A 57,671-nucleotide genomic window follows, 5' to 3' on the forward strand; every position below is an offset into this window, starting at 1 on the left:
GCATATCAGAGCCCCTCAAATCGTTCGATACAAGGCGCGCTCCGCCGGGAATGGTTATTCCCTTGCCAAGGAGCGCAACGCGGTAGCGGGCGATTTGAGGGGCTCCCTGCGGGCGAGCCAGAACGCGGCGTTCCGCGGTGTTGCGCTCGCTTGAAATGGAACAACCATTCCTGCGCGAGCGCGCCTAGCGGCACACCGCGTTCTGACTCGCTGATATGTAACGAACTTCGGAGACAGGACACTAACTTCTGCCGCTACCGCCATGGTGCGTCACCCTTAGGCCAGCACCAGGCTGCACGCAATGTCCATGAGAACCGAATCCTCAGGAAGGTTTCATTCTCATGCTGGGTAAGGCCGTGAGTACTTCAGCCTTCGTCAATCGCAGCCAACTAACGGCGCTTAGGGCGCATTTGATACACCGCATGGCTACGAGCAACGACTGTGCCATGTTTGTCCTTGAGCTCACCACGCAGCTCAAAGGTTGACTTGCCATCACGATCCGTCTCGGTCTGCACCCGCTCTATCTCTTCCGGGCTCATGCGCAGCTCCACGCTGACGTCGGTTTTGGCCACCTTCACGAAGTCCATATCTAAGGACGTCACAATGGGGATATACCGCGACATCCCATAAGTCGCCAGTAATAAGGGCCCGCCGGGAAACTCGGCCAAGGTGAACAAGGCTCCCGCGTACATGGTGCCGATGTGGTTCACATTGCCTCTAATCGGCATGCGACACACCACACGACCACGCTCCAAAGTCTCCACCCTCACCCCACTGCGACGCACAAAAGGGATCACGAAGCGGGAGAACTCCTGAATGAACTTGGGTAGGAGCCTATCGGCATAGAACTGTTGGGCGGTCTCAACGGGCAAGCCCAACGACTCAGCTTGGCTCATAAGAGCCTGAGGATTCATTTTGAAGGCCATTTGGAGCTAAACGAAATTGGTGACGAGCGAGAATAATACCCCGCTCATTCATAGCTAGGCGGCAACTGGGCCCCATGGCCATCGATGCATCCCATTTCGGGCCAGATCAACGAGGCTGCCACTAGCGCCACACAAATTGTGTGCATCTAGATGGCAGCTGCGATTGTGGTCAATGTCGAGTGCTTCAACGTAGGCCCATATTGCATAGCCACCTAAAACGCTTCAGCAGCCGCAAAAATGGGGTAGAGTGGCGCTCGGATTAGGGATGCCGAACAGAGGAGAATGTAGATGCTGCACGCCATTGAGGTCCTATTTTTACGAATCTATATGGTCATTTTTAAAGGCGTGACGGCCATCCTGCCCTTCAAGTGGCCACACACCTTTGAAGGCCCGGAGTCGTCCCTGGCCTTATGCCGGCATATCGCGGCCGAGGGCCATAGCAGCGTGTTGATCGTTACCGATGCCATGCTGGTCAAGCTGGGCCTGCTGGATAAGATGCAAGCCGAGCTCAAACAAGCTGGCGTGAATTTTGTGGTGTATGACGGCGTGCTGCCCGACCCAACGGTAGAACAAATTGAAGCCGGCTACAGCTTGTGCCAGCAGCATAACTGCGATGCCATTCTGGCCGTGGGGGGCGGCTCTTCGATCGATGCTGCCAAAATGATCGGCGCCCGCGCCAAGAACAATAAGCCCATCGTCAAAATGACGGGGTTGTTCCGAGTGTGGCGTGGCATGTTGCCCTTGTACGCGGTTCCAACCACCGCTGGCACCGGCTCTGAGGTGACCATTGCTGCGGTCGTGTCCGACCCAGCGCAGCAGCGCAAGCTGCCAGCCATGGATCTCAAGCTCATGCCCACCGCCGCTGCTCTCGACGGTGCCTTAATGACCGGACTGCCAGCACCGATTACCGCCGCCACAGGCATGGACGCTCTCACCCATGCTGTGGAAGCATTCATCTCCCGCAATGCCATGCAGCGCACTGACGAAAACGCCATCGAAGCTACCCAGCTCATCATGGCCAACTTGGAACGTGCTTTTGATGAAGGCAGCGACTTAGAGGCCCGCCAGAATATGGCTCGGGCGTCGCACCTAGCGGGCATGGCCTTCACCCAAGCCGGGGTCGGCTATGTACACGCCATCGCGCACAACTTTGGCGCTCGTTACCACGTGCCACATGGCCTGGCAAACGCTATCGTCATGCCGCATGTGCTTGATTATTCCTTGGCCAACTGTGCCCCACGCCTCGCAAAGCTTGCTAAGGAATGCGGCATCGGCCCCCAAGGCGGTGACGACCAACAACTCGCCCAGGCTTTCATTGCTCGCATTCGCGAACTCAATTCCAAGTTCGGCATTCCCAGCACCGTGGAACAACTCCAGCCCAGCGACGTGGCCCCCATTGCTCAGGCGGCTCTGGCTGAAGCGCGTTTTACCTATGCCGTACCGCGTTACATGGATCAAAGCAAAGCCGAAACCCTGATTCGACAGATGCTCCCCGCCTAAAGCCTTCAAGACACTGGGGCTGGGCAGTCATTGTCCAGCCCCTGTGCTGACGCGCCAGCGAAAGCACGGTTCAAGGCCGCCTTAACGGCGGCCTTCACATTTTCTCGACAGCCCTGTTGGAACACTGACGGCAAACTCAGGTTTGCCCCGGGAGGGCAGTCCATGCCCACAGGTTTCGCACCACGCCAGACGCCCGTGACACAGCGGCAGCAGTCCGGCGCTGCAGCCATTTTATTTGCTGTCATCGTTATCGCCCTGGTTCTGAGCGTGGGTTTCGCGATGACCTTGGGCAACTTGTACATGCACCAAACCGAGTTGCGTAAGGTGGCTGCGATTGCGGCTTTGAACCAGGTGCGTACCATCAGTGGCTGCGCAACGGGTGCAGCTGGCAGTTTAGATGGCCCGGCCGCCGACTCTGTAGACATTGGCCAGTTACTCGCGGATAGCCTCATTGGGGCCGAGGCGGCAGCACAAGCGACCTTTGAAGTGATTCCCGGCGTGCAGCAGTCCGTGAACAGCCTACGGGTACTCGATGCTGAGTTACCGCCAGAGCTAGCAGATGCTGTTGCGGTAACCATCGACGCTCCCATGCCGCAATCCTTCTTGCCCATTTTTTCCAGCCCTGAATCGCAGCGGATGAGTGTCACTGCCGGCGCCGCCCAAGTCGTTGTGGGGCGAGTTGTCGTCGGTAGTGGCTTGCTGGATGTAGACAGCGACCAGTCCCTGATTCTGGATGCACTGCTGGGTGGCTTGCTGGGCTCTGCGGTCAACCTCACCGTCGCCAGCTACAACGGCTTGCTCGACGCTCAAATCACACTGTTAGAACTGATTGAGGCTAACGGGGCCGTTGCCAGCGTCGAAGGCCTGCTGGACCTGAACCTGCAACTTCCAGGAGCCCTGCAGCTGCTAGGCGATGCCCTCAATGCCAGCGCGGATGCAACCGATCAAGCCGCAGCAAACTCTGCCTATACCTTAGCAACAGCTGCCAGTGGCATTAGCCAAAACATCACTCTGCGGGATTATCTTCAGGTGGATCCAGACCACACCGAGCAGGTTGCCAGACTACCCATCAACGCCTTGGACCTCATCATGGGCTTATCCATGCTGGCCAATGAAGGCAACGACGTCGATATGGCCATGCCATCTTTAGTGGGCCTCGTCATTCCTGGCGTCGCAGACGTCAACGTCAACTTACGCTTACGCATCGTGCAGCCTCCGCAGGAGGGTTTGGGTCGGCCCGGTTACGCTGAAGACGGTTCTGCCCTCACTCTGGCACGGAGTAGCCAGGTTCTGGCCTTGGTCGAGGTTGGGGTGCGCTTACTGCCCATAGGCAGCTTCTCTTTGCTAAATCTCAACCTCGATTTGGGCGTTGAGGCCGGAGCGGCGGAAGCCGAACTTGCCAGTATCCGCTGTGCCACGCCCGCCGAGCCCTTTACCCAAACCCAGGTGTTTGCTCAGTCGCAGGTGGGGCAAATCGGCATTGGGAACTTCGACTGGACTAGCGTCGACCCCATTGGCAGCGCAGGGCCCAGTACGCTGCTGGAATTGTTGGGCCTCCCCCTCCTCCGTGTAGACCCCGCTATTGTGGTTGGCCTGGGTAGCAGCGGTGCCACCACCATGGGCTTCGATGGGCCTTTTGTACCGCTCATTGAGGAGCCTGCCGGCACCCACGTTGATAGTGTGAGTGCTGATGCGGATCAGGTGTTACCAGACGCCATCGGTTCCTTGCTCGGCCAGCTTTTACCCAACCTCGTCAGTAATGTTCCAGTGCTGGGCTTGCTCGCGCCATTACTGCAGCCCGTGGTTAACCTTGCAACGGGCCTACTCACGCCGCTGCTCGAAGCCCTTGGGCTTGTGCTGCTCAACCCACTCTTCGAGCTCTTGGGCGTCAGCGTAGGCAATGCCCAAGTCACCATGGAAGCGGTCTACGTAGAACCACCCGAACTCTTCGAACTACGCTAAACTGGAAATACCGTCCTGGGGTGGACGCGTAGCCGCGCATCGCCACCAACAAGAACCCTGCCGCCATCGGTGTTTCGATAAAGCTGGGCTGTCACCCAAAGGACAGCCCGGCTAGCCCGGCGTGTCTGCGTTTAGAGGTGAGAGCCACGCAGCAAATAAGCCAAGGCCATGCCTTCGCGCGTTACCTTCTGCTCGGGGGCGGCTTGCCCCTTGGCAGCGGAGGATGATGGGAAGAGCTGGAAGGCACGACCTAAAATGGTGTCATTCACCTTAGGCATGAGTGCATAACTAATCTCGGCCATCCGCCCTACGCTGGTTTTCACCCGCTTGGTGCGATGAATAGCGGTATCGATGACCGTGTCAGAGGCCGCATCCACGGACCATGCCGGCACATAGTTGTACAACTTGGTGGGCGCAATCATCGGCGTCCGCACCAGAGGCATGTAAATGGTGCTGATATCGATGTTGTATTGCTTGACCTCGGCCGCGAGGCAGCGGCAGTAGGCATCCAGCGCCGACTTGGATCCGATGTACGCTGCAAAGCGAGGCGCATTGGATAACACGCCAATTGATGAGATGTTGATGATCTGCCCGCGACGGTTGTCCGCCATAGCCGGCAACAGCCGATGAATCAGCCGGACTGCGCCCAGGTAGTTCAATTGCAGCGTGCGCTCAACATCGTGGAAACGATCCAAGGACTCCATCACGGCGCGCCGAATAGAGCGCCCTGCATTATTCACCAGAATATCGACCCGGCCGTGATCCGCCAGGGCCTTTTCGGCCATCTCATCAATGGCCTCCATGTTATTCAGGTCACAGCTGTAGGCAAACGCTGAACCGCCCTTGGAGTGAATCAAATCGACCGTAGCCTGCAATTTGTCGGCACTGCGTGCGACTAGCAACACAGTGGCGCCGTTGGCAGCAAATTTGCGGGCCGACTCAAAGCCAATTCCGCTAGAGGCCCCAGTGACCATGACCACCTTGCCGGATAGGCGCGCGGTCGCGCGACGATCAGGCTGGGGATAGTCCATCACCGTAGACCAATAATCCCATAAGGTGTCTGCATATTCGCTCAGTGGCGGGCAGCTGATGCCAGTACCGGCCAGGGCATCGCGGGTACGCCGATCACAAAAGGCTGAACGGTTGGTGATATAGCCTAAGGCCGATACGGGCACCCCGATCGCCTTGGACATTTGCTTGAAGGCCAAATCAGTGGGCAAGGCCCGGCTGGTTTCACGCAGACCGCTTTGCACCAGCGAAGGCAGCTGAGGCAGCTCAAACTGTTTTGCGAAGCCTGGGCCATGGGCCGCATTGAACAGAATCTCCATGACCTGCCCTACGGAGTCCTGTGGTTTTTGCACCAGATGGAAGGCCTGACCATCCAAGCCTTCTTTATGAGCAATAGCCACCATCGCATCGGCTACGTAATCGACCGGGGCGAGAGGAATCTTGCCGCCTTCTACGCCGAGTAGCGGTAACCACTTGGGAACAGAATTGGTGATCTTTTGGATGGTTTTGAAGAAGTAATAGGGACCATCAATTTTGTCCATCTCACCGGTCTGCGAGCAGCCCACCACAGCTCCAGGACGATACACACGCCAGGGCTGGCGGCATTCCTCGCGGACAATTTTTTCCGACTCAAATTTTGTCCGGAAATAAGGGTGAGAAACATCCTGCCCCTCATCAAACATATCTTCGCTGAAGTTCCCTACCCAGCGACCGCCAGCGACTGCTACAGAACTCACATGCTGCAAACTAACCTCACCACCGAGGTCATTGACGAAGTTCACAACATTGCGCGTGCCTTCGTTGTTCACCTTATCGCCGGTCGCGTCATCCATATTCAGGTCGTAAACGGCGGCCAGGTGATACACCTGATCGACTTTGCCCTGCAGTGACTTCAGGGTTTTGGCGTCGACCAAACCTGGCTGGGTGATATCGCCATACACCGGCTTCAAATTCTTGGCTGTTGCACCCAAACGCTTCTTCAGGTCTTCGAACTTTTGTTTGGATGACTCCCGCACAAGGACATGCACAACCGCATCATCCTTTTGCAGCAAACGCGCCACTACAAAACGACCAATGAATCCTGTTGCACCTGTGACGAAATACTGCATGTTTCTCCTCTAGCCCCGTAGCGGGGTTTCCATCCCAACATTCAAGCCGGCAAGAATAAGCCGTGGACGCCCAACAAAAAAGCCCCTGACTAAAGTTTGACGGAGCTTCATCGAATGCGCGATCCGACCCAGCAAACACAAAAAGAGTTCCCCAAGGCCCAGGACATCATAAAAACACAGCAGACAGCCTCCCCGGTTCAGCGCCTAGATTCCAACCCGCATGAGGCACGTCGATAAGGGCGCTGCAGACACAGTGCGCAGCTGAGCGCGCCAGGCTTAGTGCGCCGCGGCAAGGAATATCAACGAAAGCACGGCCACCTAGCCACAGAAGACCCTGACTAATAGCCCTCACACATTAAGTAACAAGCGCAGCGATTCACCCCGCGCCAACGCAAGGGAGCGCCGAGACAATCCGCGAGCACAGCAAGGTGGAGCGCCGCCGGAACGCAGACCGGTTTGACTGTATCAAACCGGCGCGTAGCCCCGCAGGGGTGAGCCGCATGGACGCGGCGAACAAGCCGCAGCGTATGGGCAATACGTGAGGACTTCGACCAATCGGCAGGACAGCCGATTGGGACGGCGCAGCCGCCGCTTGCGGTGCGGGACATAGACGTCCCGCATCAATACCGCAGGCGCTCCAGATTGCAAGCGCAGCGATTCGCCCCGCGCCAACGCAAGGAAGCGCCGAGACAATCCGCGAGCGTAGCAAGGTGGGGCGCCGCCGGAACGCAGAAGCCGCAGCGTATGGGCAATACGTGAGGACTTCGACCAATCGGCAGGACAGCCGATTGGGACGGCGCAGCCGCCGCTTGCGGTGCGGGACATGGACGTCCCGCATCAATACCGCCGGCGCCCCAGATTGCAAGCGCAGCGATTGGCTCGGTGCTTCCTTAAGCGACCAGTGCTCTCCCGATGATCAGCTTCATAATTTCATTCGTCCCCCCATAAATCCGCTGCACCCGTGCATCGGCGAAGGCTCGCGCTACGGGGTACTCCCACATGTAGCCATAACCGCCATGCAGCTGCACGCATTGGTCACAGACTTTGCCCTGCAACTCGGTAGCAATGAGCTTGGCTTTAGCCGCCGTCACCTGATCCAGTTTGTGATCCAGGTGCAATTCCAGGCAACGGTCAATAAAGGCCCGGGCTGCGGTGACCTCCGCATCCAACTGAGCCAGCGTGAACTGGGTGTTCTGGAAAGTCATGATCGGCTTACCAAAGGCCTTGCGCTCCTGAACGTATTTGATGGTCTCGCTAAGCACACCCTCGCAAGCTGCAACAGCGCCCAGAGCAATAGACAAACGCTCCTGGGCTAACTCCTGCATTAAATACACGAAGCCCATGCCCTCCTGGCCTAAGAGGTTCTTCGCCGGGACCCGGCAATTGCGGAAGAATAGCTCGGAGGTGTCCTGGGCTTTCATGCCCACCTTCTTCAGGTTGCGCCCACGTTCGAAGCCCTCCATCCCCTCTTCTACCAAAAGCAGGCTGGTGCCCTTGGCACCGGCACTGGGGTCGGTTTTGGCTACCACCACAATCAGGTTGGCTAACTGACCATTAGTAATGAAGGTTTTAGAGCCGTTGAGGATGTAGTCATCTCCATCACGCACAGCAGTAGTCGCCACGCTTTGCAGGTCTGACCCAGTTCCCGGTTCGGTCATGGCGATAGCGGTGATGGTTTCTCCGCTGACACATCCGGGAATAAAGCGCTCTTTAATGTCTTCCGAGCCATAGTTCAGCAGATAGGGCACGGCAATATCCGAATGCAAGCTCCAACCAATGCCGGATAAACCAATACGGCTCACCTCTTCCACCACAATGGCGTTGTAGCGAAAATCTACGCCGACTCCGCCATATTCCTCCGGCATAGTGGGCGATAAAAAACCTTGCTCACCCGCTTTGCGCCACAGTTCGCGATCCACATAACCACGTTCCTCCCAAGCCTCATGATGAGGCACGGCCTCGGCCTCTAGGAATTTACGGACAGAATCGCGAAATAAGTCATGTTCGGCCTCAAATACCGGCCGTGGCAGGGCTGCGCCCATAGTCAATCTCCTCCAATGAGTCCGCGACCCAAGGCCTGGGAGACAATACTCGCTGTAACGCGGCCTAGAGCCGTACAGCCCAGCCTTGAATCAGCGCGACTAAGGCGCCAAAGGCTGTGACTGAACGCCGAGGGTACGCGCCAAGGCCAGCGAGGTAGTGTGAGTCCCCATGGCCAAAGCCGTGGTGAAAATTACGCTTGCAGACACAAGCCGTGCAGTTAGCATAATAAAAAACGCATCTTGGGGATGCGCTCGAGGAGACAACAATGGTTATCAAGCGCGCAATCGCGACCGCTTTGCTATGCAGCACCCTACTAGCCTGCGGCCAAGGGGGGCGCGACGGATTGAGCAGCCGGGACGCCGCTACACCATCCCAACCCCACGCCGACGGTGCCAGCCGCGCAGAGGATGGCTTTCTAGCAGGTGTGGCCAGCGTCGATGCCAGCTGGCATTTGGGAGCATCCGCTGGCCAGTTCGCAGCCACGGGTGTGGGTATCGATAACGCACGGGGCTTTGACCCCTACATGCACAGTATCCGCAAGGTGGGTTCCGACATTCTGGGCTCACGGATTTTTACCCGCGCGCTGGTGATGCAGGGCAATAACGGCAAACGGGTGGCGATTGTCGCCAACGATTTGTATTTGCCCAATGACTTGCTCCGTCGGCGCACCGCACAAATTCTGGCGCAAGGCGACACCGGAATTGCCATCGACAATCTGGCCATTACGGTGAGCCACAGCCATACCTCTCCGTTTTATTCCACACCGTCCTGGGGCACCTGGATTTTCCAGGATGTGTATGACCTGCGCTTTTACGAGTACATGGCCCAGCGCATGGCCGAGGCTGTGACCCAAGCCGTTGCCCAGTTGCGCCCGGCACAGGTTGGCGGCACCGCCTTTTACGCCAATGACGTACGCGGCCACACCTACGGCCCCAAAGTCTCTCCTTTAGACAACACGCCGGCAGGCCAGCCGCGTAACTACACCACGCGCCAGGCTTATGTGATGACCTTCCAAGACCCAGCCTCTGGTGAGCCCATTGCCAACTGGATCACCTTGGGCGTGCATCCCGAATGGGTCTGGGGTGAGGAGATCATGAATGGCGATCTCACCCACGCCATCATGCGGGTGCTGGATCGCGAAACCGGCGCCATGACCATCATGAGCCAATCCGAAACCGGCACTTCTGGTCCGCATAAAGATCAGCGCGCGCATCCAGGTTCATCGCGGCGGGAATTTCAGGAGTCGAACCTGGCCGGCGCCGACCATGCTGCCCGCCTGTTTGCCGACCGTGTGCATACCGCTCTGGCCAGTATCGAATCGGGCCAGCCCTGGGACCCCACCCAGTTCATGCCCTTGCAGCAAGACATCCCGGTGGATTTCTTTCATCAGCGTTTTGCACCGCCCACCATTCGCCCTTACCCCGGCTTGTCGAACTGCAATACCGATCAGCTCTATCAACGAGGCAATGTAGGCGTACCAGTCGCTGGCTTTCCCGACTGCGAACGACCAGCTGAGCCTTTGATTGAGGCCTTTGAAGCGAACAGCCCCGTAGCGCCTGGAGACCTCACCGGGCCCCTCACCGATCAGCTATTGGCCCTCGGTGTTCCCTTACCCACCTCATACTCAGCAACAGCTCTTACCGCGGTTGAGGAACAGGCGACTGTGCCCATTCAGGCCTTCAGAGTTGGCAACACGGCCCTGGCCTTTTGCCCCTGTGAGCAGTTCACCGACCCTGCCCTGAACCTCATTTCTAGATTGAACCAAGTCGAGGGCGATTTACATACCGGCTGGGACTGGCATCAGGGTTATCCCGAAGATCTACGCAAACCCACAGAGGTGGATTACTCCGACTCGGTGGGCTGCATTCCGGAGGGCGACGGCTGGAGTTGTCCGCACCCCAGTCGTTTCAACGATAGCCGCTTGCATATGAGCGATTTGGCATTCAGACGCATGCAAGCCCAAATTCACAACGACGCCAATGGCTGGGAAGATCTGCAAAACCTGTTGCATGCTGAATCCGAGCCGGTGGAGCCTACCGAGATCTGGGGCAACTTCACGCACGAAGAACTCACCGAATTTGGTTACGAGCTGGTCATTCCGGTTGGCATGGCCAACGACTATTGGGGATATATGCCGGCCTATCGTGAGTATCGCTCCCACGATCATTACCGCAAAGCCTTGGCCGGCTTAGGTCCACATGGGGCAGATTTTTTGAATAATCGGCTGGCCCGTGGTGCGGCCTCCTTGAAGGGGCATCCGGGACCCGCAGCGGGCCCCTTAGACACCCTGTACTTGGCGGAGTCCGCTCGCGCCGAAGCCTTGGCCCTGGGCTTAGGCTTAGCGGCACAGGCGGTTGTACCCGTCTATGAGGCCACGCTGCCCAACGATGGGGGCAACCCGCAAATTGTGGAACAACCCAAAGATGTGCCACGTTTTGCCGCAGCCAGTTTGCGTTTTGTGGGCGGTTCTAATTACACCGATATGCCCACTGTCGAGGTTCAAAGACTGATCAACGGTGTGTGGACCACGGTTGGCGATCAAACTGGTGAAGTCCAACTGCATTTGGATTTCTTAGGGGCCACCGAAGTTTTTGCTCCAGACGATTCGGTGTCCGTACCCAACCCCGATGACCTCGCCGCTTGGCGTTTAGGCCAGTTTATCTGGGAGTGGACAGCCACCTATGAGGCCTTTGCCAGCGACATTCCACTGGTGGAAGCGCATCAGGTAGGGCAAGGCCGTCCGCAACAGAGCTATGTCACGCCAGCTGGGCGTTATCGTTTTGTAGTGCAGGGAGAACACAAGGGCACCGGTAATTACAACCTCGTCAGCGATAGTTTTGCTGTGCTGAACGCAGCCCATATGCCCATCGATGAGTTGCAACTCAACGGGCAGCAGCTGAGCGCTCGCTTGGGCGTGAGTCTGATGAGCGAATTCAAACGTGGCGCAGGCACAGATGACACCATTGAAACCTCGCTTCGCAGTTTTGGGCCCATCGACTACAACGATGTGGCCGAATCCCCCATCCCCTGGGCCCGACCGGGCAAAAACATCCATACCTATGCAGAAGGCGATGATGACGATGAATTCTATTGTCACCGCTGTAGTTTCCGCCCCTGGCGCGATACTGGCGACTGGGAGCGCATTTGTGCCAGCCTCGTCCGGGCTAACGGTGAGCGCGAGCAAGCCTGCTTGGACAACATCGCTCTGGACCAGGGCCAAGCCAGCTTCCGCTTCCGCCAAGTACCCCAAAGCGGCGACAAAGTGGGCTTTGCCCAGGGAGATTTACGCGACACCTTAGGCCAAATCAACCACAACGAAGCCTGGCTAGATATCCCCTAGACAGGCACTTGGGCAGCAAAAAGCTGGCGATATCTCTGACAGCACAAAAGACCTTGTACCGGGGAATCTGCGAGGCTTTGACCTGCTTGTAACTGGCGAATGGTGAACGCGAGGGTCATGCCGAACTCTTACCGCAAAATGCAGCAGGTCTGCCGCTTAATTCCCGCTGGCTGTGTTGCCAGCTACGGCCAGGTGGCGGCCTTAGCCGGAGTGCCACGCGGTGCCCGCATGGTGGGCCGGGCGCTGGGCGCCGACCCCGACCGCGACACCCTGCCCTGGCATCGTGTTTTACTCAGCGATGGACGTTTAGCCTTTGCCGACGACTCCCAAGCTTTTGCCACCCAGCGTGACCGCTTGGTGGCGGAGGGAGTCCTGGTGCGCAATGGACGCGTCAACATGACCACCCATCGCTGGCAGCCCAGCGTGATGGACCTAGCCTTTGGCTTTGAGGATAACCATGACGAAGACGCCCCTGACTAACAGGCTCACTAATGAGATGCAAAGCGCAACCCAAGCCCACCGGGTTCTCGACTTTTGGTTTCACGAATTGGAGGAAGGTGACTGGTGGCGGGTGAACCCAGAGCTTGATCAGCGTATCCGTGAGGAATTTGGCGACCTGCATACGCAAGTGGCTGCCGGTATGGCCTGGCCCTGGCGGCGGAGCAGCCGCGGTCGCTTAGCGGAGATTGTGGTGCTGGACCAGTTCAGTCGGCAGATTTACCGGGACAAACCCCAGGCCTTTGCCTTTGACGGTATGGCTGTGGCCTTAGCCCAGGAAATGGTCAGCCTGCACCAAGATCAACAACTGCCCCTGCGCGAGCGCGCCTTTTGCTATCTGCCCTTCATGCACAGCGAGTCATTGGCCATCCACGATTCTGCTGCGCATCTCTTCGGCACAGCGGGTTTGGAAAACACTGCCGACTTTGAACGCCGCCACCGCGATATCATTGCGCGCTTCGGGCGCTACCCGCACCGCAATGCGGTGCTCGGTAGAGCCTCGACGCCAGAAGAATTGGAATTTCTCAAGCAGCCTGGCTCGAGTTTCTGAATCTGTATCTAAGCCCATGATTCGCAATAGTTATTGCCATCAACAAGAGTCGTTCTTAATGTTGCATTCCTCGTCTGCATCCACCAGCCTCATCGCCCACACCGTTGCAGCGGCGGTGCTGTGCAGCGTGACTGCGATCGCGTCTGCGGGAGGATTTGATCAACAAATGCCGGTCACACTCGGTGCGGGCCTCGATCATCCCCTGGCACTGTCGTCTACGCGTGCCGAGCTTGTTGCCAGCAGTGGTGACAGCGACCTCCTCCTAGCCAACATCCAAGCCGAACGACCTTGGCGCCAATGGGCCAATGACGAACAAAGCTTCAGCCTGAGCCCCATGGGCAGCCTTAGCGCCGGTGAAGCCAGTCGCGGTAATGACGATGCTAGTCTCCTCGCCGCACGCGCCGGTCTGAAGCTCAGTGCACCGGTCGCTAACGTCCCTGGTTTGTGGCTGGGGGGCAACATCAGCGCTCAAGTACAGCGCTTTGATGGAGACAATGAGGTGGACTTACAGGCCGCTGTGAGCGCCCGATACCAGGCGCGTGGTACCACCATCGGCGCTCCGGTGGACTTCTACACCAGCCTGCCCCTGGCCGCCGAAGGCATCAGCGACACCGGATTGCTTGTGGGCTTTGCGACCCCCTGGGCCAATCGCAGTATTGGCGCCGAGTTTGCCTCCGAAGGTGACCGCTTGAATGGCTTTGTGAATGTACCCTGGCGGCCCAATCAACGGTTGGGCCTCGTCCTGGGTGTTGCCGATAACACCGATCTCAACGTGCAGCTGCAGTGGACTCAAACCCTCTGAGACCACGCTGCCTACCCTCCACAAGTTCTCAAGTTCTGCGAAGGAACACATTATGGCGATCACCGCCCTTTACGCTGGCCTGCTGGGCCTTGTTTACCTGGTCCTCACCATGCGCGTCATTCGCCGGCGCCAAACCCGCGGCATCAATCTTGGCGATGCTGGTGATGCAGCCATGGAAAGGCGCATCCGCGGCCATGCCAATTTCAATGAGTACGTCCCCTTCATACTCATTGTGATGGCTTTGCTGGAAAGCGGCCAAGCCTCCAGCAAATTGCTGCATAGTTTAGGCGCACTGACCTTGGTCGCAAGGGTGCTGCATGGCTACTCCTTTGCCTTTACCGAGCAGTGGTTCCTGGGTCGCTTCTATGGCGCATTACTGACCCTCATTGCACTGGCTCTCGCGGCGCTGGCTGCCCTGCATATGGGCCTGAGCGGCCTATAGGCAATGCGTCATCGTTGCCTGGGCAGTGTCCATCGGCGGAAAGCTGCCTTCGGACATGCGCTAAGGCTGCGCCTGCGCCAAGCCCTCACAGGCCGCAAACAACTCGGCCGAGTTGGACGCGCCCACAGCGTCCAGCTCGGCTGCATGGCATTGCGCTAAACGGGGAGCGTAGTCCTGCATAGTGGACTCAACATCGTCGTCGCCATTAACCGCTTGAATGCTCTGCGCAAACCTGGGCTCGGGCAACATATGCCGGTACACCGGAAAGCCGCGATCTTCCGCGCCCCAGGGCAAAGAATTGATGGCCAGTGCTGAAGCCCTAACATTTGGCATCGCGTCAGCACGGCTGATCCATATCGTGGCGTAGCCATTGGCGTCCAGCGCCGCATCCACGTCATGAACACAACCGGCGACCGGCGCCGTGAGCAAGCCTTGCTGACAAACCGACCAAAAACGCAGCTGAGCCGGTTGCAACAAGGGGCTGAGCAAAGTCTGCTCGGCTGGCACACGTGGGGCCAGCAAACGCATCAGTAACACCTCCCCCGCCCGATATTCTGGCAGCGCATAGAGGTAACTCACATGGCGATTCACAAAAGCGCCCTCGCCCTGACCAATGGCTCCTTGAAATTTGCGCATACGCGGTGGGTCATCGGCCGGAACTCGTGGCGGGCCTACCGCAGCCTGATCCAAGCCCAAATACGCCCGCCGATACTCTTCCCGAATACCAGCGCAAGCCGCTACATCTTCCACTTCAGCCAGAGGCTGTTGACCGGATGGTGTCTCCACGACCAGTTCCGGCAATACCGGCGCATCCTGCGCCAAATACTCCCGATACATCAGTATGCTCCGCCGTTGCCGCGCATCGGCGGCCAAAAGTCGCCCCCTGTATAGAGTGTTGGCCCGCCGTGATTCCCGCAATGGCGCAGGCCCAAACTCAACGGCTACAGAATATGACCCACCCGGCGTCAAGGCATCAGGAATGAGCTCAGGGAAGCGATAAGGATTGAAGCCCTGACCGGGGTCAACATCCACATCCGCCAGCGCGTCTCGCGACTGCGCGTTGCCGTCATACAGATGCAAGGAAAAATAACGGGCGTTGGGATAAACCCCCTCGGCCACCAAACGCGTACCTGGCTCGGGCTGCGTAGGCCCTAAAGCCACCCAATAGCGCGCGGAGCTGTCCGCCAAGCTGAAGTAGTCCTCCCCCTCGCGAAAAACCTCGAACCAGTGGCAACCGGCCGCAAGCTCCACCGCATCGAGTGCTTCGCTCACCGCGAGCGCATCACTGGAAGACTCCACGCCTCGCCCACCGCCACCGCAAGCGGCCAAGCCAATACCAACCGCCAGATAGAGCAACCCCACCGCCCGCATCACCAACTCCCGAATGTGCCTGCAACCAGCATGACCAATCCGGCCCCGGAAGCCTGTCGGAATGTGACGACAATGCCTGTGGTGAAGTGCAGCGCTTGGGGCGGTCGTAGCTCAGTTGTATAACCTCAGCGCCCTTTTGCCAGCAGCTGTCATTTTCAGGTAACCCTGAGCTGCCAAGCTGAACAGCCCTTGGATAAACGGAGACCGCCGTGCCCTCCACACGTCGCGACTTTCTTGCGCGCTCAGCAGCGCTAACGGCGGGCGTACTGCTCACTGGTTGCGAAGGAAATAGCCCGCAAACACTGCGCTCCGTCAAACAGAGCATCTTTCAGCATGGTGTTGCCTCAGGCGACCCCCTGCAGGATCGGGTGATTTTGTGGACACGCGCTAGTAGGGTCGGCGACGGCACAGTCATTGACTGGGTGGTGGCTCGCGACCCGCAGTTGCAGCAAGTGGTGCGGCGCAGTGGTGATGGGGTGGACCAACAACCGCAAGTGGTGGAGGCTGCACGCGACTTCACGGTGAAGCTGGATGTATCCGGCCTGCAGCCGGGTACCACTTACTACTACCAGTTCACCATTGACGGCGAAGCGTCTCCGATTGGACGGACCAAAACTTTGCCATCGGCAGGTGTAGACCGGGTCCGATTAGGCCTCGTGGCCTGCTCCAATTTCAGCAATGGCTGGTTCAATGCTTACAAGGTCTTGGCCCGACGGGATGTGGACGCCGTTCTCCACGTTGGAGATTACTTCTACGAGTACTCGGGTAGTAACAGCCCCATCGGGCGCCCACATGAGCCGGAAAAAGAGACAGTAAGCCTCAGCGATTACCGCATGCGACATGCGCAGTATCGGACCGATCCCGACTTGGCCGAGATGACCCGCCAACATCCGCTCATCGCCGTTTGGGATGACCACGAATCCGCTAATAATTCCTGGATTGATGGGGCCGAGGAGCATGACCCTGCTACCGAAGGCGATTGGGACACGCGCAAAAGCGCTGCAGCTCTTGCCTATGCCGAATGGATGCCCATCCGTCTGCCCAAGCCTCAGGACCCGCTCACCATTTGGCGCCGCTTCGAGTTCGGTGACCTCGTCGACTTATTCATGCTGGATACGCGCCTACAACGGAATGCCCCGGAGATCGAGACCATCAACGACCCGGCGGCCGACGACCCCAGTCGGAGCATGCTGGGCGCCGAGCAAAAGGCCTGGCTGAAGGAAGGCCTGCAGCAGTCCGCCAGCCGCAATGCCGCCTGGCGCATTCTAGGTCAGCAAACCATGATCTCGCCGCACCGCGGCTTTCTACAGGGGGAAGTCCCTCTGCCCTATCTGCCCGAAGAGGTAGCGCAGGAAATGGGCATTCGCCAAGGTGGCGGCAACGAAGGCACCGATAATTGGGCTGCCTATGTGGCCGAGCGCAACGAGTTGATGGCTTTTTTGCGCGACGGCGGCATCGCCAACAATGTGGTGCTCACCGGCGATATCCACACCGCCTGGGCCGCCGACATCACCGAAGACCCGTATACGCTGTTTAACCCCATCACCCCCAATATCACGGGCGTACCCGGGTACAACCCCATCACCGGCCAAGGCTCGGTCGGCGTGGAATTTGTGGCTATGAGCGTCACTTCCAACAACGCCATCGACTTCGTTCCCGACGCCCAAACGGCAGCCGAAGTGGCTGCCGAGGGCTATAACCTAGGCGTAGAGCTAGGCAACCCCAATGTGATGCACCACAACGCCGCTATTCACGGCTTTGTGCTGATTGATGCCACCCCAGACCGTATTCAGGGCGAGTTTTGGCAAACGGGGCCGGCCTCGATCCCCTTCGCTGACACTGCGGACGCCACCCTGGACGAGGCTTGGCAATCCCGCCGGGGCGCCCCTGGCGCTATTGGGACTGATCATCTAGTGCCGGCGCTTGGTGCCAGTGACCCCCGTGCGAACGCGCCGACACTGGCACCCTAACTGGAGTCCGGTCACCCAGCCTCACTGAGATGACATATTTCTTTGCCTCGCTATCTATTGGGCCTGATCTCAAATGCAGCTTAATCCCAGCTAGAAGAAGAGCGAAAATGCCGTCTCGATACCTTTCGCCGAGGTTACACCGCGGTAGGTGCCACCGGCGCACCACTGAGACCAAAGACTAGAATCATTGGTGGTTGCTGGCGTTTGCATCTGCCAGATGAGCAGCGTGTTTTCAGCTAAGCTCTGAGGCCAAAGGCTGATCCTGCTCCAACACCACCCGGTAGCGCGCCTTACCGGCGCGGGCGTGGTCAATAGCGGCGTTCACCTCCGACATGGGGAAGGTCTGCACTTGGGGCTGGATGTTATGACGGGCACAAAACTCCAGCATTTGCCGGGTTGTTGTGGGCGTGCCCATGGGGGAACCCGATAGGCTGCGCTGGCCTCCAATGAGGGAAAAAGCGGGCACGGGCACCGGCTCTAGCACAGCGCCCACAAAGTGCAGGCGGCCTTTGGGTGCCAGGGCCTGGAGGTAGCGCTGCCAATCCAGCGGCACGTTCACGGTGACCAGCACCACATCATGCCGGCCGGCCTCGCCTTTGAGCGCCTCTTTGTCGCGGCTATTCACCACGCGGTGCGCGCCTAATTCTTGAGCTTCATCGGCTTTGTCAGGCGATGAGGACAAGGCCGTCACCTCACAGCCCCAGGCCTTGGCGAACTGCAACGCCAGATGGCCCAACCCACCCACGCCTACCACCGCCACGCGGTCGGTCGGCTTAATGTCGAAGGCCACAAAGGGATGAAATACGGTAATCCCCCCGCAGAACAAGGGCCCCGCACTAATAGGGTCTAAGGCATCAGGAATGGGAATGGTCCACATCCAGTGAGCGCGCACCACTTGGGCAAAGCCGCCATGCCGGCCAACAATGGTTTCGGCGCTTTGGCCGCAGAGGTTCTGCGCGCCGTCCAAGCAGCTCGCGCAGCCGCCACAAGCGTGGCTGAACCAGCCTAGCCCCACCCGTTCGCCAAGCTCAGGACCTTGTGCTGCAGCCCCTTTGGCGATAACCCGGCCCACCACTTCATGACCGGGTACCAAGGGGTAGTCACTCCGCCCCCACTCGTTATCCAACATGGACAGGTCGGAATGACACAAACCGCAGCTCTCGACCGCAATTTCCACCTCATTCTCGCCCAGTGGACCCGCCTCGATGGTGGTTTGGCTGAGTTTGCCTCCGACTTCAGTCGCGGCCCAGGCCTGATAGCGTGTGGTCATGTAAGGTGTCTCCGGCAGGGTGGAGCGTCACGGTAACCGACCCAGATGCCCGCCGCCACTCCGGAGGAAGAGTGTACGCACGCATAAGTGGAACTGGGAGCTACCTGCCCCAGCGCCAGGTTCATAACACAGAGCTGGAACAGCGCATCGACACCAGCGATGCCTGGATCTTCCAGCGCACCGGCATTCGCTCCCGTCATGTGGCTGCGGACGATGAGTGCAGCTCTGATCTGGGCGTAGCCGCGGCCCGCCAAGCTTTGGACGCGGCCCAGCTCAGTCCTGCCGATATCGACCTAGTCATTGTGGCCACCACCACACCCGATTTGGTCTTTCCCTCCACCGCCTGCATCGTGCAGCGCCAATTGGGTATCCCCGAGGGGGCCGCAGCCTTCGATATTCAAGCGGTCTGCAGCGGCTTTGTCTATGCCTTGGCCGTAGCCGACAAATTCATTGCCAGCGGGCAGCATCGACATGCTTTGGTGATTGGTAGCGAGGTATTCTCGCGCCTACTGGACTGGTCCGATCGGCGCACCTGCGTACTTTTTGGAGATGGCGCAGGCGCCGTGGTGCTCAGCCAAAGCCCCACGCCAGGCATTCGCTCCTCGCATCTGCATGCAGCCGGAGATTACGGTGACATTTTGCAGGTCCGCGGCTCTCCGACCAACCCGGCTCTGGCAGATGGCGTATTTCTGGAAATGGACGGCCAGGCCGTGTTCCGGTTTGCGGTCAAAGCCCTGGATGGGGTTTGTCGTGAGGCCTTAGAGGCCAATCAGCTCACAGGCCCGCAGATCGATTGGCTGGTGCCCCATCAAGCCAACATCCGCATCATCCTGGCCACGGCGGCCAAGCTGGGTTTGCCCGCAGAGCGGGTGATTACCACGGTGGAGAAACAGGGCAACACCTCCGCCGCATCGGTGCCCTTGGCGTTGGACCAGGCGGTGCGCGATGGCCGTATCCAGCCCGGCCATACGGTCTTGTTGGAAGCCGTCGGCGGGGGCATGACCTGGGGCGCTGTACTGCTCGACTTCTAGCCCGCAGCACAGCTGGCCAACGCTATAGGGTCAGGCCCTGCAGGAAAGGGCTTGCTCTGCGCTGCGGTAGCTCCTAGGGCCTGGTGACTCCCCTTCGCAGACTTGGGAGGGCCGGTGGCATAGCGTATGCTTTGCTCTGAGGGTGGTGTCGCGCAAGGAATACTGCCCCTGAGGAGACAACCATGGGACAACCAGCCGCGTATACGGCGCATGTTCCGAATGCCAAAGGCTATGTGGACTATTCCACCACCGAGCATTCGACCTGGGCCACCTTAATCCAACGCCAGCTTGCGGCGGTGGAATCGGTGGCCTGTGCGGAATTTTTGCAGGGCTTAGATGCGCTGCAGCTGCCCCAAGACCGCATCCCTCAGCTACCCGACATCAACCGCCGACTCAAGGCCGCAACCGGCTGGGAAGTCGCAGCTGTCCCGGCATTGATCCCATTTTCCGAGTTCTTTGCCTTACTGGCCGCGCGCCGCTTTCCGGCAGCCACCTTCATTCGGCGCCCGGATGAGCTGGATTACCTGCAAGAGCCCGACATCTTCCATGAAATTTTCGGCCATGTGCCCATGCTCATGCACCCGGACTTTGCCGAATTTACTGCCCATTACGGCCAGCTTGGCCTCAAGGCACAACCCGCCGAGCGCAGCTATTTGGCCAGGCTGTATTGGTTTACGGTGGAGTTTGGGCTGATTCAACGCCCGGCGGGTTTGCAGATTTACGGCGGCGGCATCTTGTCCTCCATTGGCGAAACCCAATACGCCCTGCGCAGGGACCAAGCGCGACATAGCCCCTTTGACCTGGACACCGTGCTGCGCACTCCTTATCGCATCGACATCATGCAGCCGCAGTACTACCTGTTGGACGACTTCCGCACCCTGCTCGATCTCACCCGTATCGACCTGATGGCCCATGTGCGCGAGGCCATGTCCAAGCCTTTGCTTCCGGCGCTGTTCTCTGCCGGCTCTCCAACTGGCTCGACCCGTAGCCATATGGCCAACGATCACTACTGAGGCCACCGGCCCTCTCATCCATGCGAGTTCGCCCATGACCACCAACAACAGCAACCCCCTCGGCACCGATGGATTCGACTTTGTCGAATTTACGGCCCCTACCGCCGCCGGTATTGACCAGCTGCATACGCTCTTCGAGCTGCTGGGCTTTAGCGCCATCGCCAAACATCGCAGCAAAGACGTCACCCTGTACAAACAGGGCGATATTCATTTCTTGATCAACGCCACGCCTTATTCGCACTTCCAGCAGTTTGCGCATGCGCACGGGCCTTCGGCGTGCGCCATGGGCTGGCGGGTGAACAATGCGCCTGCCGCTTTGGAATATGCCATCTCCAGAGGGGCGCATCGTTTCGATGCCCCCTGCGATTTCATGGAACTCAAAATGCCGGCCGTTTACGGCATTGGCTCCAGCGTGCTGTATTTCACCGACCGCTACGGCGAACAGTCCATCTTCGACGTGGACTTCGTTCCTCTAGAGGACGCCGATGAAGACACCAGCGGCGTCGGCCTGCACACCATCGACCACCTCACGCATAACGTAGAGCGCGGCAACATGGATAACTGGGCGGGTTTCTACGAAAACATCGGCAATTTCAAAGAAATTCGCTATTTCGACATTGAAGGCAAACTGACCGGCCTGCTCTCCCGCGCGATGACCAGCCCCTGCGGCAAGATCCGCATACCGATCAATGAGTCTGCCGATGAACATTCCCAAATTGAGGAGTTCTTGCGCGAATATCGGGGGGAAGGTATCCAGCATATTGCCCTGGCCACCGATGATATTTATGCCACTGTGGCCGCTTTACGAGAGCGCGGCGTGGTGTTTATGGACACGCCAGACACCTACTACGACAAGCTCGATACGCGCCTCCCCGGGCATGGCGAGTCCGTGGACGACCTGCGCAAACTACGCATATTGGTGGATGGTGCTCCCGCCGATGGCGGCGGCATCCTCCTGCAGATTTTCACCAGCACGGTAATTGGCCCCATCTTTTTCGAGATTATCCAGCGCAAGGGCGATGAAGGCTTTGGCGAGGGCAACTTCAAAGCCTTGTTTGAATCCATCGAAGAAGACCAAATCCGCCGGGGCGTGATTCAAGACAAGGCCTCCTAAACATGGGACGCCAATGGATTCGGATTCCGCAGCGCGCCGGTGTGCATTCGCGCCAAGCGCACTGCGACCTGCCCCAAGAGGCGCCTTTTGAGCGGGAAATGGGCAAGGCGGGCTTTTTTGGCCCCACCGCGCATTTTCATCACCGGCACCCTCCAACCGCGTGGACTCAATGGGAAGGGCCATTGCAGCCGCGGGCATTGGATCTCACCCTGTGCAACGACCGCAGCACCAACCCCTGGGAGGCCCCGGTCATCTTGCACAATGCACATTGCCAAATGCGCTGGTGGCAGTTGCCAGAGTCCATGCCGGCCTTGGCCAGAAACGCCGATGGGGATCAACTGCTGTTCCTGCACCACGGTGAGGCCGAGCTGTACTGCGATTGGGGGCACCTCAGCCTCCACAGCGGCGACTATCTCATCCTGCCGCGTGGCAGTTTATGGCGCCTGGAAGTCAATGCCCCCATCGCGGTATTGATGGTTGAAGCGCGTAATGAAGCCTTTGGCCTACCCGACCGCGGCCTCTTGGGTCCACAGGCCCTATTTGATCCGGCGGCATTGGACTGTCCGCAGATGGATGCCGCTTTCGTGGCGCAGCAAACCGAAACCTCCACCCAGGTTTGGATCAAGCGCCAAGATCAGCTCAGCACCGTAGGTTTTGACTTTAATCCCCTGGACGCCTTGGGCTGGCATGGCGACCTGTGTGCCGTGCGCCTGAACTGGCGCGATATTCGGCCGGTAATGAGCCCGCGCTATCACCTGCCACCGTCTGCGCACACCACCTTCGTCAGCGCACGCTTCGTGGTGTGCACTTTCGTGCCCCGCCCCATGGAAAGCGACCCCGGCGCCCTCAAAGTGCCCTTCTTCCATAACAACGACGACTTTGACGAAGTGCTGTTCTACCACGCCGGAAACTTCTTCTCGCGCGACAACATCCACCCCGGCATGCTCACTTGGCACCCCGCAGGCTTCACCCATGGTCCGCATCCCAAAGCATTGGCCAATGCCGCTGATCTAGGAGCCGATGCCAAAACAGACGAAGTGGCCGTCATGATTGATACCCGTGACCCTCTGCAAGCCGGCAAGGCCACGGCTCACCTGGAGCAAGCAGACTACCTATACTCCTGGGGAATGCCGCGCCCACAAGTCTGAAAACACAGGGCCGGCGCGATGACACGCTTGTTGGGGCAAGCCTACACACCACACCGTGATCGATTATGGAAGGACGCATGCAGCTACTAGGATCATTAACCTCGCCCTACGTGCGGCTAGTACGGGTACTACTCGCAGAAAAGGGACTGGCTGATGAAGTCGAGCTAGTACTCACCAACCCCATGGCCGACAGCCCAGAGCTGCGCGCTGCCAACCCTCTGGGTAAGGTCCCGGCGTTGGTGAACACTCCCGTGGGCACCTTGTTTGACAGCCGCCTCATTTGCGAGTTTTTGGATGCCTGGCATCCACACCCCTCACTGATCCCCAGCCATGGCAGCGAGCGCTGGGATTGCTTGCAGCGTGTGGTGCTGGCGCAAGGCTTGATGGACGCCGCTGTCGCCACGGTATTTGAGCGCGGCCGCCCAGAGGCCAATCAATCACCCCTGTGGCTACAACGTTGGGATACCGCCATGGACGCCGCTTTGCAGCAAATCAGTCAACAAGATCTAGACCCCGCTGCAACCGACCTAGGGCGGGCCACTACAGCCGTGGCCCTGGGTTACCTGGACTTTCGTCATCCGCATAAACTTTGGCGTGACCATTATCCGGCCCTAGCCGCCTGGGCCGATACCTGGATGGCTCGGCCATCTATGCAGACCACCCAGCCCCCTAAAGACGCTTAAACAGAACACCTTGGGCCTGGGTACCCTTCCAAGATGCAGGGTATGAACTTGCGCCTACTTGTCTGGCGCGCATACTGGATACACTTCGCTTTAGGCCCGTCACTCGCAGGAGCTTATGTATGAAACTGGCCTCGCTCAAAGCCCCATCCCGCGATGGTCAATTAGTCGTCGTCAGCCAAGATGGCCGAGTCTGTGCGCCGGTAGGCAATATTGCTCCCCATCTGCGTGGCGCCTTAGAGAACTGGGACGAGGTGTACCCGGCTTTGCAAGACCGTGCCGCCTTGCTCGACCGCGAGCCGGCCCTGGGGGAACCCTTCGAGCCTCACCAATGTAGCTCGCCACTACCGCGCAGCTGGGCCTGGGCGGATGGCAGCGCCTACGTCAATCATGTGCAACTAGTGCGTCAGGCGCGTGGTGCCCAGATGCCAGAGTCCTTTTGGACAGATCCCTTGATGTACCAAGGAGGGAGCGACACCTTCCTCGGCCCCTGCGATGACATCCCTTTGGCGGATAACAGCTGGGGCCTGGATCTGGAAGCCGAAATCGCCGTAGTAACTGGCGATGTTCCCCAAGGGGCCGATTACGCCACGGCTCTCAACGCTATACGGTTAGTCATGCTGGTGAATGATGTATCGCTACGTAACCTCATTCCAGCAGAACTCGCCAAGGGATTTGGCTTTTTCCAATCCAAGCCCAGTAGTGCCTTCTCACCCTTAGCGCTCACCCCTGACGCCCTAGAGAGCCAATGGCGTGAGGGCAAGCTTCATGGCGCCCTTCACAGCTTTGTCAACAATCAGCCGCTGGGCCATCCCGATGCTGGCGTTGACATGACCTTCGACTTTCCCACGCTCATCATGCACGCCGCGCGCACTCGTAGCCTGAGTGCCGGCACCATCATTGGTTCGGGGACAGTGTCCAACCGGGATGCCGATGGCGGTCCGGGTCGCCCAGTCAGTGAGGGAGGCTTGGGGTACTCCTGCTTGGCCGAACAGCGCATGGTCGAAACGATTCTGCAGGGGCAGGCCCGCACTCCATTTCTGCAGGTCGGCGACCGGGTGCGAATTGAAATGCACGATGCCCAGGGCAGCAACCTTTTCGGCACCATCGAGCAAACTGTCGTGGAACACGCCGGTGCATAGCCCATTACGCCTGTACGGCTATTGGCGCAGCTCCTCCACATGGCGCGTTCGTATTGCGCTGGCCCTGAAAGGCTTGGAGGCGCAGCATTGCCCCATCAACCTCATTCAGGATGGAGGGCAGCAACATTTGCCGGAGCATTTGGCACGCAACCCTCAAGCCCAGGTCCCGGTACTGGAGCACAATGGCCGCTGGCTCAGTCAGTCGCTGGCCATCTGCGAATACTTAGATACCCTCAGCACTCAAGGTCGCCTGCTTCCAACCGACCCTTGGCAGGCTGCCCAGATTCGCTCACTGGCCCAGGTCATCGCCTGTGATATCCAGCCTTTGCAAAACCTACGCGTACTACAAACCGTCGAAGATTGGGGCATCGCAGATCACCGGGCGCAATGGGCCTCGCATTGGATTAGCCAAGGCCTGACTGCCCTGAACAATCGGGTGGAGCACGCTGCAGACCTATTGAATACAGCAAATTGCCCAGGCTTGTTTGAGCTCTGCCTCATTCCGCAGCTTTTTAATGCCAGGCGATTCGATATCGATGTTGCTGCCTACCCCGCATTGGAAGCCATCGAGCAAAGCTGCATGCAGCAAGATGCCTTTGTTAGCACCCGTCCCGAAAACCAACCTGAGGCCACCTCAGCATGAGCCGCGCAGAGCTACTTTGGCAGCCGGATCAAGAGCGCCGCTCGACATCGCTACTGAGCCAATTTGCGCAACGTTTTCGGCCGCAGGCGACGAGCTTTGCCGAACTGCATAGCTGGAGCGTAGATAAACCGGAAGAGTTCTGGCCCGGTCTATGGCAATTTGCTCAGGTGAAGGGGCAACTGAGCGGCCCGGTGAGCACCGGCGAGGGGATGCCCGGCACGCAATTCTTCCCCGAGGCCCAACTCAATTTTGCGCGTAACCTGTTGGAACGCGGCCACCCCGACGACGTTGCCATCCTGGCCCGCAGCGAAGACGGGCGCAAGCAGGTGTGGACTCGGGAGCAACTCAAGTTCGCCACCGCGGGCATTGCTCGGCAGCTACGCCAAATTGGTGTAGAGCCTGGGGACTGTGTGGCCGGCATTCTGCCGAACCGCCCAGAAACTGTAGCGGCCATGCTCGCCACCACCGCCCTTGGCGCTGTTTGGTGCTCATGTTCGCCAGACTTCGGTCGCGGAGCCTTACTCGACAGGCTGGGCCAAGTGCAGCCCGAGGTGTTGTTTGGAGTCACCGACTATCGTTATGGCGGCAAGCCTTTTGACTGCCGTGAGCGACTAACCCAGGTGCTTGATGCTCTGCCCAGTGTGAAACAGGCCTACTATCTTTGGGATGAGCTAGACCCGCCAGAGCATGACCGCCTCCACTCCTGGCCAGACCCAGACCCCTTAGCCGGTGTGCCCTATCGCGAGTTGCCCTTCAACCATCCGCTGTATGTCTTGTTCTCCAGCGGAACCACCGGCGCACCGAAGGGTATCGTGCATGGTGCAGGCGGCACCCTGCTGCAACATCTCAAAGAACACCAGCTGCATTGCGATATTCGCCCCGCAGATCGCGTGTTCTACTACACCAGCTGCGGCTGGATGATGTGGAACTGGCTTGTCTCAGCACTGGCCTCAGAGGCCACCTTAATGCTGTACGAGGGCTCGCCTTTTTGTCCCGACGCGAATGCCCTATTCGATTTTGCCCAAAGTGCACGCTGCCAGTTCTTTGGTGTGTCGGCCCGTTTCATTGATGCCTGCAAGCAACAAAACCTCCGACCGCGGCTGGATCATGACCTGTCCAGCATTCGTACCATTGCCTCCACCGGCAGCCCGCTATCGGCAGAGAGCTTTCGTTATCTGTATGCCGAGGTTCATCCCAACGCAGCTGTGCATTCCATTTCTGGCGGCACCGACATCGTATCCTGCTTCGTGCTGGGCAATCCCTGGCAGTCTGTGCACGCCGGCGAAATCGTTGGCCCCGGACTCGGCATGGCGGTGGAAGTCTGGGATGAAGACGGCCTCCCCTCCGCAGCAGGCCATAAAGGGGACTTAGTGTGCACCAAGCCCTTCCCCTGCATGCCCGTCCGCTTTTGGAATGACGAGGACGGCAGCCGCTACCATGCCGCCTACTTCGATACCTATCCCGGCGTTTGGCATCATGGCGATTTTGCGGAGTGGCGTGACACGGGCGGCTACGTCATTCATGGCCGATCTGACGCCACCTTGAACCCGGGCGGGGTCCGCATCGGCACCGCAGAGATTTACCGCCAGGTGAACCAAGTCGCCGCGGTGCAGGAGTCATTGGCGATTGGCCAGAACTGGGATAACGATATCCGCATTGTGCTGTTCGTGGTACTGGAGCCAGGACTGACCTTGAGCGTGGAACTCATCCATGCCATTCAATCCCAAATTCGACAAGGCAGTAGTGCGAGACACGTGCCGGCCAAAATCATCCAGGTGCTGGATTTACCACGCACCCGCTCGGGGAAATTGGCCGAACTGGCTGTGCGAGCTGTGGTGCACGGAGAAGCCGTGCGAAACCGCCATGCCCTCGCTAACCCAGAGTGCTTGGAGCAGTTTGCCCACTTGAGTGAACTCAGCGTCGCTTGAGGGTAATCGCGCCGAGACTCTAGATTCGCTAATGTCACTCACACTCGCACGCGAACATTAGCGATGCCGGCGAGCACCCCGAAGATGCCCGCCGGCACTGAACTAAGGCGCCGGTGGTCTAAGCGTCGCGAACTCACTACTGGGTAGCCATTGCGGAGGCCGCGTGGTATTCGCCACCGCTTGCCCAACCAAATACAACAGTTGCATATCCTGAGCGGCGCCAGTCATCGGCCAAGTGGGGTCATACTCATCATCGACCTTGTGGTAGCGATCGCGCACGTAATCGGCGTTGTAGTCGTGCAAGAGTTCTGGGTTACCCAAACGCGGAGTCTTGCCTGAGTCTGCGTACAACGCAGGTACACCCCGTTTGGCAAACTCAAAATGGTCAGAGCGGAAGTAATAGCCCTTCTCCGGCGTGCTTTCCGACACCAGCACACGACCTTGGGTAGCTGCTGCGGTTTCTAAAACCTGCTCCAGAGTGCTTTGGCCGCGACCAATTACAACGATGTCTTTGGTGGGAGCCAATACATTGAGTCTATCCATGTTGATATTGGCCACGGTTTGGGCCAGCGGCACCAGAGGGTTCTCCGCATACCAACGCGCTCCTAGTAGGCCTTGCTCCTCGGCGGTCACGGCCAGGAACATGGTGCTGCGACGGGCGGGCTGCTGAGCAAAGGCCGCGGCAATTTCTAACAACCCGGCAATGCCCGTGGCGTTGTCTTCGGCCCCGTTGTAAATCTGGTCGCCAGGCAAATCCGGATTCACCCCCAGGTGATCCCAGTGCGCGGTATAGGTCACCCATTCATTGCGGAGTGCGGGGTCGGTTCCAGGCACCGTCGCGACCACATTATGCGAGCGCACCCGGCGAATTTTATTGCGCACCATCAGGCTGGCGCTGGCGGGCAGCTCGAAACCGGTAAACCCAGGGCGCGCAGCCTGCCGCTTGAGCAGTTCATAGTCATAACCAGAACGCGCAAAAAGCTCGCGTGCGAAGTCCTCATGGAGCCAGCCCTCAGCCGCAACCCGCTGCGCATTACCATCATCGCGGTCCAAGGTGAAGTTCTCGGTACCCCAGCTACCAGCGACGACCTCCCAGGGGTAGCCAGCCATGGCCGTGTTGTGAATCACGAGGGCTCCGGCAGCGCCCATTCTGGAGGCTTGCTCGAATTTATAGGTCCAGCGGCCGTAGTAGGTCATGCTGCGACCCTTAAAATATCCTGGGTCCAAGCGGCCATCACTGGCTTCCACCTGCGGGTCATTCACCAGCATCACGGCGATTTTCCCGCGCAGATCGACACCTGCGTAATCATCCCAACCATGTTCAGGGGCCTGCACGCCATAGCCCACGAATACCAATGGCAAGCGGCGTAATACGGTGCGCGGCGCAACCCGCTGCGAGACCACCACTGCATCGCGATTCATCCGCAGCGGTAGGGGCTTGCCTTGGACCTGGAGCCCCATGTCGGCATCGGATTGCAAACCCACCAAGGGGACGCTTTGCAGGTAGGAGCCTTGCGGACCTGGCTCCAGCCCCGCTTGCTCAAAAGCTTCAACTAAGTATTGCGTGGTGAGCTCCTCGCCAACAGTGCCCGGTGCGCGTCCAGCAAAGGCGTCCGAGGCCAATATCTGCACATGTTGATGAAGGTCGGCTGGACGAATCTCAGCGCTCAGGGCGGGTGGCTCGGCCTCACTACCAAACAGGCCGTCTAAGCCGACCAAGCCCAGGGTGTTGTCGATGGTCGCGCATGCGCTCAACAACAGCAGTGCCGGGCAGGCCATGACCAACCTACCAATCAATGTCGTGTTCAACAGTGTTCTCCCAGTGGTTCTAGCGGTCCGTAGTCGCTTCGTCTTGGGCCGCACGCAGTATTTCACCGCAGCGCCGGCATAAATACCGTTCTCCGCGCAGCACCCGGTGATGGCGTGTGGTTGAAAGCTCGTGGACCGTCGTACAGGCACAAGCGTACCGGAAACGCCGCTGTCGTCGCGAGGGGCTGGCTGCAAGGTCGTGGCAGCGCTTGGGCTCCTCCCCCATTGCGCGCATCAAATTCTGCCATTGCGGCCCGTGAGGCCGGGCGCGCCGCCCGTGGCGGCGCCATACTGCCAAGTGGCATAGCTCATGAATAAGCGTATGGCGGGTCATCTGCTCGCCCGCGCTTTGCAGCAGCTCGGCATTTAAACGCACCGTGTGTGTTTGCAAGATGGCCTGGCCAGCGGCTTGGCCGCGTAAGTCCCAGCGAATTGTGGGCTCGCACTCGAGGCCGTAGCCCAATTGAGCAAAACGCAGCAAGGCAGCGCGCACGATCGCCTGCAGGCTGATATCGGAAGGTAGGTCCACGGCGCGGATTCTGGCACGATACGGGCCGACAACACAGCTTTTGAGGAATTGAGTCCATGGCGACGAGCCCGCAGCCCATACAACAAGAATGGATGATCTACGGAGCCAATGGCTACAGCGGACGATTAATCGTGCGCGAAGCCGTTCGGCGCGGGCATAAGCCAGTACTGGCCGGACGCAACGCCGCTGCTTTGGAGGATTTGGCCGTAGAGTTGGGCTTAAGCTGGCGCGTTTTCGGCCTGGAACAAGCAGACTCGGTAGCCCATGCCCTCGCGGATATGGCTCTGGTAGTGAATTGCGCCGGCCCATTTTCGGCCACAGCCGAAACCATGATGGATGCCTGTCTGCATAGCCAGACGCATTACCTCGATATCACCGGAGAGATTCAGGTGTTTGAGGCGGCTAAAGGTCGCGACTCCCAAGCGCGCAAAGCCGGAGTTGTTCTGCTTCCTGGAACCGGCTTTGATGTCATACCGACCGACTGTCTGGCGCGCCTCCTGGCCGACAAAATGCCCGATGCCCAGCACCTCAGCCTGGGCTTTGCCGGCGGCAACAGCCTATCTCCTGGTACCGCCAAAACAACGGTAGAAGGGATGCGCGAGGGCGTGAAAGTTCGCCGCCATGGCAGTCTTGAAACCCGGGCTAATGGCTTTTGCGTCCGCCACATTGACTTTGGTCAGGGCCCACGCCAAGCCACGCCTATTCCCTGGGGAGATATCTCAACCGCTTTCACCAGTACGGGGATTCCCAACATCACCGTCTTTGTACCGGCGTCCAAACGCACGCTCAAAGCCATGCGTATGGGCAATTGGTTACGCCCCTTGCTGCGCCTAGGCTTGGTGCAAAACTTCCTCAAGGGGCGGATCGCGAAAAAAGTCCACGGCCCCAATGCCAGCAAGCGTGAACAACAGCGCATGCAGGTTTGGGGAGAAGTTGTGGATGCTGACGGCAATACGCTCAGCGCCCGAGTGGACACCCCGAACGGATACCAAATGACCAGCTATGGCCCCGTATTTCTGGCCGAGCACATTCTTAGCCATGCGGATTTGGCGGGCTATTACACCCCATCCATGATGATGGGTGGCGCTTGGCTGGAAACCCTCCCCGGCGTACAGGCCGTGCGCTGGTCGCAGGGTGAGCAATCACCTCTGGACTCGGCGGCCTAAGCGATGCGCTAAATGTCTGGCCCCCGGCGCAACGGCGCCGCGCAACGACTCACAATATGGCTTGGTCTGGCGCTGCTTATCCCTGCGCTGGTCTGGGCCATCAGAATACTTCTGCAGCCGCCCGCATTAGTGGAGGCCAGCGGAATGACTCTGGCCAGCGTGCCCGGTGTGCACTATTGGGCCCATAACGACAGTGGGCACGCTGCGGTCCTTTTTGGCTTAGACCGGGAGTTACAGCTTAGAAGGCGGGTTCGCTTAGCCGCATCCCTGCGTGACCCCGAGGATATGACCCGCTTCCAGCATGCCGGACAAGCCTACTTACTCATCGCTGACGTCGGAGATAACCGCGCCCGGCGTGCAGAAGTTCAAGTGATATGGTTCCCAGAACCCCAGGGCGATGCGGTTACCGAGCTAAACAGGCTGAGCTTTAGCTACCCTGATGGGCCCCGTGATGTAGAGGCCGTGAGCGTTGACCCCCAGTCGGGGCAGCTGTTGCTACTCAGTAAACGCGAGCCTAGTCCTCATCTCTACGCCTTGGACTTTCTCAACGCTCAGACGCAAGCGCGGCTCTTGGGCAAGGTCCACACCCTGCCCCCGCCCCGTGCGGAGGACTTGGCCGCCGATCCCCGTCATGGGGCCTATTCCAGCCAACCCACGGGAATGAGCATTGACCCTAGCGGCAAGCGCATGGTCATTAGCACGTATGCCAGGCCCTACCTATACCGGCGCGGGGATCAGCAAACCTGGCACCAAGCGCTGGAGCAACCGGCACTCGCCGTACCCATGCAGCGCCTAGAACAAGCCGAGGCTGTGAGCTGGGACCATGACAACAACATTATTGTCTTGTCCGAGGGCCACCCTACTCCTTGGGCGCGGGCACGGGTGGAGCCCAAAACGTCGACTGCGCCAACTCCGCTGTCAGCGCAGTAAACGCGTCCTCTACATTATCTGCGCGTAACACCCCGTCCAGATCAGAGGGTGCGATGAGTTCCTGGCGCAGCAAGGCCGGCAAGGCGAGCAATTCATCCCAAAATTCACGACCAAAAAGCAGCACCGGTCGTGGCTGAGCTTTTCGGGTCTGAATCAAGGTCAATACTTCGAATAATTCATCCAGGGTGCCAAAGCCCCCCGGGAACACCACCAGCGCAGCAGATAGGTTTAAAAACCAGTACTTGCGGGTGAAAAAATAGTGGAACTCGAAGAGCTGGTCCTGGGGCACAAAAGGGTTGGGCTTTTGTTCGAATGGCAGACTGATGTTGAGGCCTACATTGAGCCGCTTATCCACCTGCGCAGCTCCGGCATGCGCAGCTTCCATAATGCCGCCACCGGCCCCCGTTAAAACATGGAAGCGCTCTCCTGCAGGGTGGTTGTGGTGCGTCCAGTGAGCCAGCTTCTGAGCTAGATCTGAGGCCAATTGGTAGTAGTCCCGCCCATCAGCCACCTGCTTTGCGCCGGGCTGGATCCGCGCCGAACCCCAAAATGTGATGGCGCGGTGAATGTGATTCTCCCGCAGCCGCTTCTCCGGCTCCATGTACTCCGCCAGAATACGCAGCGGCCTAGCATCCGGGGAATCGATAAACTCTGGGGATTTATAAGCTTTGGTCATAGCGCCAGCGTAGCGCGAATTTATGACGAGGCATTGGCATTTTTTGCGACTCCCCTGGGACACCTAGCGCCCTACACTATGCAGGAAACATTCCTTGGGAGGCATGTCGCCAAATGAGTCACTTTGCACAGAAAATGGCCTTTTACTCGGCCTATCATCAAGAGCCCACCAACATCTGGATTCATGTTGCGGGCGTTCCCACCATCACATTCTCGGCCTTCGTAGCCTTGTCCACATTGCCACTGGCTAACCTTAATGGTGTAGTCATCACCGCCGCCAGCGTGATGTACCTGTTGAGCACCATGTATTACCTCTGGCTAGACCGCGCTATTGGTGGCGTGGCCGCCGTGCTTTACGGCGTGCTTTTATTGGCTGCAGCTGAAGTCGCAAGCATGGGCCCAGTCTGGACCTGGAGCGTGTTCGCTGCCGGGCAGATCATCGGTTGGGGAACGCAGATCTATGGCCATCTCCACTTCGAAAAGAACCGCCCAGCGTTCTACGAAAACATCAGTCAAAGCCTCATTTCAGCGCCCATATTTGTGGTAGCTGACGTGTTCTTTCATCTGGGTTTCAAGCAAGAACTCCAGCGTGAAGTCACCCAAATTCTGGCTGACACTGGACGTTTGCGGGAGTTCTCCTCGGCTCAAGCGCACGGCGCCTAATCTCGCCCAGACCACAAAAGCCCCGGCGGTCGCATGACCGCCGGGGCTTTTGCATACGCGTTAACCAGCGAGCAGGCCGTGAGTGCATCTAGGGCACTCATTGTCGCTAAGACCCTGTGACTAGGCCTTGGCTTGGTTGGCCACCGCCGCTGCTTTAGCCGCCGCTGCTTGGGCGTCGCCCAAGTAGCCGTAGTCGGTCACTTCCAGTTCCTGGTTGAGCTCAAACTTCAGCGGAACGCCGGTGGGGATATTCACGCCGACAATGTCGGTTTCGGCGACATCCAGTAAGTACTTGTATAACGCTCTTAAGCTGTTGCCATGTGCGGTGACCAACACGGTGTGGCCAGCGCGAAGCTGCGGCGCAATCACGTCATGCCAATACGGTAGTACACGATCCAAAGTTGTGGCTAGGGATTCGGTCGCAGGAAGCACGCGAGGGTCCAAATGGGCATAGCGCGCCTCGTTTCGCGGATGTCCGGGATCATCGCTGGACATGGGCGGTGGCGGTGTTGCGTAGGAGCGTCGCCAAACCGTGACTTGCTCTTCGCCGTGTTTTTCGGTGGTCTCCGCTTTGTTCAGACCCTGCAATGCCCCGTAGTGTCGTTCATTCAAACGCCAGCTACGCGCCACAGGCACCCACACCTGATCCAATACTTCCATTGCCGTAGACAGTGTGCGAATCGCACGCTTGAGAACGGAAGTATGCGCCGCATCAAAATGCAACCCGGCATCTCGCATCAGCGCACCCGCTTCGCGAGCTTCCGCCATGCCTTGGTCGGTGAGGTCTACATCCACCCACCCCGTAAATCGGTTTTCTAAATTCCACTGACTCTGGCCGTGGCGCAGCAATACTAATGTGGGCATGCCAATCCCTTGAACAAATAAAAACGGCGCCCAGTGTACCCGCTTGGCGCTAGAGTTTAGGGCTGCCTCGCCGCTTCAGCTTGAGCGACGAGCTCAAGCACCCCCACGCCGCCAACGGTGATACCGCTCGACCCATTGCAACAGAGCCTCAGGCTTGTGCGCCTGCTTCCATTGACCAGCCGCATATTTGTTGGCCTCGGCCATGGTGGGATAAGGATGAATGGTGCCCAGGATCTTATTCAGCCCGAGTCCATGTTTCATCGCCAATACAAATTCGGCGAGCAACTCACCGGCCTGAGCTCCCACAATGGTCACCCCTAAAATGCGGTCTTTTCCGGGCACAGTGAGAACTTTGACAAAGCCTCGAGCATGGCTGTCGGCAATGGCACGGTCTAGATCATCCAGTCCATAACGGGTGACTTCGTAGGCGACCTTCTCTGCCTGAGCTTGCGTTTCGTTGAGCCCCACCTGTGCCACCTCCGGGTCGGTAAAGGTCACGCGGGGCATCACGCGGTAGTCCACCCGAAATTTCTTCAAGTTTCCAAACAAGGCATTCACGGCGGCATACCAGGCCTGATGCGCCGCTGCATGGGTGAATTGGTATGGCCCGGCCACATCGCCTACGGCAAAGATGCTGGGGATATTCGTGCGCAGAAAGTCGTCGGTATCGATGGTGCCAGAAGCCCGCACACCCAGATCTTCGAGCCCATAACCCTGCAATCTAGGCTGTCGGCCTACCGCCACCAAAATCGCATCAAACCCAATGCGGTGGCGCTGGGTGTCCTGCTCCACCTCAAGCACCCAGCCCTCATCATTTTTCAGAACCTGAATCGCCTGAGCGCCCAGGTGCAGATGAATGCCTTCCTCGCGAAAGACACTCTCCACCAGCTCGGAGACTTCGGCGTCCTCTTTGCCCAATAAGCGCGAATTGCGGTCCACTTGGTGAACCTGCGAGCCCAACCTGTGGAAAGCCTGGCTGAGCTCACAGCCGATGGGACCGCCGCCCAGCACCAGTAATCGGGAAGGCTGCTCACGCAGAGTCCAGACCGTGTCGGAGGTGTATACGGGGGCATCGCTCAAGCCTAGTATATCCGGCATACGCGGCTGCGCCCCGGTTGCTAGAACAATGTGACGAGCGGAGAGCCGCTGCCCATTGACCTCAACCTCCCAGGGTGAGACCAAGCGTGCTTCACCCTGAATACACTCCACACCCAGCTGGGTATAGCGCTCGACCGAGTCATGCGGCTCGATGGTCTTGATGACCTCTTGAACCCGCTGCATTACCGCCGCGAAGTCAAAATCGACCTGGATGCTGTTCAAGCCTAATGTCGATGCCTTGCTCGCCTGATGCACGGCCTTGGCTGAACGAATGAGGGCCTTGGATGGAACACATCCTGTGTTCAGACAATCTCCACCCATTTGGTGTTTTTCGATCAGGGTGACTTTGGCTCGTACCGCAGCCGCAATATAAGCCGACACCAACCCGCCGGAGCCAGCGCCAATCACGATAAGGTTGCGGTCGAATTGCTTGGGCCGGGTCCAGTCCTGCATTGCTCGACGGTGTTTGAGCCAATCCAAGCCTTTGCGCGCCAGCAAGGGGAACAGCCCCAGCAGCACAAAAGAGCCCAGCAAGCCTGGGGATAACAGCCCACTCAGAGAGTCGAGCTGCCCAAGTTGCGTACCCGCGTTCACGTAGACCACAGTCCCCGGCAACATGCCCACCTGGCTCACCCAGTAAAAGGTCAGCGTGCGCATGGCTGTGAGCCCCATCAATAAATTGATCACGAAGAACGGGAACGCAGGCACCAAGCGCAGGGCGAACAGATAAAACGCCCCGTCCTTATCGACGCCCCGGTCAATAGCAGCTAAACGCTGACCAAAACGCTGCTGAAGACTACTACGCAGCAGATAGCGCGCTACCAAAAACGCCAGGGTTGCCCCTAAGCTGGAAGCGAAGCTGACCAACAACAAGCCCCATCCCAAGCCGAATAATGCGCCCCCGGCCAGAGTCATGATGGCCGCTCCCGGCAAGCTCAGCGCCGTTACCGCGACATAGATCGCGAAAAAGGCCCCAGCGGTCGCAAGGGGATGCTCGGCGAGCAGACGGTCAAAATCTGCGCGGGACTCCTGCAAATACCCCAAGCTGAAGTACTGCCCAAGGTCAAAGGAGAAAAAGGCCAAGACGGCCAGCAGGACCGAGGCTGCCAAGAGCAGTTTTTTCACGCTGTGCTTCCCCATCCGCATGCCGCAAGCGCGACATGCATGGATCATTGTTTACCAGCGCATAGCTTAGGCAATACCCCCGGTCCGCGTATGTTCGCTAGGCCGCCTGGGCTGCTCCCGAATACGGCATCGCGCATTGAGCGCTGCAGCGCAGGCGCACGGCGTTATCCGGACTCCAGGTCGGCAAACTTACGCCGCAACCTCGCCTCGGCCGAGTGCAAGTATGATTCGATGCGGTCCAAGCGGCCGCCGATGTCTTGATAGCGCTCATGAATACTGGCGTTGCGACGTTGAGCGCGTTCGGCTTGAGGATCCGGCCTTGGGTCGCGCACTTCGTCCACCGTCGGCAACAAAATCACGGCGGCGAGATAGGCCACCGCTAAGGCTCCAAAGAGGCCGAAGAATAAGGCCAAGATGATGATAATCATCCGGGTCAGGCGTAAGCGCCACCCCATGACCTCACAGATTCCGGCAACGACGCCAAAGGCCCAGCCATCTTCCGGCTTTCTATAGAGCTGGGATAGTTTCTTAAATACGCTACTCATGAGGGATTTCTCCAGCGCGGGTCTTCGGTATCGAGCAACTGCTCAATAACCTCCAGCCGCCGCTCCAAACGGTCCGCCAAGGACTCCAATTCATCTTGGGTGCCAGTAATTTGCCGGCGCTCACGCTTCTCCCGCCGCCAGATCGTTGCGTAATGCATGATGATCCAGATCGGCAGAACCACTGCCACAAATACAATCAGCGGGACGAATATCAGTTCCACGGCGTCCAATCTCGACGTCTCCCTTAACTTTGCGAGGTGGAATCATCTTTGCTCCGCAGGCGCTCTTTCAAACGTGCCAGCTCTGCTTCCACCCGATCCTGTTTCTCGAGGTTGGCAAATTCTTTGTCCAGTACCTCGCCTTGGCCCAGGTCTTGAACCTCGGACTGTGCTTCTAGATCGTCCACTTTACGCTCAAAGCTCTCAAATCTGGCAACAGCCTCGGCAATCTTTTGATCATTAATCTGATTCTTCGCCCGCAGCTGAACACTCGCCGTTTGCTGACGCAGTAAGAGTTGCTTTTGCCGCGCCTTGGCATCCTTGAGTTTGTCATTCAATCGACCGATATCGGTATCCAGTTTGTCCAGGCTTTCATTGAGGGCCTGGAGCTCGGTATCGAGCTCGTCTTTTTTGTTGGCAAAGTCTTCTACCAGCAGCAAGGCTTGGCGGGCTAAATCTTCGCGATCCTTGGCCAGGGCCAGCTCAGCCTTGGCTTCCCATTCCTGAGCTTTATCCTGCAAACGTTGCTGCTCGCGCTCAAGATGCTTGCGGCGAGCGATGCTGGAGACTGCATTCGAGCGCAGTTCTACCAGCGTATCTTCCATCTCGCCAATGGCGAGGCGGATCATTTTTTCAGGGTCTTCGGCGCGGTCCAACATGGCATGCAGGTTGGAGTTCACGATATCCGACAGACGACTATAAATACCCATGTCAGGCTCCGTATCAGTGAATCGGGGGTGTTAGCAGTCTGCGCAGTGGTTCAGCCATTCACTTGCTGATGGGGCTGGACCCCTTCGGGCTGCGCATTTAAAAATGGAATAGGCGCCAACTCCGGCTGGATTTGGCGCAGCGATTGGCGCAGCTCATCCTCAATATGCGCCACGGCTGCATTCCCTTGCGCCGAAATATCCTGGTGTAATGACTGGGCAAGCTCGGCACGCGTGATGCTTTGTGCCTGGGCAACTGTGCTCATCATCATGCTGATGGCGGCGACGGCGAGTAGAGGGTTGAATGAGCGCATGGTCAAATCCTTTTGAACATTGAGTGAAGGTGCACACTCAGTGTTCCAAGTCGCGTGCCAACTTTCGCATGGCTCATAAGCTTATGTTTTCACTATCTTTTTATTTTCATGGACGGCCACACTAAAAACAGATAAGGTATTTTTCACCACCTATAGGTGAATTTTCCGCCATGCCGCACCCCGAACTTCCATCCCTGATTGGTGAAGACGACCACTTTCTACAAGCCGTAGAGCGCGCCTCCGCAGCTGCCCCGCTGGATAGGCCAGTGTTGATCATTGGCGAACGAGGAACCGGTAAAGAGCTGATCGCGGCACGTATTCATTATCTGTCTCAGCGCTGGTCCGACCCGTATGTTGCAATCAACTGCGCCGCACTTTCCGATGATCTCCTCGAGACGGAACTTTTTGGCCATGTCCCAGGCGCGTTCACTGGGGCCACCAAAGCCCGCAAAGGGCGTTTTGAACAAGCACAGGGCGGCACCCTATTCCTGGACGAGCTCGCATCGATGCGCATGCGCCTCCAAGAGAAGTTACTAAGGGTGATTGAATATGGTCAGTTTGAACGCGTAGGCTCCAGCACAACAATGGAGGTGGACGTACGCCTGATTGCCGCTGCCAACGTGGATCTACCAGCAGCCGCCGCGCGCGGCGAGTTTCGAGCCGACCTCCTGGACCGCCTGTCGTTTGAAGTCATCACTCTACCGCCGTTACGAGCCCGCCCCATTGATATTGGCCTGCTCGCCCAACACTTTGCCGAAAGCATGAGCGCCGAGTTAGATCGACCCCATTTTGCTGGCTTCAGCATGAAGGCCTTGGAAACCCTGCGTGCCTACCGCTGGCCGGGCAATGTACGGGAGCTGCGAAACGTCATCGAACGCGCGGTTTATCGCCTCGCCGAGTCAGACGACCCCATCGACGAGATCATCATTGACCCTTTCGACTCGCCCTGGCGCCCTCCTGCCCACTTAGCAGAACAGCCCACGCTAACAGGACAGCACGCGCCAGCAGGACAACCTGGAGCGACGACGGAGGCCGCCACGATTACAGAGGAGACGGAGTTGCCCGCGGACTTTTTCGCATGGACCGCGAAGCAGGAGTCGAGCGTGCTGCGCCAGGCACTGACAGAGCATGGCTACAACCAACGCCGCACAGCCGAGAGGCTGGGCTTGAGCTACGACCAATTGCGTCACTTACTCAAGAAATACGCGATTCGTCGACCCGACACAGCGGTGTGATAGCCTCCGGCGCTGATATCTTCTGAATATTGTCTCAAAGACCACAATGAGCATGAGCTGCTTCAAGGCCTACGACATTCGCGGCCGCCTCCCAGACGAACTCAACGTCGACATCGCCTATCGAATTGGGCGCGCATACGCCCAGGTGGTTCAACCCCGGCGCGTGGTCACAGGGCGCGACGTCCGCCTTAGCAGTGAAGAGCTACAACGCGCTCTAGCCTGCGGCCTACGTGACGAAGGCGTGGAGGTGCTTGATCTGGGCCTCTGTGGCACGGAGGAGGTCTATTTTGCGACCTTCTACTACGAACTTGATGGGGGGATCATGGTGACCGCCAGTCATAACCCCATGGATTACAACGGCATGAAGTTGGTGCGTGAAGGCTCGCGCCCGATTGGCGCAGATTCTGGTTTAGCCGATATTGAAGCCAAGGTCGCCAGTGATACCCGGGTGTACCCCGAGCATGCCCAGGTGGACATGACCGCGCTGGATCACCGCGCCGACTACATCCAGCATTTGCTGGGCTACATCGACGTTCAAAGTCTGAAACCGCTCAAGATCTTGGTAAACGCCGGCAATGGCCCTGCCGGCCTCATTGTTGATGCGCTGGAACCCCACCTGCCCTTGCAGTTCGAACGCCTGTTTCATGAGCCCAACGGCAACTTCCCCAACGGCATTCCTAACCCCATCCTCGAGCAAAACCGCCCTCCAACCTCGGAGGCTGTGCGCGCGGCTGGAGCTGACTTCGGCGTGGCCTGGGATGGCGATTTCGACCGCTGCTTTTTATTTGACGAAAACGGCGACTTCATCGAGGGCTACTACATCGTCGGGTTACTGGCTGAGGCCTTATTAACCGAATCGCCCGGCGCCACCATCGTCCACGATGTGCGTATGACCTGGAATACCATCGACATGGTCGAGGCCGCCGGCGGCAAAACCGTGCAAAGCCGCACCGGACACGCTTTCATCAAAGCCATCATGCGCGAGCATGACGCAGCCTATGGTGGGGAGATGAGCGCGCATCATTACTTCCGCAACTTCGCTTACTGCGACAACGGCAATATTCCCTGGCTACTGGTTGCGGCCCTCATTAGCAAAACTGGCAAACCCTTGTCGGCGCTGGTCGCCGAGCGTATTGCCCGCTACCCATCCAGTGGGGAGATTAACCGCACTGTAGACGACCCCGATGCCGCAATGGCCAGGGTGCATGCTGCCTTCGCTGCCGACGCGCTCAGCGAAGATCGGACCGACGGCCTATCCATGGAATTTGCCCAGTGGAGGTTCAATCTGCGCAAGAGCAACACCGAGCCAGTCACCCGGCTGAACGTGGAGTCGCGCGGCGACAAAGAGCTGATGCGCGAGAAGACCGAGCAGCTGCTACACATTATCGAGCAGGCCTGATTACGCCAGCGCAGGCAATGAACCGCCGAGGCGGAGAAGCCTCGGCTGCAGCACACTGTCTTTTATAGCTCAGCGCAGAGGGCGATTGCTCGGCCGACACTGAAAACGCCCGCCCTCATCGGGGCGGGGATACTTTTAAGGCGATCGGGCGAGTTATGCGGCGTCTTTACGAATCCAGAACCCGTGGCCCTGCTCCAAGCACCAATCAAGCCACTTATTCAACATGGCATTGCGCTGGATTTGCAGGTAGAGATTCTCGCCAAAGTCACCCTTTTCCACGTCCAGGGCTTGGGCCGCCTTGGCATCAAAGAACACCCGCACCTTCAACCGGGGCACTTCTCCCTTATCCGGAAACCGGTGAGTCAGGATAAAAGTGGCCGTATAGCGTTCATGGTGAACGCTGTGCAGATGCAAGGGACAATTGGCATCGCCGCGTGATACCGAACCACTCGGCACTTTACGCAAGTCAGGAATCAAACGCTCCAACAGGGCGTAATTGGATTCCCACAATGCAACCAATGCAGAAAAGCTGTTGGGGTCGGTAACCCGCTCCCAGGGTTTGAGCGTGGTGGTCTTAGCCATCCTCGGATTCTAGCAACGCTGATAAAAGCTGGCGAGTGTGCTAGGGCTGCACATTCGCATGATGGCGCTGTAGACCTCGATCTGACGGGCTGAGTTCCCTGCACTGCAACATTTTTCACCGAGGCGAGTTGCTCACTTTAGCGCGCCGTTTGCGCAAAATTGCGCTGAAAGCAGCATCTTAGCTAGACCCTGCGCAGCCGGCGATTGATGCCGACTGCGCAGGGGTACAGCCCCGCGAGCCCCTCTTGAGGGCTCGCTGGCTAGCTTAAGCCGCTTCAGCTGGGGCTTGTTGGCCCTGTGGCGATGACCCATCCCAGATCACGCGCTGGCGGGCGGCATACCAGCCGTCGACACGATCCGCGTAATGCGCCTCGATCACATTACGCTTAATTTTCATAGTTGGCGTCAAGAAGCCGTTCTCGATGCCCCAAGTGTCGCTCACAACCACCACGAACTTCACATTCTCGTGGGGGTCCAGACCTTCATTGACCTTGTCAACCAGCTCGCAGAACTGCTGCTCCAACTCGGCGCGGTCAATTTCGCCTTTGCTGAGGTGATCACGCGCTTCATCGGCGAGCATAAATAGCGCGAAAGGCGCAGTTTGGTCAGCCCCGGCGACGCAGACCACTTCCAAAGCCTCGTGATTCGCCAATTTATTCTCTATGGGCACCGGAACCACATATTTGCCCTTACTAGTTTTGAACAACTCTTTGATACGGCCGGTAATCCGCAGGCGGCCTTCGGCATCGATTTCGCCCATATCACCAGTTTTCAGGTAGCCATCTTCGGTGATGTCTTCCGCCGTTTTCTCCGGTTGTTTGAAATAGCCCATCATCATTCCTGGGCTCTTCACCAACACCTCTCCGTTATCGCCAATCTTGGTATCTACACCGGGGTTGGACTGGCCAACGTAGCCCACCCGCGCGAGCCCTGGACGCGTGCCATGGCTATAACCGAAGTTCTCGCTCATCCCGTAGCCTTCCAGCAGCTCCAGCCCTAAGGAGCGATACCAAGACAGGGTTTCAGCCGACAGCGGCGCGGAGCCGGTCGCCGCATAACGCACATGCTCCAAGCCAAGTTGAGTAAGGATCTTCTTCTTGATCACCCCAGAAAGCAGCGGGATTTTGAAGAGAACTTTTTGCTTGCGCTCTGGCAGCTTGTCGCATACGCCGGCCTTGAACTTGGTCCAAAGCCGGGGGACCGAGGCAAAAATGGTGGGCTTGGCCCGGCGCAGGTCTTCCACGAAAGTGTCCAAACTTTCCGCAAAGAACACCTCGAAGCCATAGCGCAGAGAGTTTGTCTCCACGACCCAACGCTCCAGCACATGCGCCAATGGCAAATAGCTCAGCATGCGCTCGTTGTTATCCAAGCTCATGATGTCGGAGAAGCCAATGGAAGCGGCCGCCATGCCCCCAAAGCTGGTCATCACCCCTTTGGGTCTGCCCGTCGAGCCAGAGGTGTACACAATCGTGGCCATTTCCTCGGGAACGCGCTGCACCTGCTCGCTCATGGGCTCCGTGGTCGCAATGACATCATCCCATTGCAGGGCGTCCTCGGCGGGTGCCAGAGGCAAGGCGATGGTGGGCATATCCTCTGGAATACCCTCGCGCACCATATCCCAGTCGTCGAGCTTACCGATGAATAGCAGCTTGGCCTCACTGTGCTCCAGGATGTAGGCCACCGTATCGCCATTTAACGTGGGATACAGAGGCACGCTGACGTGTCCTGCCATCCAGATGGCCAAGTCCGCGATGATCCAATGCGCAGAGTTCTTACCGACGAGCGCAATCTGACTCTTGGGTGGCAGTTGCAGGGACTGCAAGTGCGCCGCCATCCGCCGAGCTTGGTCACCAACTTCTGCCCAGGTATATTCCTTAACTTGGCCACCGCCGATGGGCTGGGTGAAGTAGCGCTTGTTTGGTTGTGCTTTTTCCCAATAGTAGAAGCAGTCCAAAGGCGTTGCTTTGGGGTCCATTGCGTGCATCCCGTGTCCCCTCGAGAATAGTGGAAAGCAATTTGTAGGTAAGGCCGCAACCAAGGCGGCCCGAACAGGCTTAGCACTATACCCCGACCAGCTTCGCCAGGTCGAAATTCTCGGCGAAGACCGAAGCAGAGGCCGCTTAACCCAAGCGGAACGAGCGCAGCCGCCAGCCAGCGATCAACATCAGCAGGAGAGCCGGCGCGAACGCCGCCACAACAGGCGACCACCGATACACGGCCCCCAAACTCACAGCCGTCTCGTTGACGACGTAGAAGCCGATGCCAATTAATACACCAATAAATAGGCGCTGGCCGGCGCCGGTGTCACGCAGTGGCCCAAGCACAAAGGGCACGGCCAACAGCATCATCGCGACCACGCTGAGAGGAGCTGCGAGCTTGCGCCAAAACTCCAATCGCGGGCGATGGGAGTCGAGTTTGTTCCGCTCCAGGTAATCGATATAACGACGTAGACCCGGCAGGGAGAGGGCATCGGCCTGGAGCAAGAAGAGTCGCAAAACCTCGGGCTCGAACTGCAAACTAAGATCACGCAGCGACTGTTGGCGTCGATCCAGGCTGCCCTGGCCCACATGGTCCTTTTGCCATGCCTGCCCCTGCCATTGACCATCAACAAAGTCAGCCCGGCTGATGGTTTCTACCCCTAACAGGCGGTCACCTCTAGCGCTCATTTCAAAGATGCGTAGCTGCTCCAATTGGGTGGGACTGTGGACCTCAGCCACGTGAACAAACCGTGTTCCCTCGCGCAGCCAAAGCTCCGGTACGGATTGGTTACGTTCTGTCGCCCCATGCTTCACCGCTGCCGCCGCCGTTTTCGCCCAGGGAACGGCGCGATCCCCTAAGAGTAATGCGGCACTTCCCAGCAGCAGCCCCACCACGGCCACCGATAGCGCCATACGCCATACCGGCATGCCTGCTGCCTGCATGACAACCAACTCTCCAGCAGCAGCCAAACCGCCGAGGCCCAAAATTGCACCGAGCAGCACCATGATGGGAAACATCTCGAAGGCCAGCTCCGGCAACTTATACAACGTGAGAAGCATGGCAGCATCAGCTCCGCGGTCGTGTCGCCGCGCCCAATCTAGCTCTTCCACAAAGCTCACAAAACCGACCAGTGCCAACAGCACCATGGCTGTGGCCAATGTCGCTGTCAGGACCGCAACGGCCAGATGCCTGTCGAGTAGCGACAATCTCATAGCAAGCCCCGCCGCAGGCGCTGGCGATAGCGGCCTGCGCGCAGCCACATAGCGCAGCCGACAGCCGCGACGATGGCATGGACCCACCACAGTCCAAAGCTCGACGGCAGCTGTCCCGCCTCCAGCCACGCTTGACCCACACCAAGAGTATTGAAGTAAATGATGAAGCCCAGTATTCCCCAGCCCAGCCGCCCATAACGCCCCCCACGACTGGAGGTGCGCGCCAGCGGCACGGCAAGGAGCACCAAAAGCCAGGTCGACAGTGGCGTCGCCAAGCGCCAGTGCAGCTCCGCACGATCTTCTGGCTGAGCGCTGTGCCATAACTCCAGTGATGGCTTCAGTGAGGTCTTGGATAAGCTGTAAACAAACGCGGGCGGCATGATCGATACGCCATGCCGTGCGAAATCCATCATACGAATGTCCCCGCGTATGGCGTCGCGCTCGAATCGACTACCCTGCTGCAATAAAAGCTGGTAGCGGCCTTGCTCATCGGTACTCAGCGCCCCCTCGCGGGCCAACACGATGCTGTCTCCGGCGCTATCCCGCACCTGGGCAAATACTTGCTTGAGGCGTCCGTCATCGTCGGCATAATCCTCAATATAGAGGGTGCCTCGCCCGTCCGGCAGGGTGCGAAAACGGCCGGGCTCTAGCAGGCCAAAGGTCATTCGACTGGCTGCCTCTTTCACCAAAAAGTCGGCCGTTCTCCCAGCCAAAGGACTCCACCACAGGCTTAGCAGGGCACCGAGAAGGGCGAGCATCAAGCCGAGGCGCAAGAATGGACGGTACAGTCCGCCCAAACCCAAACCTCCGGCCTGCATCGCTGCCACCTCGTTGTCTTGGTAGAGCTTGCCTAAAGTGAGCATCACGCTGATCAGCAAGGACACCGGAATCAAAATGGTGAGGTAACGCAGGCTGGATAACCCGACCAACACCAAGAGCAGCGAGGGATCAATATTGCCCTTCGCCGCTTCGCTCAGGAATCGCGCCAAACGCGTCGCCAACATGATGGCAAGCAGCACGATGGTCACCGCCACCCAAGTGCGCGCAGCTTCGCGAAACAAATACCGCTGCAGCAATGCGTTCATACACCGCTCCTACAGCGAGGCCGAGCATTGGTCGACCGCGGCAAACCTTGTATCCTGACGGGCTGATTCAATGTGCTGGATAAACCCGTGCAAAGCGGGTTGGAGAAGAGAACCACTATGAAGTATGCCTTGCTCAGTCAACTCGATGCCCTGGCCGCCAACGACACCCTGGTTTTGGGAGTGGTCGGCAAGCAGCCTGCGCTGGCTGATCACCTACCGCCCGCCATCGTCGACGCCGCAAAATCAGCCATTGCCGCGGGCGACGCCAAGTCCAAGCCAGGACAGCTGTGCACCATGATGCTGCCACCCGACGTCGGCCCAGGCCGTCTCATCTTGGTGGGGCTTGGCGACAAGGCGGACGACATCGACGCCAGGGATAAAGCCATTCGCGCCACCACCAAAGCGGCGCTGAGCTTGGGCAACAAGCGTCTTGTCATTAGCTTGAGTGCCCTGCCACTCGACGTCGACGCCGCCACCAGTCTGCGCCGCGCTATCAGCAGCGCTGGCCAAAGTTGTTACCGCTTCACCGAATGCAAAAGCGAGAAGGCCGACAAGCGCGCCCTCACCAGCCTCGCCTTTCTGAGCCCTGCTGATTTACCAGCCGCCCAAGCGCGCACGGCGCTGCAACAAGGTCAAGCTGTGGTCAATGGACTGGCGCTGGCCTGCGACCTCGGCAACCGTCCGGGCAACTGGTGCACCCCCACGGATCTCGCCAACACGGCCAAAGAGATGGCCAGCGAATACAAGGGGCTGAAATTCAAAGCCCTGGGTGAAGCTGAGATGGCTGAGCTGGGTATGGGCGCCCTGTTATCAGTGTCTCGCGGCAGCCGCGAGGAGGCCAAACTCATTGTTTTGGAGTGGAATGGCGGAAAGAAAGGGGAAAAGCCGGTGGCCCTGGTGGGCAAAGGCCTCACCTTCGATGCTGGCGGCATTAGCCTGAAACCCGCTGCCAAAATGGAAGAAATGAAGTTCGACATGATGGGCGGCGGCACCGTGCTGGGCACGATGCGCGCGGTGGCTGAAATGAAGCTGCCGCTGAATATCGTCGCCGTTGTGCCCTCCTCGGAAAACTTACCCGACGGCGCGGCCAACAAACCCGGCGATATCGTCACGAGCATGTCCGGGCAAACTATTGAGGTCATCAATACCGATGCCGAAGGCCGTTTGATCCTCTGCGATGCCCTGACTTGGGTGCAGCAAGAGTACAAACCCAGCACCATCGTCGACTTGGCCACCTTGACGGGCGCCTGCGTCGTCGCCCTAGGCGATAAGGCCGCTGGTGTGTTTGCTAACGACCAAGCCCTTGCTGATGCCTTGCTGGCCGCCGGCGAAACCGCGGGAGATCGCGGCTGGCAACTTCCCTTGTGGGAGGACTACCAAGAGCAGCTCAAGAGCCCGGTAGCAGATATGCAAAATGTTGGCGGCCCTGGCGGCGGCGCCATCACCGCTGCGAGCTTCCTGCACCGCTTTACGCGCAAGTCCACCTGGGCGCACATCGATATTGCCGGGGTTGCCTGGAACTCCGACAAGTTGGCCAGCGGGCGTCCTGTGTCGCTGCTGGTGCAATGGCTGTTGAATCAAACCGCCTAAGCCAACAACGACTGAAGTCAGCAGTGACACGCATCACATTTTATGTGCACGAACAGGCGGCAGACACCGAGCTTTGGATCTGCCGCCTGCTCGATAAAATTCAGCGGCAAGGGCAACAATGCACAGTCTGGGCACCGGACACAGCCGCGTTAGATAGCCTGGATCGACGCCTATGGACCTACTCTCAGGGTAGTTTTGTGGCGCACGAACAAGAGCGACAATCGGTCGGCGATGCCCCCATCATTCTGTGCTCGGCAGAACCGCTCAATCCTCAGCGGCAAACCGTGTTGATCTGGGCCGCAGCGGAGTACTCCGAGCCACCCGCCTTCTTTGCTAGCTTTCAGCGGTGTTTGGAGATCGTGGCCGGTGAAGAGCAGCTCAAGCAAGCGGCCCGAGAACGTTATAAGTTCTATCGCGACCGCGGCTATGAGCTGGAGACGCATAACATCACGCCAGCTCAGATCAGCGATTAGAGTTTCATTGCAGTACTGGCTTCGCGGCGGTCATCTGCCGCAGGGTCCTCAGCCCGCCAGGCAAGGTCCCGGCGCAAGCCAACGACGTCGCCAATCACGAGAATCGCAGGCCCCTCAATACTTTGTGCCGCGACCATACTCGGCAAGTTGCCCAAAGTAGCCACACGAGTGTATTGACCTGCCTGAGATGCTTTTTCGATCAAAGCCACAGGGCGGTCGGCTGGCGCTCCGGCCTCGATGATCGCGGAGCAAATATCGTCTAGCCGGGTCAAGGTCATATACACAACCACCGTCTGCCCGGCACGCGCCAGCGTGGACCAGGGCAGGTCGAGCTGCCCATTTTGACGGGGGTGGCCTGTGACAAAGATGCAGGACTGTGCATGGTCGCGATGGGTTAAAGGGATGCCGCAATAAGCGCTGGCCCCGCTAGCTGCCGTAATGCCGGGCACCACTTCGAATGGCACGCCTGCCGCCATCAACTCGGTCATTTCCTCCCCCCCCCGGCCAAAGACAAAGGGGTCGCCCCCTTTCAAGCGCACCACCCGCTTGCCTTCCTTGGCCAACCGAACGAGCAGTGCGTTGATCGTCTCCTGCGGGAGGGTATGACGGCTCCGCCGCTTGCCAGCATCAATACGGTCAGCGTCCCGCCGCACCAAATCGAGAATCCCCTCGCCCAAGAGGCGGTCATGCACCACCACATCGGCTTGCTGCATACATCGCAAGGCCTTCAGCGTGAGCAGATCTGGGTCGCCAGGGCCTGCACCGACCAGCCACACTCGCCCTTGGGCTGGCCTTTGCAACTGCTCCAGTAGACGCTGCATCTCCTCATCCGCCGCTTGGGTTTGCCCACCCTCGACGGCTTGGACGACGGCACTGCTAAAGACCTGCTCCCACAAGCGCAAACGCTGCTTGCCATCCTCAAGGGCCGCTCGCACCCGAGGGCGCCAAGCCTCTGCCCAACGGAGGACGCCCCCTAAGCCCGGACTGAGCTCTTTTTCCCAGCGCTCACGCAACTGTCGAATCAGCACTGGACCCGCGCCACCACTCGATAGCGCTACCACCAGCGGCGATCGATCGATCATGGCTGGAGTAATCGCTGTACACCTTTCCGGGTCATCCACCACATTGACCCAAATTCCTAAGGCATCCGCCTCCCGCGCAATTTTCGCATTCAGGCTGTCGGAGTCGGTGGCAGCAATGATCAAGCGCCAGCGCTGAGCGTGCAGGTCTGCAGGGGCGTACACGCCGCGGCGATGCATGATTTGGCCCTGCTCCAGAGCCGCTTCAAGTTCAGGAGCCAATTGCGGACTGACCACATGTATCTGCGCCCCAGCTTTGAGCAACAGACGCGCTTTACGGACGGCTACCTCGCCACCACCGACCAACAGCACTGGCCGTCCATGCAAGCGCAAAAACAGGGGGAAGAACTCCATCGATATACCTCCAAGCCACTAAAAACCCGCGCCTTTCATTCCGGACTATTATGAAGCCTGATGAGCTCAACCAAGAGATTTGGCTGCTTATGAAATTGCGCCAACTAGAGCTACTGCGTGCGGTGGTTCAGCATGACTTCAACATTTCCAAAGCTGCGGACGCCCTGTACACGGCCCAGCCGGGGATCTCCAAACAGATTCGCAATTTGGAAGATGAACTCGGCATCCCCGTTTTTCACCGCAACGGCAAGCACCTGACCGGGCTCACCGCAGCCGGCCAAGACATTCTGCGTATCGCTGAGCGTGTGGTCAGCGATATGCGCAATATCAGCCGCGTGGCCGAAGACTACCGTAGCGCTGACCGCGGTCAGCTGAGCATCGCCACCACCCACACGCAGGCTCGTTACGCCCTGCCCACCGTCGTGGAGGGCTTTCGCAAGCGCTGGCCCCAGGTCAGTTTGCATCTGCATCAGGGCTCGCCACCGCAGATCGCGCGCATGGCCGCCAGCGGTGAAGCCGATTTCGCAATTGCCACCGAAGCCATTCGCCACTTTGATGAGCTGGTGATGCTGCCGTGTTATCGCTGGAATCGCTGCGTGCTCGTCCCCCAAGGCCATCCCCTGGCCAGCAAACACCCGGTGGAATTGCGGGCCCTGGCAGCCGAGCCTATCGTGACCTACACCTTTGGCTTTACCGGCCGCTCCATGCTGGACCAGGCCTTTGCGGCGCGCGGCCTCGCTCCGGAAGTGGTGCTCACTGCAGTCGACGCCGATGTGATCAAAACCTATGTACGTCTGGGGCTGGGAGTAGGCATCGTCGCAGCGATGGCCTACGACCCCGACCAGGATCAGGATTTGGTGGCCTTAGACGCCTCGCACCTCTTTGCGCCCAGCACGACGCATATTGGTTTTCGCCATGGCGCCCTGTTGCGCGGCTTTCACTATGATTTCATCCAGCGTTTCGCCCCCCACCTGGAGGCCGACACGGTGCAGCGCATTGCCGACATGAAGAGCCCAGAGCAGCGCCATAGCGCCGCCAGCGCCCTATTAGACAGCATCCCCACCTTAGCCGAGCCTGCCTCCCAGGAATAAGCATCTGCCAGCCTAAGCCACCGCCTCGCTGGGCAAATCAAGTGCAGCAGATGACGCGAAGGCAGCGCACAAACGAGTGCCTCACTTGAAGCCAGCCCCCGCAGCACCTATGCTTCGCGGCCTTCATTCACATGCGGTCATTGGTAGCGATCGCCACTGTCTGGACACCATGATCACCATTACCCTCCCTGACGGCTCCGAACGACAATTCCAAGCCCCGGTCACTATTGCCGATATTGCGGCCGACATTGGCCCAGGCTTGGCCAAGGCCGCCCTCGCCGGCCGTATCGACGGCCGCTTAGTCGACCTCAGTACCCCCATCCACAAAGATAGCGCTGTGGCTATCGTGACCGGACGCGACCCCGAGGGGTTGGAGGTCATTCGCCACTCCACAGCGCACCTGCTTGCGCATGCCGTGAAGCAGCTTTATCCGCAGACCCAGGTCACGATCGGTCCGGTGATCGACGATGGCTTTTATTACGACTTCGCCGCCGAGAAGCCCTTCACGCCCGAAGACCTGAGCGCCATCGAAACGCGGATGCAGGAATTGGCCAGCGCCGACCATGGCGTACAACGTGAAGTGATGCCACGCGCGGAGGCTGTGGATTACTTCCGCAACATGGGCGAAGAGTTCAAAGCCCAAATCATTGCGGATATTCCGACCGACGAGGACATCAGCCTTTACCGGCAGGCCGATTTTGTGGACCTTTGCCGAGGCCCCCATGTTCCCAGCACCGGGAAGCTGGGTGCGTTTAAGCTCACCAAAGTTGCCGGTGCTTACTGGCGTGGCAACACCGACAATCAGCAGCTACAGCGGATTTATGGCACCGCCTGGCCGGATAAGAAACAACTCAAGGCCTACCTCAAACGCCTTGAAGAGGCCTCCAAACGCGATCATCGGGTTTTAGGCAAACGTCTGGACTTCTTCCACTTTCAAGAAGAAGCACCCGGAATGGTGTTCTGGCATGACCATGGCTGGCGTATTTACCGGGTGATCGAAGACTTTATTCGAGACCGACTGGATAAAGCCGGCTATCAAGAAGTGCGTACGCCACAGATCATCGATAAGGTCTTGTGGGAACGCTCTGGGCATATGGATAAATATGCCGAGCACATGTTCTTAACCCAGTCAGAGGACCGCACTTACGCGGTCAAACCGATGAACTGCCCGGCGCATGTGCAAATTTTCAATCAGGGGCTCAAAAGCTATCGTGACCTGCCCTTGCGCATGGCCGAGTTTGGTTGCTGTCACCGCAATGAGTTCTCCGGAGCCCTGCATGGGTTGATGCGGGTCCGCGGATTTACTCAGGACGACGCCCATATTTTTTGCACCCGCGAGCAAATCGCGGAAGAAGTCACGGCTCTACTCAAACTGACCTTCGAGGTGTACGAGCAGTTTGGTTTCGAAGACGTCACCCTGGCCTTATCCACGCGCCCTGAAATGCGTGTTGGCGAAGAAAGCCTCTGGGATGAGGCCGAAGCGGCCCTGGAGCATTGCCTCAAAGACAGCGGTCACGACTACGTACTGCAACCTGGTGAAGGAGCTTTCTACGGCCCGAAGATTGAATTCACTCTGCATGACTGCTTGGGCCGTGCTTGGCAGTGTGGAACTGTGCAACTGGACTTCTCCATGCCACAGCGCTTGGCTGCGCAATATGTGGACGCGAATGGCGAGCGCAAAGTGCCGGTGATGATTCACCGCGCCATCCTGGGGTCCTTGGAGCGCTTCATCGGCATTTTGATTGAACAACATGCCGGAGCCCTGCCCACATGGTTGGCACCGGTCCAAATCGTGGTTGCTAGCATTACCAACCGAGTCGATGAACAGGCTCAAAAGGTCGTGGAACAATTGCGCGAAGCTGGCTTGCGGGCAGAGGCAGACTTGAGGAACGAGAAGATAAACCTTAAAATCCGCGAGCTTTCGATGGCCAAGGTCCCCTTGGTGGCGGTTATTGGCGATCGAGAAGCTGAAAACAACACCGTGGCTGTGCGTGCACGCGATGGATCCAACCTTGGAGTGATGACGGTTCCCGACCTCATCGCCCACGTTCGCTCCTGAGCATGGCGTGATGGCCGTCTTTTTGTTGGGCTGAAGGAAGTACCAGGATTAGCAAGGACAAGGAAACTCGCCGTAATGACGAGATTACCGCACGTGAAGTGCGGGTGATCGACAGCGAAGGAGAACAGCTCGGCGTCATGCCGACCTTCAAAGCTATCGAAGCCGCTCGCGACGCGGGCATGGATCTCGTGGAAGTCTCGCCGCAAGCGCGACCGCCGGTGTGCAAAATGATGGATTACGGCAAGTTCGTATTCCAAAAGAACAAGGCACAGCAGGCCGCCAAGCGCAAACAAAAGCAGACTCAGCTCAAGGAAATTAAATTCCGGCCGAATACCGAGCAAGGTGACTATGACACCAAGATGCGGCGGCTAGTGGAGTTTCTTGAGGAAGGCGACAAAATCAAAGTCACCCTACGTTTTCGTGGGCGGGAAATGGCGCATCAGCAACGCGGAATGGAGTTGCTCATGCGTGTTCGCGATGATTTGTCCGAGCTTGCTCAGGTCGAGCAGATGCCCAAACTGGAAGGCCGCCAAATGATCATGGTGATGGCCCCTAAGAAGAAGTAAAACCGGCCTTAACGGTTTTATCTCATTAAATTCGCCGTAAACGAGTTCACAATGCCTAAGATCAAAACTAACCGAGGCGCCGCAAAGCGCTTCAAGCGGACCGCTAGTGGCGGTTTCAAACGTTCGCAGTCACATAAGCGTCACATCTTGACCAAGAAGCCACGCAAACGCGTGCGCGACCTGAACAAGAATGCAATGGTCGCTAAGTGTGATGTCGAATCGGTCGCCCGGATGCTGCCCTACAGCTAAAGGCTGACCTCGGACACGCGTCGGCGCGCTGCCATTGCCCGACCGTTCCCTTCCCCCCCAATTTTTTAGGAGTAAAAAATGGCACGAGTAAAACGTGGCGTTACCGCCAAAGCAAGACATAAGAAGGTTTTAAAAGCGGCTAAGGGTTATTACGGCGCCCGTAGTCGCAGCTATAAAACCGCCCGTCAGGCCGTATTCAAAGCCGGCCAATATGCTTACCGCGACCGCCGCACCAAAAAGCGTGACTTCCGCAGCCTGTGGATCGTACGTATCAACGCGGCGTCCAAAGCGCAAGGACTGTCCTACAGTCGCTTCATCGACGGTCTCAAGAAGGCCGGTGTAGAACTGGATCGTAAAGTGTTGGCTGACATCGCCGTACACGACGAAGCCGCTTTTACCAGCCTGGTGGAGCAAGCCAAGAGCGCCCTGGCTGCTTAAGCTCTCGCGCATTCATTATGCGCACCCGGTGCAGTGCACCGGGTCTTCAATTGGGCGCAGTCTAGAATCTAGACTGCGCTTTTTTTTGCCCCGAACCTCGGCCCGCAAACGCTCATGAGCACATTGAACCCTGACCTCGCCGTCAGCAAAATCCAGCAGGCAGACACCCTGGATCAATTGGAAGACCTGCGTCTGGAGTACCTCGGACGCAAGGGCCTGATCACCCAACAAATGATGGGCCTGAAGGATTTAGCGCCCGACCAGCGCAAACAGCGTGGCCAAGAGCTCAATCAGGTGAAACAGGCATTACAAAAAGCCTTGGAGCAGCGCAAAGAGCAGCTGGAAACAGCAGCCCTGGAGGCCAGTCTGCGTAGAGACGCCGTGGATGTCACGCTGCCTGGACGACGCCAGTTCCAAGGCAGCCTGCACCCCTTGCGTCTTGTGGCGCAGCGCATCGAAGACCTGTTCCGGCAAGCGGGTTTCAGCGTTGCCGAAGGCCCGGAAATTGAAGACGACTTTCACAATTTTGAGGCGCTGAACTTCCCTGCCGAACATCCGGCACGGGCCATGCATGACACCTTTTGGATGCAAGACCAGCAAGGACTGCTGCGTACGCACACCTCACCGGTGCAAATCCGCGTGCTCAAGCAAGCGCAGCCGCCGGTGCGCATCATCGCTCCTGGACGCGTGTACCGCTGCGACTCTGATCGCACCCACAGCCCGATGTTTCACCAAATCGAAGGCTTGTTCATTGACCGGGAGGTCAGCTTTGCGGACCTGCGACATGACTTACAGACCTTCTTGTCTGCGTTCTTTGAGCGCGAGGTGAATCTCCGACTAAGACCATCCTATTTCCCCTTCACCGAACCCTCAGCCGAAGTCGACATTGAATTTGCCGGCACCGGAGAATGGATGGAAGTGGCTGGCTGCGGCATGGTTCATCCCAATGTGCTCGCTGCGGCCGGCGTAGACGCGCAGCAATGGCGGGGCTATGCCTTCGGCTTCGGCATTGATCGTTTGGCCATGTTGTATTACGGAATTCAGGATCTGCGCTTGTTCTTCGATAACGACCAACGCTTCCTGCGCCAGTTCCCCACCCGCTAACACGGTTGCTTTTTTTCCTAATTTCGACGAGTCCGCGATGAAACTGTCTGATTCTTGGCTGCGCGAGCTGTGCCCTCATAGCGCGTCGGTGGAACACACCGCTGCCGTCTTGACCAGTGCTGGCCTGGAGATCGAAGAACTGATCCCCGCCGCACCAACCTTGGACGGCGTTGTTGTCGCCCGCATTATCGAGGCCGCCCCCCACCCCAATGCCGACCGACTGCAGGTCTGTCAGGTTGATGCAGGGGCGGAAGAGCCGCTACAGATTGTCTGCGGCGCCCCCAATGCGCGCCCAGGCTTAGTCACTGCACTGGCGACCATTGGCACACGCCTACCGGGCGACTTCAAAATCAAGAAAAGCAAAATCCGGGGGGAAGTGTCCTTCGGCATGCTCTGCTCGGTCACAGAGCTTGGCTTAGAAGGTGATGGGGATGGCATTTTTGAGCTTCCCATCGACGCCTCACCCGGCACACCCCTGCACGATGCTCTGGGCTTAGCCGACACCATTTACGATATTGCCCTGACTCCCAACCGGGGGGACTGCTTATCGGCGCTGGGCGTCGCTCGCGAGCTTGCCGCCATGCAGCTCGGTGAGCTGACTCTTCCTGCACAGGTCGACACCCGCATCGACATCGATGCCGAGCGCAGCGTGCGCATTGCCGATGCGCAGCTCTGTGACAGTTACTGGGGACGAGTTATCGATGGCTTAGACATGGATCGGCCCACACCCTGGTGGATGCAAGAGCGATTACGCCGTTCCGGACTGCGGCCCAAAGACCTGGTTGTTGACGTCACCAACTATGTGCAGCTGGAGCTAGGCCAACCGCTGCACGCCTTTGATGACGAACAGCTCAGTGGTGCCATTCAAGTACGGCGCGCACAAGCTGGTGAACAGCTGACAATTTTGGACGGCAGTGAGCTGAGTCTCAATGTCCAAGATATGGTGATCAGTGATGACAATGGCCCCATCGCTCTGGCTGGCGCCATGGGCGGCCTGCACAGCGCTGTGACCAAGACAACGCGCCGCGTGTTTTTGGAAAGCGCATGCTTCCAGCCCAAAGCGGTTGCCGGCCTGGGGCGGCGCCATAAACTCCATAGTGAGGCCCTGCACCGATTCGAGCGTGGCACCGACCCGGCATTGCCGAAGCGCGCCCTGGAGCGCGCCACTGAGTTGATATTGGCACTTGCTGGTGGCCAAGCCGGTCCCATCACCCACGTGCAGACGGACTCGCAAAGGCCTGAGTCCATCCTGCTCGACCTTGATCGCACCAACGCCATCTTGGGGAGCCAGGTCGATATGGATGAGGCCAGCCAACTGTTACAACGCCTTGGTTGCCGCGTAGATCCAGCCGGTGATACGCAGCTGCAAGTCCATGCGCCGACATGGCGCCGGGACCTGCAAATTGCAGAAGACCTCATGGAGGAGATTGCCAGGCTCATTGGCTATGATGCCCTCGGCGGACAGCCCTGCCGGATTCAATCCGAGTTCCGTCCCCTGCCTTACCCGCGGGAACAATTGCTGCGGGCCCGGCAGTTCCTGTCCGCTCGTGGCCTCAATGAAACTGTCAGTTTTAGTTTCGCCGCAGCGCAAACCTGCCAAGACTTAGGTATGCCAGTAGAGGCCGACGCCCTCAGACTTGCCAATCCCATTAGCGACCAACTCAGCGTGATGCGCCCTAGCCTGTGGGCAAGCATGGTGCCGATCTACAGCCAAAACCTGCGACACGCCAACCGCGACCTGGGCCTGTTTGAATGTGGCCGCATCTTCCTCAAAGATGGCACTGGCGGCGTGTGCGAACGCGAATCACTGGCCATCATGCTGGGCGGCCAGCGAAACCCTGAAAATTGGGCGCAACCACAACAACCCTACGATTTCTTTGATCTCAAAGGGCTTTGTGAAGAACTCGTCCAAGTTTTTGCGCCAGGGCTACAACCCAGCTATGAGCGCACAGAGCACCCAGCACTGCATCCGGGCCAATGCGCACAGCTCCGTCTGAATGATCAAAGCTTAGGTTGGATTGGACGGCTGCATCCCTCGGTATGGAGTCGCCGCGGCGAGTCAGGCCCGGCTCCCTTTGTGTTGGAGTTGTACTGGAACGACCTGCAACCGAAGGCGCACAGAATTGGACCTCCGGCACAATTTCCAGCATCTCGGCGCGATCTTAGCCTGATCGTGCCAAACGAGCTGCCGGCCGCCTCGGTGCGTGATTATTTGCGCTTGCACAGCCCTCTGCCCTTGAATGATGTGTTGATATTCGATGTATTTAGCGGTGAAAGCTCTGGTGACAGTTTCAGGAGCATCGCTTTTGGCTTGATTTTTCAGGACTTTTCCCGCACTCTGGAAGACGGAGAAGTTGACGCAGCCATTGCGGCGTTGACGTCGGGGTTGGATCAGGAATACGGCATCCGCTTGAGGGACTAATTCATCGTGGCAGTGACTAAGCTCGACCTGGCGGAAAGGCTTTTTGAGACATTGGGCTTGAACAAGCGCGAGGCCAAGGAATTCGTTGATCGTTTCTTCGAAGAAATTCGCGTGGCCTTGGAGTCTGGCCAATCGGTCAAACTCTCTGGTTTTGGCAATTTCGAGTTGCGAGACAAGGGCGAAAGGCCCGGGCGCAACCCAAAAACTGGTGAAGAAATTCCCATTTCGGCCCGTCGCGTTGTAACCTTCCGACCCGGACAAAAGTTGCGAGCAAGGGTGGATGCGGATGCAGCAGACGAATAACCATCAGTCTTCCGAGCTTCCAGTAATACCGGAGAAGCGCTATTTCGCTATCGGCGAAGTCAGCGACCTCTGCCATGTAAAGCCGCATGTCCTGCGTTACTGGGAACAAGAGTTTCCGCAGCTCCGCCCGGTTAAACGGCGTGGTAACCGGCGGTACTACAAATATCACGACGTCGAAATCGTGCGTCAGATCCGTAACCTCCTTTATGAAGAAGGGTTCACGATAGGTGGGGCACGTAAGCAGCTGCGCGAACAGGCGAAGCCCGCGGATAGCCGAGAGCCTGAGCACGGCGTGGCCGAACAATTACGCGCCGTTCG

The 57,671-nt window shown here is 58.5% G+C and carries 51 protein-coding genes (1 of these 51 running past the window's edge); 32 read left to right on the forward strand and 19 right to left on the reverse strand.

The features are described 5' to 3' along the window. Positions 1–389: 389 nt before the first annotated feature. Entirely contained in the window at positions 390–914 is a 525-nt protein-coding gene (locus tag KI787_12865) for a YiiD C-terminal domain-containing protein (protein MBV6630845.1), read from the reverse strand. Between the two features lie 300 nt (positions 915–1,214). On the opposite strand from KI787_12865, the gene KI787_12870 reads away from it, so the two are divergent. Both KI787_12870 and KI787_12875 read left to right on the forward strand, forming a co-directional pair. Further along, a complete protein-coding gene (locus KI787_12870) occupies positions 1,215–2,426 on the forward strand; it encodes an iron-containing alcohol dehydrogenase (GenBank protein MBV6630846.1) in 1,212 nt (403 codons plus the stop codon). Between the two features lie 162 nt (positions 2,427–2,588). Next, positions 2,589–4,388 carry a hypothetical protein gene (locus KI787_12875; GenBank protein ID MBV6630847.1) on the forward strand — a complete coding sequence of 600 codons (1,800 nt, stop codon included), beginning with the start codon at positions 2,589–2,591 and terminating at the stop codon, positions 4,386–4,388. Between the two features lie 131 nt (positions 4,389–4,519). Here the strand turns inward: KI787_12875 and KI787_12880 are convergent, their stop codons facing one another. Continuing rightward, positions 4,520–6,505 carry an SDR family oxidoreductase gene (locus KI787_12880; protein ID MBV6630848.1) on the reverse strand — a complete coding sequence of 662 codons (1,986 nt, stop codon included), beginning with the start codon at positions 6,503–6,505 and terminating at the stop codon, positions 4,520–4,522. Positions 6,506–7,395: 890 nt separating this feature from the next. Next, on the reverse strand, positions 7,396–8,547 hold the full coding sequence (locus KI787_12885; GenBank protein ID MBV6630849.1) for an acyl-CoA dehydrogenase family protein: 1,152 nt from the start codon (positions 8,545–8,547) through the stop codon (positions 7,396–7,398). A 266-nt stretch (positions 8,548–8,813) separates the two neighbouring features. Here KI787_12885 and KI787_12890 point away from each other — a divergent pair, with 266 nt between their 5' ends. The 5 genes from KI787_12890 to KI787_12910 all read left to right on the forward strand — a co-directional run bounded on the left by KI787_12890 (position 8,814) and on the right by KI787_12910 (position 14,180). After that, entirely contained in the window at positions 8,814–11,888 is a 3,075-nt protein-coding gene (locus KI787_12890; GenBank protein MBV6630850.1) for a hypothetical protein, read from the forward strand. A gap of 117 nt (positions 11,889–12,005) precedes the next feature. Then, complete coding sequence (locus KI787_12895; GenBank protein MBV6630851.1) at positions 12,006–12,368, forward strand: MGMT family protein; 363 nt, start codon at positions 12,006–12,008, stop codon at positions 12,366–12,368. Beyond that, positions 12,346–12,936: a DUF924 domain-containing protein gene (locus KI787_12900; protein MBV6630852.1), complete on the forward strand. Its 591-nt coding sequence runs from the start codon at positions 12,346–12,348 to the stop codon at positions 12,934–12,936. Before KI787_12895 ends, KI787_12900 begins: the two co-directional genes overlap by 23 nt. Positions 12,937–12,994: 58 nt before the next feature. Beyond that, a complete protein-coding gene (locus KI787_12905) occupies positions 12,995–13,738 on the forward strand; it encodes a hypothetical protein (protein ID MBV6630853.1) in 744 nt (247 codons plus the stop codon). 52 nt (positions 13,739–13,790) lie between these two features. Next, on the forward strand, positions 13,791–14,180 hold the full coding sequence (locus tag KI787_12910) for an MAPEG family protein (protein MBV6630854.1): 390 nt from the start codon (positions 13,791–13,793) through the stop codon (positions 14,178–14,180). A gap of 60 nt (positions 14,181–14,240) precedes the next feature. Here KI787_12910 and KI787_12915 read toward each other — a convergent pair whose 3' ends face one another. Further along, positions 14,241–15,551, reverse strand: coding sequence for a hypothetical protein (locus tag KI787_12915; protein ID MBV6630855.1), 1,311 nt, complete (start codon positions 15,549–15,551; stop codon positions 14,241–14,243). 209 nt (positions 15,552–15,760) lie between these two features. Between KI787_12915 and KI787_12920 the strand changes: the two genes are divergently transcribed. Beyond that, positions 15,761–17,521 carry an alkaline phosphatase D family protein gene (locus KI787_12920; protein MBV6630856.1) on the forward strand — a complete coding sequence of 587 codons (1,761 nt, stop codon included), beginning with the start codon at positions 15,761–15,763 and terminating at the stop codon, positions 17,519–17,521. A gap of 232 nt (positions 17,522–17,753) precedes the next feature. On the opposite strand, the gene KI787_12925 is transcribed toward KI787_12920, so the two are convergent. After that, positions 17,754–18,791, reverse strand: coding sequence for an NAD(P)-dependent alcohol dehydrogenase (locus KI787_12925; protein MBV6630857.1), 1,038 nt, complete (start codon positions 18,789–18,791; stop codon positions 17,754–17,756). A gap of 71 nt (positions 18,792–18,862) precedes the next feature. On the opposite strand from KI787_12925, the gene KI787_12930 reads away from it, so the two are divergent. The 8 genes from KI787_12930 to KI787_12965 all read left to right on the forward strand — a co-directional run bounded on the left by KI787_12930 (position 18,863) and on the right by KI787_12965 (position 27,490). Further along, the gene (locus KI787_12930) at positions 18,863–19,822 is read left to right on the forward strand and encodes a ketoacyl-ACP synthase III (protein MBV6630858.1); all 960 of its coding nucleotides are present in this window, start codon (positions 18,863–18,865) and stop codon (positions 19,820–19,822) included. A gap of 182 nt (positions 19,823–20,004) precedes the next feature. Next, positions 20,005–20,835 carry a phenylalanine 4-monooxygenase gene (locus tag KI787_12935; protein ID MBV6630859.1) on the forward strand — a complete coding sequence of 277 codons (831 nt, stop codon included), beginning with the start codon at positions 20,005–20,007 and terminating at the stop codon, positions 20,833–20,835. A gap of 34 nt (positions 20,836–20,869) precedes the next feature. Beyond that, positions 20,870–21,949: a 4-hydroxyphenylpyruvate dioxygenase gene (gene hppD / locus KI787_12940; protein ID MBV6630860.1), complete on the forward strand. Its 1,080-nt coding sequence runs from the start codon at positions 20,870–20,872 to the stop codon at positions 21,947–21,949. Positions 21,950–21,951: 2 nt separating this feature from the next. After that, a complete protein-coding gene (locus KI787_12945) occupies positions 21,952–23,097 on the forward strand; it encodes a homogentisate 1,2-dioxygenase (GenBank protein MBV6630861.1) in 1,146 nt (381 codons plus the stop codon). A gap of 77 nt (positions 23,098–23,174) precedes the next feature. Next, positions 23,175–23,780, forward strand: coding sequence for a glutathione S-transferase N-terminal domain-containing protein (locus tag KI787_12950; GenBank protein ID MBV6630862.1), 606 nt, complete (start codon positions 23,175–23,177; stop codon positions 23,778–23,780). A gap of 119 nt (positions 23,781–23,899) precedes the next feature. After that, the gene (locus KI787_12955) at positions 23,900–24,919 is read left to right on the forward strand and encodes a fumarylacetoacetate hydrolase family protein (protein MBV6630863.1); all 1,020 of its coding nucleotides are present in this window, start codon (positions 23,900–23,902) and stop codon (positions 24,917–24,919) included. After that, positions 24,912–25,562 (forward strand): maleylacetoacetate isomerase, encoded by a 651-nt coding sequence (gene maiA, locus KI787_12960; GenBank protein ID MBV6630864.1) that lies wholly within the window; start codon positions 24,912–24,914, stop codon positions 25,560–25,562. Before KI787_12955 ends, maiA begins: the two co-directional genes overlap by 8 nt. Further along, complete coding sequence (locus KI787_12965; protein MBV6630865.1) at positions 25,559–27,490, forward strand: acetoacetate--CoA ligase; 1,932 nt, start codon at positions 25,559–25,561, stop codon at positions 27,488–27,490. Before maiA ends, KI787_12965 begins: the two co-directional genes overlap by 4 nt. 102 nt (positions 27,491–27,592) lie before the next feature. On the opposite strand, the gene KI787_12970 is transcribed toward KI787_12965, so the two are convergent. Next, positions 27,593–29,299 carry a M28 family peptidase gene (locus tag KI787_12970; GenBank protein MBV6630866.1) on the reverse strand — a complete coding sequence of 569 codons (1,707 nt, stop codon included), beginning with the start codon at positions 29,297–29,299 and terminating at the stop codon, positions 27,593–27,595. Positions 29,300–29,318: 19 nt separating this feature from the next. Beyond that, positions 29,319–29,828, reverse strand: coding sequence for a SprT-like domain-containing protein (locus KI787_12975; GenBank protein MBV6630867.1), 510 nt, complete (start codon positions 29,826–29,828; stop codon positions 29,319–29,321). Positions 29,829–29,884: 56 nt separating this feature from the next. Here KI787_12975 and KI787_12980 point away from each other — a divergent pair, with 56 nt between their 5' ends. Together KI787_12980 and KI787_12985 are read left to right on the forward strand one after the other, a co-directional pair. Further along, positions 29,885–30,994 carry an NAD(P)H-binding protein gene (locus KI787_12980; GenBank protein ID MBV6630868.1) on the forward strand — a complete coding sequence of 370 codons (1,110 nt, stop codon included), beginning with the start codon at positions 29,885–29,887 and terminating at the stop codon, positions 30,992–30,994. 144 nt (positions 30,995–31,138) lie between these two features. Then, positions 31,139–31,924 carry a hypothetical protein gene (locus KI787_12985; GenBank protein MBV6630869.1) on the forward strand — a complete coding sequence of 262 codons (786 nt, stop codon included), beginning with the start codon at positions 31,139–31,141 and terminating at the stop codon, positions 31,922–31,924. Here KI787_12985 and KI787_12990 read toward each other — a convergent pair. Next, positions 31,854–32,600 carry an LOG family protein gene (locus KI787_12990; protein MBV6630870.1) on the reverse strand — a complete coding sequence of 249 codons (747 nt, stop codon included), beginning with the start codon at positions 32,598–32,600 and terminating at the stop codon, positions 31,854–31,856. The two genes, KI787_12985 and KI787_12990, sit on opposite strands and share 71 nt — an antisense overlap. 113 nt (positions 32,601–32,713) lie before the next feature. On the opposite strand from KI787_12990, the gene KI787_12995 reads away from it, so the two are divergent. Next, on the forward strand, positions 32,714–33,262 hold the full coding sequence (locus KI787_12995; GenBank protein ID MBV6630871.1) for a DUF962 domain-containing protein: 549 nt from the start codon (positions 32,714–32,716) through the stop codon (positions 33,260–33,262). Between the two features lie 120 nt (positions 33,263–33,382). Here KI787_12995 and gpmA read toward each other — a convergent pair whose 3' ends face one another. The 6 genes from gpmA to KI787_13025 all read right to left on the reverse strand — a co-directional run bounded on the left by gpmA (position 33,383) and on the right by KI787_13025 (position 38,133). Further along, a complete protein-coding gene (gpmA, locus tag KI787_13000) occupies positions 33,383–34,126 on the reverse strand; it encodes a 2,3-diphosphoglycerate-dependent phosphoglycerate mutase (protein MBV6630872.1) in 744 nt (247 codons plus the stop codon). Positions 34,127–34,219: 93 nt separating this feature from the next. Continuing rightward, positions 34,220–36,370, reverse strand: coding sequence for an FAD-dependent oxidoreductase (locus tag KI787_13005; protein MBV6630873.1), 2,151 nt, complete (start codon positions 36,368–36,370; stop codon positions 34,220–34,222). 143 nt (positions 36,371–36,513) lie between these two features. Then, on the reverse strand, positions 36,514–36,894 hold the full coding sequence (locus tag KI787_13010) for a PspC domain-containing protein (protein ID MBV6630874.1): 381 nt from the start codon (positions 36,892–36,894) through the stop codon (positions 36,514–36,516). Continuing rightward, complete coding sequence (gene pspB, locus KI787_13015) at positions 36,891–37,124, reverse strand: envelope stress response membrane protein PspB (protein ID MBV6630875.1); 234 nt, start codon at positions 37,122–37,124, stop codon at positions 36,891–36,893. The genes KI787_13010 and pspB overlap by 4 nt, the downstream gene beginning before the upstream one ends. Before the next feature lie 14 nt (positions 37,125–37,138). Next, positions 37,139–37,822 carry a phage shock protein PspA gene (gene pspA / locus KI787_13020; GenBank protein MBV6630876.1) on the reverse strand — a complete coding sequence of 228 codons (684 nt, stop codon included), beginning with the start codon at positions 37,820–37,822 and terminating at the stop codon, positions 37,139–37,141. 50 nt (positions 37,823–37,872) lie between these two features. Beyond that, a complete protein-coding gene (locus KI787_13025; protein MBV6630877.1) occupies positions 37,873–38,133 on the reverse strand; it encodes a hypothetical protein in 261 nt (86 codons plus the stop codon). Positions 38,134–38,303: 170 nt separating this feature from the next. Here KI787_13025 and pspF point away from each other — a divergent pair, with 170 nt between their 5' ends. Both pspF and KI787_13035 read left to right on the forward strand, forming a co-directional pair. After that, on the forward strand, positions 38,304–39,368 hold the full coding sequence (gene pspF, locus KI787_13030; protein ID MBV6630878.1) for a phage shock protein operon transcriptional activator: 1,065 nt from the start codon (positions 38,304–38,306) through the stop codon (positions 39,366–39,368). A gap of 46 nt (positions 39,369–39,414) precedes the next feature. After that, complete coding sequence (locus KI787_13035; GenBank protein ID MBV6630879.1) at positions 39,415–40,767, forward strand: phosphomannomutase; 1,353 nt, start codon at positions 39,415–39,417, stop codon at positions 40,765–40,767. Between the two features lie 153 nt (positions 40,768–40,920). Here KI787_13035 and KI787_13040 read toward each other — a convergent pair whose 3' ends face one another. The 4 genes from KI787_13040 to lptF form a co-directional block, all read right to left on the reverse strand. Continuing rightward, positions 40,921–41,349: a DUF1249 domain-containing protein gene (locus tag KI787_13040; protein ID MBV6630880.1), complete on the reverse strand. Its 429-nt coding sequence runs from the start codon at positions 41,347–41,349 to the stop codon at positions 40,921–40,923. Positions 41,350–41,614: 265 nt separating this feature from the next. Further along, entirely contained in the window at positions 41,615–43,333 is a 1,719-nt protein-coding gene (locus KI787_13045) for an AMP-binding protein (protein ID MBV6630881.1), read from the reverse strand. Between the two features lie 136 nt (positions 43,334–43,469). Next, complete coding sequence (gene lptG, locus KI787_13050) at positions 43,470–44,540, reverse strand: LPS export ABC transporter permease LptG (protein MBV6630882.1); 1,071 nt, start codon at positions 44,538–44,540, stop codon at positions 43,470–43,472. Next, positions 44,537–45,625, reverse strand: a complete 1,089-nt coding sequence (gene lptF / locus KI787_13055; protein ID MBV6630883.1) for an LPS export ABC transporter permease LptF — start codon at positions 45,623–45,625, stop codon at positions 44,537–44,539. The genes lptG and lptF overlap by 4 nt, the downstream gene beginning before the upstream one ends. A 117-nt stretch (positions 45,626–45,742) precedes the next feature. On the opposite strand from lptF, the gene KI787_13060 reads away from it, so the two are divergent. Next, entirely contained in the window at positions 45,743–47,215 is a 1,473-nt protein-coding gene (locus tag KI787_13060) for a leucyl aminopeptidase (GenBank protein ID MBV6630884.1), read from the forward strand. Positions 47,216–47,238: 23 nt separating this feature from the next. Further along, positions 47,239–47,688, forward strand: a complete 450-nt coding sequence (locus KI787_13065) for a DNA polymerase III subunit chi (protein ID MBV6630885.1) — start codon at positions 47,239–47,241, stop codon at positions 47,686–47,688. Here KI787_13065 and cysG read toward each other — a convergent pair. Continuing rightward, positions 47,685–49,121, reverse strand: a complete 1,437-nt coding sequence (cysG, locus tag KI787_13070) for a siroheme synthase CysG (protein ID MBV6630886.1) — start codon at positions 49,119–49,121, stop codon at positions 47,685–47,687. The two genes, KI787_13065 and cysG, sit on opposite strands and share 4 nt — an antisense overlap. An 89-nt stretch (positions 49,122–49,210) precedes the next feature. On the opposite strand from cysG, the gene cysB reads away from it, so the two are divergent. The 9 genes from cysB to KI787_13115 form a co-directional block, all read left to right on the forward strand. Then, the gene (gene cysB, locus KI787_13075; GenBank protein ID MBV6630887.1) at positions 49,211–50,212 is read left to right on the forward strand and encodes an HTH-type transcriptional regulator CysB; all 1,002 of its coding nucleotides are present in this window, start codon (positions 49,211–49,213) and stop codon (positions 50,210–50,212) included. Between the two features lie 169 nt (positions 50,213–50,381). Beyond that, positions 50,382–52,271: a threonine--tRNA ligase gene (gene thrS / locus KI787_13080; GenBank protein MBV6630888.1), complete on the forward strand. Its 1,890-nt coding sequence runs from the start codon at positions 50,382–50,384 to the stop codon at positions 52,269–52,271. Positions 52,272–52,318: 47 nt separating this feature from the next. After that, the gene (infC, locus tag KI787_13085) at positions 52,319–52,837 is read left to right on the forward strand and encodes a translation initiation factor IF-3 (protein ID MBV6630889.1); all 519 of its coding nucleotides are present in this window, start codon (positions 52,319–52,321) and stop codon (positions 52,835–52,837) included. 51 nt (positions 52,838–52,888) lie between these two features. Continuing rightward, the gene (gene rpmI / locus KI787_13090) at positions 52,889–53,086 is read left to right on the forward strand and encodes a 50S ribosomal protein L35 (protein MBV6630890.1); all 198 of its coding nucleotides are present in this window, start codon (positions 52,889–52,891) and stop codon (positions 53,084–53,086) included. A gap of 78 nt (positions 53,087–53,164) precedes the next feature. Continuing rightward, positions 53,165–53,524, forward strand: coding sequence for a 50S ribosomal protein L20 (gene rplT, locus KI787_13095; protein MBV6630891.1), 360 nt, complete (start codon positions 53,165–53,167; stop codon positions 53,522–53,524). Positions 53,525–53,638: 114 nt separating this feature from the next. Continuing rightward, the gene (pheS, locus tag KI787_13100; GenBank protein ID MBV6630892.1) at positions 53,639–54,628 is read left to right on the forward strand and encodes a phenylalanine--tRNA ligase subunit alpha; all 990 of its coding nucleotides are present in this window, start codon (positions 53,639–53,641) and stop codon (positions 54,626–54,628) included. Positions 54,629–54,665: 37 nt separating this feature from the next. Further along, positions 54,666–57,050, forward strand: coding sequence for a phenylalanine--tRNA ligase subunit beta (gene pheT / locus KI787_13105; protein ID MBV6630893.1), 2,385 nt, complete (start codon positions 54,666–54,668; stop codon positions 57,048–57,050). 6 nt (positions 57,051–57,056) lie between these two features. Next, positions 57,057–57,353 (forward strand): integration host factor subunit alpha, encoded by a 297-nt coding sequence (locus KI787_13110; GenBank protein ID MBV6630894.1) that lies wholly within the window; start codon positions 57,057–57,059, stop codon positions 57,351–57,353. Continuing rightward, positions 57,337–57,671 carry the 5' portion of a MerR family transcriptional regulator gene (locus KI787_13115; protein ID MBV6630895.1) on the forward strand. It continues 40 nt past the right edge of the window, so the window shows 335 of its 375 coding nt (coding positions 1–335); its start codon is at positions 57,337–57,339; its stop codon lies off the right edge, out of view. The genes KI787_13110 and KI787_13115 overlap by 17 nt, the downstream gene beginning before the upstream one ends.

The organism is Oceanococcus sp. HetDA_MAG_MS8 (genome assembly GCA_019192445.1).
In the GTDB taxonomy this organism is placed as follows: Bacteria; Pseudomonadota; Gammaproteobacteria; order Nevskiales; family Oceanococcaceae; genus MS8.

Bases quoted from the DNA above. Each gene is read 5' to 3' on its own strand.
- KI787_13025 (MBV6630877.1), bottom strand. From the start codon at position 38,133: ATGCGCTCATTCAACCCTCTACTCGCCGTCGCCGCCATCAGCATGATG.
- KI787_12965 (MBV6630865.1), top strand. From the start codon at position 25,559: ATGAGCCGCGCAGAGCTACTTTGGCAGCCGGATCAAGAGCGCCGCTCG.
- KI787_12990 (MBV6630870.1), bottom strand. From the start codon at position 32,600: ATGACCAAAGCTTATAAATCCCCAGAGTTTATCGATTCCCCGGATGCT.
- KI787_13060 (MBV6630884.1), top strand. From the start codon at position 45,743: ATGAAGTATGCCTTGCTCAGTCAACTCGATGCCCTGGCCGCCAACGAC.
- KI787_12980 (MBV6630868.1), top strand. From the start codon at position 29,885: ATGGCGACGAGCCCGCAGCCCATACAACAAGAATGGATGATCTACGGA.
- KI787_13005 (MBV6630873.1), bottom strand. From the start codon at position 36,370: ATGCGGATGGGGAAGCACAGCGTGAAAAAACTGCTCTTGGCAGCCTCG.
- KI787_12950 (MBV6630862.1), top strand. From the start codon at position 23,175: ATGCAGCTACTAGGATCATTAACCTCGCCCTACGTGCGGCTAGTACGG.
- KI787_13040 (MBV6630880.1), bottom strand. From the start codon at position 41,349: ATGGCTAAGACCACCACGCTCAAACCCTGGGAGCGGGTTACCGACCCC.
- KI787_12900 (MBV6630852.1), top strand. From the start codon at position 12,346: ATGACGAAGACGCCCCTGACTAACAGGCTCACTAATGAGATGCAAAGC.
- KI787_12880 (MBV6630848.1), bottom strand. From the start codon at position 6,505: ATGCAGTATTTCGTCACAGGTGCAACAGGATTCATTGGTCGTTTTGTA.
- cysB (MBV6630887.1), top strand. From the start codon at position 49,211: ATGAAATTGCGCCAACTAGAGCTACTGCGTGCGGTGGTTCAGCATGAC.
- KI787_12945 (MBV6630861.1), top strand. From the start codon at position 21,952: ATGGGACGCCAATGGATTCGGATTCCGCAGCGCGCCGGTGTGCATTCG.
- KI787_13010 (MBV6630874.1), bottom strand. From the start codon at position 36,894: ATGAGTAGCGTATTTAAGAAACTATCCCAGCTCTATAGAAAGCCGGAA.
- KI787_12985 (MBV6630869.1), top strand. From the start codon at position 31,139: ATGACTCTGGCCAGCGTGCCCGGTGTGCACTATTGGGCCCATAACGAC.
- KI787_12910 (MBV6630854.1), top strand. From the start codon at position 13,791: ATGGCGATCACCGCCCTTTACGCTGGCCTGCTGGGCCTTGTTTACCTG.
- pheT (MBV6630893.1), top strand. From the start codon at position 54,666: ATGAAACTGTCTGATTCTTGGCTGCGCGAGCTGTGCCCTCATAGCGCG.
- KI787_13035 (MBV6630879.1), top strand. From the start codon at position 39,415: ATGAGCATGAGCTGCTTCAAGGCCTACGACATTCGCGGCCGCCTCCCA.
- KI787_12905 (MBV6630853.1), top strand. From the start codon at position 12,995: ATGTTGCATTCCTCGTCTGCATCCACCAGCCTCATCGCCCACACCGTT.
- cysG (MBV6630886.1), bottom strand. From the start codon at position 49,121: ATGGAGTTCTTCCCCCTGTTTTTGCGCTTGCATGGACGGCCAGTGCTG.
- gpmA (MBV6630872.1), bottom strand. From the start codon at position 34,126: ATGCCCACATTAGTATTGCTGCGCCACGGCCAGAGTCAGTGGAATTTA.
- KI787_12915 (MBV6630855.1), bottom strand. From the start codon at position 15,551: ATGCGGGCGGTGGGGTTGCTCTATCTGGCGGTTGGTATTGGCTTGGCC.
- KI787_12935 (MBV6630859.1), top strand. From the start codon at position 20,005: ATGGGACAACCAGCCGCGTATACGGCGCATGTTCCGAATGCCAAAGGC.
- hppD (MBV6630860.1), top strand. From the start codon at position 20,870: ATGACCACCAACAACAGCAACCCCCTCGGCACCGATGGATTCGACTTT.
- pspF (MBV6630878.1), top strand. From the start codon at position 38,304: ATGCCGCACCCCGAACTTCCATCCCTGATTGGTGAAGACGACCACTTT.
- KI787_12865 (MBV6630845.1), bottom strand. From the start codon at position 914: ATGAATCCTCAGGCTCTTATGAGCCAAGCTGAGTCGTTGGGCTTGCCC.
- KI787_12890 (MBV6630850.1), top strand. From the start codon at position 8,814: ATGGTTATCAAGCGCGCAATCGCGACCGCTTTGCTATGCAGCACCCTA.
- KI787_12875 (MBV6630847.1), top strand. From the start codon at position 2,589: ATGCCCACAGGTTTCGCACCACGCCAGACGCCCGTGACACAGCGGCAG.
- lptF (MBV6630883.1), bottom strand. From the start codon at position 45,625: ATGAACGCATTGCTGCAGCGGTATTTGTTTCGCGAAGCTGCGCGCACT.
- KI787_13045 (MBV6630881.1), bottom strand. From the start codon at position 43,333: ATGCACGCAATGGACCCCAAAGCAACGCCTTTGGACTGCTTCTACTAT.
- pspA (MBV6630876.1), bottom strand. From the start codon at position 37,822: ATGGGTATTTATAGTCGTCTGTCGGATATCGTGAACTCCAACCTGCAT.
- lptG (MBV6630882.1), bottom strand. From the start codon at position 44,540: ATGAGATTGTCGCTACTCGACAGGCATCTGGCCGTTGCGGTCCTGACA.
- rpmI (MBV6630890.1), top strand. From the start codon at position 52,889: ATGCCTAAGATCAAAACTAACCGAGGCGCCGCAAAGCGCTTCAAGCGG.
- KI787_12925 (MBV6630857.1), bottom strand. From the start codon at position 18,791: ATGACCACACGCTATCAGGCCTGGGCCGCGACTGAAGTCGGAGGCAAA.
- pheS (MBV6630892.1), top strand. From the start codon at position 53,639: ATGAGCACATTGAACCCTGACCTCGCCGTCAGCAAAATCCAGCAGGCA.
- KI787_12895 (MBV6630851.1), top strand. From the start codon at position 12,006: ATGCCGAACTCTTACCGCAAAATGCAGCAGGTCTGCCGCTTAATTCCC.
- KI787_12870 (MBV6630846.1), top strand. From the start codon at position 1,215: ATGCTGCACGCCATTGAGGTCCTATTTTTACGAATCTATATGGTCATT.
- KI787_12885 (MBV6630849.1), bottom strand. From the start codon at position 8,547: ATGGGCGCAGCCCTGCCACGGCCGGTATTTGAGGCCGAACATGACTTA.
- rplT (MBV6630891.1), top strand. From the start codon at position 53,165: ATGGCACGAGTAAAACGTGGCGTTACCGCCAAAGCAAGACATAAGAAG.
- thrS (MBV6630888.1), top strand. From the start codon at position 50,382: ATGATCACCATTACCCTCCCTGACGGCTCCGAACGACAATTCCAAGCC.
- KI787_12955 (MBV6630863.1), top strand. From the start codon at position 23,900: ATGAAACTGGCCTCGCTCAAAGCCCCATCCCGCGATGGTCAATTAGTC.
- KI787_12995 (MBV6630871.1), top strand. From the start codon at position 32,714: ATGAGTCACTTTGCACAGAAAATGGCCTTTTACTCGGCCTATCATCAA.